The sequence below is a fragment of the Streptomyces sp. NPDC111628 genome, assembly GCF_055635195.1.
Window position 1 is genome coordinate 499,770 of record NZ_JBVKBZ010000006.1, and the last position, 56,549, is coordinate 556,318.

General features: G+C 74.4%; 51 protein-coding genes (2 of these 51 cut by a window edge). 27 read left to right on the plus strand and 24 right to left on the minus strand.

The annotated features are described in order from the left end of the window. Positions 1-421: the start of an alditol oxidase gene (gene aldO / locus ACZ7MF_RS31660; RefSeq protein ID WP_471481689.1), read on the minus strand. Its footprint begins 836 nt before the window's first position; the window shows 421 of its 1,257 coding nt (coding positions 1-421); its start codon is at positions 419-421; the stop codon falls past the left edge of the window. Positions 422-527: 106 nt separating this feature from the next. Between aldO and ACZ7MF_RS31665 the strand changes: the two genes are divergently transcribed. The 4 genes from ACZ7MF_RS31665 to ACZ7MF_RS31680 all read left to right on the plus strand — a co-directional run bounded on the left by ACZ7MF_RS31665 (position 528) and on the right by ACZ7MF_RS31680 (position 5,283). Then, on the plus strand, positions 528-1,847 hold the full coding sequence (locus ACZ7MF_RS31665; RefSeq protein WP_471481690.1) for a radical SAM protein: 1,320 nt from the start codon (positions 528-530) through the stop codon (positions 1,845-1,847). 245 nt (positions 1,848-2,092) lie between these two features. Next, complete coding sequence (rsgA, locus tag ACZ7MF_RS31670; RefSeq protein ID WP_471481691.1) at positions 2,093-3,196, plus strand: ribosome small subunit-dependent GTPase A; 1,104 nt, start codon at positions 2,093-2,095, stop codon at positions 3,194-3,196. A 21-nt stretch (positions 3,197-3,217) separates the two neighbouring features. Continuing rightward, complete coding sequence (locus tag ACZ7MF_RS31675; protein WP_471481692.1) at positions 3,218-4,702, plus strand: DNA-3-methyladenine glycosylase 2 family protein; 1,485 nt, start codon at positions 3,218-3,220, stop codon at positions 4,700-4,702. Continuing rightward, complete coding sequence (locus ACZ7MF_RS31680) at positions 4,699-5,283, plus strand: methylated-DNA--[protein]-cysteine S-methyltransferase (protein ID WP_471481693.1); 585 nt, start codon at positions 4,699-4,701, stop codon at positions 5,281-5,283. The genes ACZ7MF_RS31675 and ACZ7MF_RS31680 overlap by 4 nt, the downstream gene beginning before the upstream one ends. On the opposite strand, the gene ACZ7MF_RS31685 is transcribed toward ACZ7MF_RS31680, so the two are convergent. Next, entirely contained in the window at positions 5,246-5,728 is a 483-nt protein-coding gene (locus ACZ7MF_RS31685; protein WP_471481694.1) for a DUF456 domain-containing protein, read from the minus strand. The genes ACZ7MF_RS31680 and ACZ7MF_RS31685 overlap by 38 nt on opposite strands. A 73-nt stretch (positions 5,729-5,801) precedes the next feature. Continuing rightward, entirely contained in the window at positions 5,802-6,785 is a 984-nt protein-coding gene (locus tag ACZ7MF_RS31690; protein WP_471481695.1) for a helix-turn-helix domain-containing protein, read from the minus strand. A gap of 289 nt (positions 6,786-7,074) precedes the next feature. Between ACZ7MF_RS31690 and ACZ7MF_RS31695 the strand changes: the two genes are divergently transcribed. The 3 genes from ACZ7MF_RS31695 to ACZ7MF_RS31705 all read left to right on the plus strand — a co-directional run bounded on the left by ACZ7MF_RS31695 (position 7,075) and on the right by ACZ7MF_RS31705 (position 11,259). After that, complete coding sequence (locus tag ACZ7MF_RS31695; protein ID WP_471481696.1) at positions 7,075-8,943, plus strand: protein phosphatase 2C domain-containing protein; 1,869 nt, start codon at positions 7,075-7,077, stop codon at positions 8,941-8,943. A gap of 28 nt (positions 8,944-8,971) precedes the next feature. Then, positions 8,972-10,714 (plus strand): pyruvate dehydrogenase, encoded by a 1,743-nt coding sequence (locus ACZ7MF_RS31700; protein WP_471481697.1) that lies wholly within the window; start codon positions 8,972-8,974, stop codon positions 10,712-10,714. Positions 10,715-10,857: 143 nt separating this feature from the next. Continuing rightward, a complete protein-coding gene (locus ACZ7MF_RS31705) occupies positions 10,858-11,259 on the plus strand; it encodes an ATP-binding protein (protein WP_471481698.1) in 402 nt (133 codons plus the stop codon). Between the two features lie 57 nt (positions 11,260-11,316). Here ACZ7MF_RS31705 and ACZ7MF_RS31710 read toward each other — a convergent pair whose 3' ends face one another. Further along, on the minus strand, positions 11,317-12,381 hold the full coding sequence (locus ACZ7MF_RS31710; RefSeq protein WP_356859874.1) for a DUF2637 domain-containing protein: 1,065 nt from the start codon (positions 12,379-12,381) through the stop codon (positions 11,317-11,319). A gap of 242 nt (positions 12,382-12,623) precedes the next feature. After that, positions 12,624-13,484 (minus strand): (2Fe-2S)-binding protein, encoded by an 861-nt coding sequence (locus tag ACZ7MF_RS31715; RefSeq protein WP_471481699.1) that lies wholly within the window; start codon positions 13,482-13,484, stop codon positions 12,624-12,626. A gap of 168 nt (positions 13,485-13,652) precedes the next feature. On the opposite strand from ACZ7MF_RS31715, the gene ACZ7MF_RS31720 reads away from it, so the two are divergent. Next, a complete protein-coding gene (locus ACZ7MF_RS31720; RefSeq protein ID WP_471481700.1) occupies positions 13,653-14,492 on the plus strand; it encodes a GntR family transcriptional regulator in 840 nt (279 codons plus the stop codon). A gap of 337 nt (positions 14,493-14,829) precedes the next feature. Here the strand turns inward: ACZ7MF_RS31720 and secD are convergent, their stop codons facing one another. The 4 genes from secD to ACZ7MF_RS31740 form a co-directional block, all read right to left on the minus strand. After that, positions 14,830-17,190 carry a protein translocase subunit SecD gene (secD, locus tag ACZ7MF_RS31725; RefSeq protein ID WP_471481701.1) on the minus strand — a complete coding sequence of 787 codons (2,361 nt, stop codon included), beginning with the start codon at positions 17,188-17,190 and terminating at the stop codon, positions 14,830-14,832. Positions 17,191-17,273: 83 nt separating this feature from the next. Further along, positions 17,274-17,660, minus strand: a complete 387-nt coding sequence (locus tag ACZ7MF_RS31730) for a hypothetical protein (protein WP_471481702.1) — start codon at positions 17,658-17,660, stop codon at positions 17,274-17,276. A 99-nt stretch (positions 17,661-17,759) separates the two neighbouring features. Further along, positions 17,760-18,554, minus strand: a complete 795-nt coding sequence (locus ACZ7MF_RS31735) for a response regulator (RefSeq protein WP_471481703.1) — start codon at positions 18,552-18,554, stop codon at positions 17,760-17,762. An 8-nt stretch (positions 18,555-18,562) separates the two neighbouring features. Beyond that, positions 18,563-19,510: a HAMP domain-containing sensor histidine kinase gene (locus tag ACZ7MF_RS31740; RefSeq protein ID WP_471481704.1), complete on the minus strand. Its 948-nt coding sequence runs from the start codon at positions 19,508-19,510 to the stop codon at positions 18,563-18,565. Between the two features lie 343 nt (positions 19,511-19,853). Here ACZ7MF_RS31740 and ACZ7MF_RS31745 point away from each other — a divergent pair, with 343 nt between their 5' ends. From ACZ7MF_RS31745 to ACZ7MF_RS31760, 4 genes are all read left to right on the plus strand, one after another. Further along, positions 19,854-20,180, plus strand: a complete 327-nt coding sequence (locus ACZ7MF_RS31745; RefSeq protein ID WP_356859888.1) for a TraR/DksA C4-type zinc finger protein — start codon at positions 19,854-19,856, stop codon at positions 20,178-20,180. A gap of 58 nt (positions 20,181-20,238) precedes the next feature. After that, positions 20,239-20,619, plus strand: coding sequence for a TraR/DksA family transcriptional regulator (locus ACZ7MF_RS31750; protein ID WP_471481705.1), 381 nt, complete (start codon positions 20,239-20,241; stop codon positions 20,617-20,619). Beyond that, complete coding sequence (locus ACZ7MF_RS31755; RefSeq protein ID WP_471481706.1) at positions 20,616-21,440, plus strand: rod shape-determining protein; 825 nt, start codon at positions 20,616-20,618, stop codon at positions 21,438-21,440. Before ACZ7MF_RS31750 ends, ACZ7MF_RS31755 begins: the two co-directional genes overlap by 4 nt. Before the next feature lie 503 nt (positions 21,441-21,943). Next, positions 21,944-22,594 (plus strand): Rv1733c family protein, encoded by a 651-nt coding sequence (locus tag ACZ7MF_RS31760; RefSeq protein ID WP_471481707.1) that lies wholly within the window; start codon positions 21,944-21,946, stop codon positions 22,592-22,594. 22 nt (positions 22,595-22,616) lie between these two features. On the opposite strand, the gene ACZ7MF_RS31765 is transcribed toward ACZ7MF_RS31760, so the two are convergent. Together ACZ7MF_RS31765 and ACZ7MF_RS31770 are read right to left on the minus strand one after the other, a co-directional pair. Then, on the minus strand, positions 22,617-23,405 hold the full coding sequence (locus ACZ7MF_RS31765) for a hypothetical protein (protein WP_471481708.1): 789 nt from the start codon (positions 23,403-23,405) through the stop codon (positions 22,617-22,619). Between the two features lie 183 nt (positions 23,406-23,588). Beyond that, the gene (locus ACZ7MF_RS31770) at positions 23,589-25,298 is read right to left on the minus strand and encodes a PucR family transcriptional regulator (protein ID WP_356859898.1); all 1,710 of its coding nucleotides are present in this window, start codon (positions 25,296-25,298) and stop codon (positions 23,589-23,591) included. A 306-nt stretch (positions 25,299-25,604) separates the two neighbouring features. Between ACZ7MF_RS31770 and ACZ7MF_RS31775 the strand changes: the two genes are divergently transcribed. From ACZ7MF_RS31775 to ACZ7MF_RS31795, 5 genes are all read left to right on the plus strand, one after another. Further along, on the plus strand, positions 25,605-26,495 hold the full coding sequence (locus ACZ7MF_RS31775; protein ID WP_471481709.1) for an FAD binding domain-containing protein: 891 nt from the start codon (positions 25,605-25,607) through the stop codon (positions 26,493-26,495). Further along, positions 26,495-27,085 carry a (2Fe-2S)-binding protein gene (locus tag ACZ7MF_RS31780; protein ID WP_471481710.1) on the plus strand — a complete coding sequence of 197 codons (591 nt, stop codon included), beginning with the start codon at positions 26,495-26,497 and terminating at the stop codon, positions 27,083-27,085. The genes ACZ7MF_RS31775 and ACZ7MF_RS31780 overlap by 1 nt, the downstream gene beginning before the upstream one ends. A gap of 2 nt (positions 27,086-27,087) precedes the next feature. Beyond that, a complete protein-coding gene (locus ACZ7MF_RS31785) occupies positions 27,088-29,574 on the plus strand; it encodes a xanthine dehydrogenase family protein molybdopterin-binding subunit (RefSeq protein ID WP_471481711.1) in 2,487 nt (828 codons plus the stop codon). Between the two features lie 170 nt (positions 29,575-29,744). Continuing rightward, a complete protein-coding gene (locus tag ACZ7MF_RS31790) occupies positions 29,745-31,202 on the plus strand; it encodes an NCS2 family permease (RefSeq protein ID WP_159328115.1) in 1,458 nt (485 codons plus the stop codon). Between the two features lie 69 nt (positions 31,203-31,271). Further along, positions 31,272-32,423 (plus strand): XdhC family protein, encoded by a 1,152-nt coding sequence (locus ACZ7MF_RS31795; protein WP_471481712.1) that lies wholly within the window; start codon positions 31,272-31,274, stop codon positions 32,421-32,423. A gap of 54 nt (positions 32,424-32,477) precedes the next feature. On the opposite strand, the gene ACZ7MF_RS31800 is transcribed toward ACZ7MF_RS31795, so the two are convergent. Further along, positions 32,478-32,882, minus strand: coding sequence for a hypothetical protein (locus ACZ7MF_RS31800; protein ID WP_471481713.1), 405 nt, complete (start codon positions 32,880-32,882; stop codon positions 32,478-32,480). Between the two features lie 238 nt (positions 32,883-33,120). Between ACZ7MF_RS31800 and ACZ7MF_RS31805 the strand changes: the two genes are divergently transcribed. After that, positions 33,121-33,570 (plus strand): spore-associated protein, encoded by a 450-nt coding sequence (locus ACZ7MF_RS31805; protein WP_471481714.1) that lies wholly within the window; start codon positions 33,121-33,123, stop codon positions 33,568-33,570. 128 nt (positions 33,571-33,698) lie between these two features. Here ACZ7MF_RS31805 and sigJ read toward each other — a convergent pair whose 3' ends face one another. From sigJ to ACZ7MF_RS31830, 5 genes are all read right to left on the minus strand, one after another. Then, positions 33,699-34,703 (minus strand): RNA polymerase sigma factor SigJ, encoded by a 1,005-nt coding sequence (gene sigJ, locus ACZ7MF_RS31810; RefSeq protein ID WP_471481715.1) that lies wholly within the window; start codon positions 34,701-34,703, stop codon positions 33,699-33,701. A gap of 59 nt (positions 34,704-34,762) precedes the next feature. Then, a complete protein-coding gene (locus tag ACZ7MF_RS31815) occupies positions 34,763-35,497 on the minus strand; it encodes an SDR family oxidoreductase (protein WP_471481716.1) in 735 nt (244 codons plus the stop codon). A 167-nt stretch (positions 35,498-35,664) separates the two neighbouring features. Continuing rightward, positions 35,665-36,546, minus strand: coding sequence for an endonuclease/exonuclease/phosphatase family protein (locus tag ACZ7MF_RS31820; protein WP_471481717.1), 882 nt, complete (start codon positions 36,544-36,546; stop codon positions 35,665-35,667). A gap of 85 nt (positions 36,547-36,631) precedes the next feature. Continuing rightward, positions 36,632-37,072 (minus strand): SRPBCC family protein, encoded by a 441-nt coding sequence (locus ACZ7MF_RS31825; RefSeq protein ID WP_471481718.1) that lies wholly within the window; start codon positions 37,070-37,072, stop codon positions 36,632-36,634. A gap of 63 nt (positions 37,073-37,135) precedes the next feature. Beyond that, entirely contained in the window at positions 37,136-37,969 is an 834-nt protein-coding gene (locus tag ACZ7MF_RS31830; RefSeq protein WP_471481719.1) for a polysaccharide deacetylase family protein, read from the minus strand. 183 nt (positions 37,970-38,152) lie between these two features. Here ACZ7MF_RS31830 and ACZ7MF_RS31835 point away from each other — a divergent pair, with 183 nt between their 5' ends. The 3 genes from ACZ7MF_RS31835 to ACZ7MF_RS31845 all read left to right on the plus strand — a co-directional run bounded on the left by ACZ7MF_RS31835 (position 38,153) and on the right by ACZ7MF_RS31845 (position 40,930). Further along, positions 38,153-38,314, plus strand: coding sequence for a hypothetical protein (locus ACZ7MF_RS31835; protein WP_471481720.1), 162 nt, complete (start codon positions 38,153-38,155; stop codon positions 38,312-38,314). After that, positions 38,311-39,360 (plus strand): glycosyltransferase, encoded by a 1,050-nt coding sequence (locus ACZ7MF_RS31840; RefSeq protein WP_471481721.1) that lies wholly within the window; start codon positions 38,311-38,313, stop codon positions 39,358-39,360. Before ACZ7MF_RS31835 ends, ACZ7MF_RS31840 begins: the two co-directional genes overlap by 4 nt. A 361-nt stretch (positions 39,361-39,721) precedes the next feature. Continuing rightward, positions 39,722-40,930 (plus strand): glycosyltransferase, encoded by a 1,209-nt coding sequence (locus tag ACZ7MF_RS31845; protein ID WP_471481722.1) that lies wholly within the window; start codon positions 39,722-39,724, stop codon positions 40,928-40,930. Positions 40,931-40,985: 55 nt separating this feature from the next. On the opposite strand, the gene ACZ7MF_RS31850 is transcribed toward ACZ7MF_RS31845, so the two are convergent. Then, positions 40,986-42,452 (minus strand): tetratricopeptide repeat protein, encoded by a 1,467-nt coding sequence (locus ACZ7MF_RS31850; RefSeq protein ID WP_471481723.1) that lies wholly within the window; start codon positions 42,450-42,452, stop codon positions 40,986-40,988. Continuing rightward, complete coding sequence (locus ACZ7MF_RS31855; protein ID WP_471481724.1) at positions 42,449-42,835, minus strand: hypothetical protein; 387 nt, start codon at positions 42,833-42,835, stop codon at positions 42,449-42,451. Before ACZ7MF_RS31855 ends, ACZ7MF_RS31850 begins: the two co-directional genes overlap by 4 nt. A gap of 340 nt (positions 42,836-43,175) precedes the next feature. Between ACZ7MF_RS31855 and ACZ7MF_RS31860 the strand changes: the two genes are divergently transcribed. Then, positions 43,176-46,949, plus strand: a complete 3,774-nt coding sequence (locus ACZ7MF_RS31860; protein WP_471481725.1) for an nSTAND1 domain-containing NTPase — start codon at positions 43,176-43,178, stop codon at positions 46,947-46,949. A gap of 13 nt (positions 46,950-46,962) precedes the next feature. On the opposite strand, the gene ACZ7MF_RS31865 is transcribed toward ACZ7MF_RS31860, so the two are convergent. Genes ACZ7MF_RS31865 through ACZ7MF_RS31875 form a run of 3 tightly spaced genes read right to left on the minus strand, consistent with a single transcriptional unit; the run spans position 46,963 to position 48,538 of the window. Next, positions 46,963-47,301 carry an Asp23/Gls24 family envelope stress response protein gene (locus ACZ7MF_RS31865; RefSeq protein WP_471481726.1) on the minus strand — a complete coding sequence of 113 codons (339 nt, stop codon included), beginning with the start codon at positions 47,299-47,301 and terminating at the stop codon, positions 46,963-46,965. Beyond that, a complete protein-coding gene (locus tag ACZ7MF_RS31870) occupies positions 47,298-48,005 on the minus strand; it encodes an Asp23/Gls24 family envelope stress response protein (RefSeq protein WP_471481727.1) in 708 nt (235 codons plus the stop codon). Before ACZ7MF_RS31870 ends, ACZ7MF_RS31865 begins: the two co-directional genes overlap by 4 nt. After that, entirely contained in the window at positions 47,996-48,538 is a 543-nt protein-coding gene (locus ACZ7MF_RS31875) for an RNA polymerase sigma factor (RefSeq protein ID WP_471481728.1), read from the minus strand. Before ACZ7MF_RS31875 ends, ACZ7MF_RS31870 begins: the two co-directional genes overlap by 10 nt. A gap of 166 nt (positions 48,539-48,704) precedes the next feature. On the opposite strand from ACZ7MF_RS31875, the gene ACZ7MF_RS31880 reads away from it, so the two are divergent. The 5 genes from ACZ7MF_RS31880 (at position 48,705) to ACZ7MF_RS31900 (ending at position 52,509) form a co-directional block, all read left to right on the plus strand. Beyond that, entirely contained in the window at positions 48,705-49,211 is a 507-nt protein-coding gene (locus ACZ7MF_RS31880; protein ID WP_361006273.1) for an Asp23/Gls24 family envelope stress response protein, read from the plus strand. 39 nt (positions 49,212-49,250) lie between these two features. Then, the gene (locus tag ACZ7MF_RS31885) at positions 49,251-49,436 is read left to right on the plus strand and encodes a hypothetical protein (RefSeq protein WP_385358421.1); all 186 of its coding nucleotides are present in this window, start codon (positions 49,251-49,253) and stop codon (positions 49,434-49,436) included. Further along, on the plus strand, positions 49,433-50,695 hold the full coding sequence (locus ACZ7MF_RS31890; protein WP_471481729.1) for a DUF6286 domain-containing Asp23/Gls24 family envelope stress response protein: 1,263 nt from the start codon (positions 49,433-49,435) through the stop codon (positions 50,693-50,695). The genes ACZ7MF_RS31885 and ACZ7MF_RS31890 overlap by 4 nt, the downstream gene beginning before the upstream one ends. Further along, positions 50,692-51,273: an Asp23/Gls24 family envelope stress response protein gene (locus tag ACZ7MF_RS31895; RefSeq protein WP_471481730.1), complete on the plus strand. Its 582-nt coding sequence runs from the start codon at positions 50,692-50,694 to the stop codon at positions 51,271-51,273. Before ACZ7MF_RS31890 ends, ACZ7MF_RS31895 begins: the two co-directional genes overlap by 4 nt. A 129-nt stretch (positions 51,274-51,402) precedes the next feature. Next, positions 51,403-52,509, plus strand: a complete 1,107-nt coding sequence (locus ACZ7MF_RS31900; protein WP_471481731.1) for a winged helix DNA-binding domain-containing protein — start codon at positions 51,403-51,405, stop codon at positions 52,507-52,509. A 272-nt stretch (positions 52,510-52,781) separates the two neighbouring features. Here ACZ7MF_RS31900 and ACZ7MF_RS31905 read toward each other — a convergent pair whose 3' ends face one another. Together ACZ7MF_RS31905 and ACZ7MF_RS31910 are read right to left on the minus strand one after the other, a co-directional pair. Beyond that, positions 52,782-55,613: an AAA family ATPase gene (locus ACZ7MF_RS31905; RefSeq protein WP_471481732.1), complete on the minus strand. Its 2,832-nt coding sequence runs from the start codon at positions 55,611-55,613 to the stop codon at positions 52,782-52,784. Between the two features lie 160 nt (positions 55,614-55,773). Next, on the minus strand, positions 55,774-56,549 hold the 3' portion of the coding sequence (locus ACZ7MF_RS31910) for a helix-turn-helix transcriptional regulator (RefSeq protein ID WP_471481733.1). 70 nt of this gene lie beyond the right edge of the window; the window shows 776 of its 846 coding nt (coding positions 71-846); the start codon falls outside the window, past its right edge — the gene reads right to left on this strand; the stop codon is at positions 55,774-55,776.

Below are 56,549 nucleotides of genomic sequence, written 5' to 3' on the forward strand. Positions count from 1 at the left end.
TGACCAGCTCCACCTCACGCACCACCGAGGCCAGCGAACCGTTGCCCACCCCGGAGCCGTGCGTTCCGGTCGCCACCGACCCGGCGACCGAGATGTGCGGCAGCGAGGCCATGTTCGGCAGCGCCAGGCCCCGCGCGTGCACCACCCGGGCCAGCTCCGCGTACCGCACACCGCCGCCGACCCGCACCGTACGGGCCGCCGTGTCCACGTCCACCACGGAGGGCAGGCCCGCCAGCGACAGCAGGACGCCCCCGTCGCCCGGCTCGGCGATCTCGTTGAAGGAGTGCCCGCTGCCCAGCACCCGCACCCGGGCGCCGTCCGCCACCAGGGCCCGCAGCGCGTCCGGGGAGCTCGGCCGCAACAGCTCCTTGGCCGTGTACGTGATGTTGCCGGCCCAGTTGGTCACCGTGATGTCGCTCATAGCGCGGAAACCTACCCGGCGCGCCTGGAGGGGCCCCGGGCGGGAAGCCTTTCCCGCGGGGGCATACCGTGAGAAGTCGAACGCCGGACCCGGGAGGAGACACGGGATGGACAGCCGTACCGCGCTGGTCGAGGATCTGATGGAGCGGTTCCCGCACGTACCGCGCGAGGCCGTCTTCAAGGAGGACCTGCTGCGCGGCGGCGTCGCCTTCGACCCCTCGGCGCTGAGCGACAACGAGGACGGCGAGGTCAAGCCGAAGTCGTACTTCATCTTCTCCTTCGACCACGGCACCCTGCCCGAGCTGGGCGAGGCCGCCCTGCGCCGCCCGCCCGAGGAGATCATCCTCACCGGCGGCCCCTACGACCTGCGCCGCACCGTCGTCTCGGTCCGCGTGAACCCGGCCTCGCCCTACCGCGTCGCCGCGAACGGGGACGGCGTCCTCGGCCTCTACCTGGACGGCAAGCGCATCGCCGACGTCGGCGTGCCGCCCATGCCCGAGTACTACCGGCACAAGCTCTCCAACGGGAAGTCGGTCATGGAGGTGGCCCCGACCATCCAGTGGGGCTACCTGATCTACCTGACCGCCTTCCGCGTCTGCCAGTACTTCGGCGCCAAGGAGGAGTGCCAGTACTGCGACATCAACCACAACTGGCGCCAGCACAAGGCCGCCGGGCGGCCGTACACGGGCGTGAAGGACGTCGACGAGGTCCTCGAGGCCCTGGAGATCATCAACAAGTACGACACCGCCAAGATCTCCACCGCGTACACGCTCACCGGCGGCGCGATCACCTCGAAGGTCCAGGGCCTGGACGAGGCCGACTTCTACGGCCGGTACGCCAAGGCCATCGAGGAGCACTTCCCCGGCCGCTGGATCGGCAAGGTCGTCGCCCAGGCCCTGCCCAAGCCGGACGTTCAGCGTTTCAAGGACTACGGCGTGCAGATCTACCACCCCAACTTCGAGGTGTGGGACGAGTACCTCTTCAAGATGTACTGCCCCGGCAAGGAGCGCTACGTCGGCCGCGACGAGTGGCACAAGCGCATCCTGGACTCCACCGAGGTCTTCGGCGCGCGCAACGTCATCCCCAACTTCGTCGCGGGCGTCGAGATGGCCGAGCCCTTCGGCTTCAAGACCGTCGACGAGGCCATCGAGTCCACCACCGAGGGCCTGCGCTTCTTCATGTCGCACGGCATCACGCCCCGCTTCACCACCTGGTGCCCCGAGCCCACCACCCCGCTGGGCAAGACCAACCCCGACGGCGCCCCGCTGGAGTACCACATCCGCCTGCTCCAGGCCTACCGCCAGACCATGGAGGACTACGGGCTCTCCTCGCCCCCCGGCTACGGCCCGCCCGGCGCCGGCAACGCGGTCTTCTCGGTCAGCTCCTTCATGGACAGCCTGCCGGAGGACGCGCCGGTGGAGGTCTGAGCGGACGGTTCGTGGGTTATTCGGTGGCGCGGCCCCTCGGCGCGCGGCTAAAGTGACCGGTGTTCGAGCGGCGGCCCAAGCGGCCGCCGACAGGGATCTTGCTGAGGAGGTGTCGACCAATGGCTGTCACTGTGACGGGCGCTGCCCGCATCCAGGAGTCCATCGAGTCCACCTCCGTGGCCACCGGCTGATCTCAGCCGCTCCCTGAGTTCTCGCGCCGGGGCCGCACCCTGAAGGGTCACCCCTTGACTTCCACGTCTTCCCCCTCCGCCTACTCGGCCCTGTCCTCCTACGGCTGGGACGACGCGTGGGCCGACGCGTTCGCGCCGTACGCCGCCGAAGGGCTGCTGCCCGGCCGGGTCGTGCGGGTCGACCGCGGGCAGTGCGACGTCGTCACTGCGGACGGCGTCCTGCGCGCCGACACCGCGTTCGTCACGCCGCACGACCCCCTGCGCGTCGTCTGCACCGGCGACTGGGTCGCCGTCGACCCCGAGGGCGGCAACCCGCGCTATGTACGGACGTATCTGCCCCGCCGTACCGCCTTCGTGCGCTCCACCTCGTCCAAGCGGTCCGAGGGGCAGATCCTCGCGGCCAACGTCGACCACGCGATCGTCGCCGTGTCGCTCGCGGTCGAGCTGGACCTCGCCCGGATCGAACGGTTCCTCGCCCTCGCCTGGGAGTCCGGGGCACAGCCCCTGGTCGTCCTCACCAAGGCCGACCTCGTGCCCGACCCGGTGACCCTGGCGTACCTCGTCCAGGACGTGGAGACCGCCGCGCCCGGTGTGCCGGTGCTGTCCGTCAGCGCCGAGCAGGGCGAGGGGCTCGACGTGCTCGCCGCCGTCGTCTCCGACGGCACCGCCGTGCTGCTCGGCCAGTCCGGCGCAGGCAAGTCCACCCTCGCCAACGCCCTGCTCGGCGAGGACGCCATGGACGTGCAGGCCACCCGGGACGTCGACGGCAAGGGCCGGCACACCACCACCACCCGCAACCTCCTCGCCCTGCCCGGCGGGGGCGTGCTGATCGACACCCCGGGGCTGCGGGGCGTCGGGCTCTGGGACGCGGGCAGCGGGGTGGACCAGGTGTTCGCCGAGATCGCGGAGCTGGCCGAGGAGTGCCGGTTCCACGACTGCGCCCACGAGAGCGAGCCGGGCTGTGCCGTCCTCGCCGCGCTCGACAGCGGTGAGCTGCCGGAGCGGCGGCTGGAGAGCTACCGCAAGCTGATGCGGGAGAACCAGCGCATCGTCGCCAAGACCGACGCCCGGCTGCGGGCCGAGATCCGCAAGGAGTGGAAGCGCCGGGGCGCCATCGGCAAGGCGGCGATGGAGGCCAAGAGGAGTGGCCTCAGGTAGCCCGCCGGCCACTCCAACGCGATGTCCGATTTCCGCCAGCCCGGTGCTCCGGTCTGGCGGAGACTGGACAGCGTGACACCACAGACAGTGCAGACAGCGGAGTACGCGAAGACGCGCGAGGACGCCAGGTACGAGGCCGTGCGGAGCCGGGACGCCCGGTTCGACGGCGCGTTCTTCTTCGCCGTCGAGACGACCGGCATCTACTGCCGGCCCAGCTGCCCCGCGGTCACACCGAAGCGGCGCAACGTGCGGTTCTTCGCGACGGCCGCCGCCGCGCAGGGCTCGGGCTTCCGGGCCTGCCGGCGGTGCCGCCCCGACGCCGTGCCGGGATCCGCGGACTGGAACGTCCGCGCCGACGTCGTCGGCCGGGCCATGCGGCTGATCGGCGACGGTGTCGTGGACCGCGAGGGCGTCGCCGGGCTCGCCGGACGGCTCGGCTACAGCGCCCGCCAGGTGCAGCGGCAGCTCACCGCCGAGGTGGGCGCCGGGCCCGTGGCCCTCGCCCGCGCCCAGCGGGCGCACACCGCGCGGGTCCTGCTGCAGACCACCGGCCTGCCGGTCACCGAGATCGCCTTCGCGTCGGGGTTCGCCAGCGTGCGGCAGTTCAACGACACCATCCGGGCCGTGTACGCGGCCACCCCGAGCGAGCTGCGCGCCGCCGCTCCGGCCCGCGACCGGGCCGCCCGGCGCACGGCCACCCCCTCCGCCGGCGTCCCGCTGCGCCTCGCCCACCGCGGCCCGTACCAGCCCGGCCCCGTCTTCGACCTGCTCCAGCGGGAGGCCGTCGCCGGTGTCGAGGAGGTGAGCGGCGACCCCGGCCGCCGCCTCTACCGGCGCACCCTGCGCCTGCCGTACGGCACCGGGATCGTCGCCGTCCAGGAACGGCCGGGACCGTCCGGCACCGGGAGTGGCGGCTGGCTCGACGCGCGCCTCCATCTCACCGACCTGCGCGACCTGACCACCTCCGTACAGCGGCTGCGGCGGCTGTTCGACCTCGACGCCGACCCGTACGCCGTCGACGAGCGGCTCGGCGCCGACCCCCGGCTCGCCCCGCTGGTCGCCGCCCGCCCCGGGCTGCGCTCACCGGGTACCGCCGACCCCGAGGAACTGGCGGTCCGGGCCCTGGTGGGGCGCACGGAGGCCGAGCGGCTCGTCCAGCGGTACGGCAAGGCGCTCGACGCGCCCTGCGGCACCCTCACCCACCTCTTCCCCGAACCGGCCGTCCTCGCCGGGGCCGCGCCGCACGGCACCCCGGGCGCGCTCGCCGCCGCCCTCGCCGACGGCGCCGTACGCCTGGACCCGGGCGCCGACCGGGACGACGCCGAGCGCGCGCTGCTCGCGGTGCCCGGCCTGGACGCCCGTACCGTCGCCGTCGTGCGCACCCGCGCCCTCGGCGACCCGGACGTCGCACCGCCGGGCTCCGCCGTCCCCGACACCTGGCGCCCCTGGCGCTCGTACGCACTGAACCACCTGCGCGCAGCAGGAGAGTGGGAGAACGACCGATGAACACGACCACGACCGAGACCGAGACCACGACCACGACCACGACCGTGACTACGAGCATCGCCGCCGAGACGTACTGGTACGAGGTCGACAGCTCCGTCGGGCGGCTGCTCCTCACCGCCGGCTCCGACGGCGCGCTCACCTCCCTGTCCGTACCCGGGCAGAAGGGCGGCCGGAGCGTCCGGGACGGGTGGCGGCACGACGCCGGGCCCTTCCGGGCGGCCGAGGAGCAGCTCGGCGCCTACTTCGCCGGGGAGCTGACCGAGTTCTCGCTGCCGCTGCGCGCGGAGGGCACTGCCTTCCGGGAACGCGTGTGGGCCGCCCTGGACGACGTGCCCTACGGGGCGACGACGACGTACGGCGAGATCGCCGCGCGCATCGGGGCCTCGCGACCCGCGGTACGCGCCGTCGGGGGTGCGATCGGCGCGAATCCGCTGCTGATCCTGCGCCCCTGCCACCGGGTGATCGGCGCCGACGGCTCCCTGACCGGGTACGCGGGCGGGCTGGAACGCAAGACGCGGCTGCTGTCGCTGGAGGGCGCCCCGCTCAGCCGGCCAGCACCGCTCCCAGCCACGCCCCGGTGATCAGCAGGCAGGCGAACAGCTCGGTCAGCAGGTCGGCGCCGCCCTGACGCATCGCCGTCCGCAGCGACGCCATCGCCTCGCCGTGCCGGCCCAGCCGCAGCCGCTCGGCGAGGTAGATGCCGCCCATGAAGCCGGGGATCGCGCCGAGCACGGGGAGCAGGACGAAGCCGAGGACGGCGCCCGCGCCCGCGTACGCCGTCAGCCGGCGCATGGCCTCGTCCCGGCGTTTCCTGCGGGTCGGCAGCGCCCAGCGCACCGCCCGGGACAACAGGAGCACGACGGTGGCACCCACGAGGACCGCCCACGAGAGCGGCTGCGGATCCTTCAGCGCCCACCACAGCACCCCGGCCCACACCAGCCACGACCCCGGCACGCCGGGCAGCAGGACGCCGCACAGCCCGAGCAGAATCACCAGGCCGGCCAGCAGGAGGTCCCACGCTCCCATCTGTCCAGGGTGCAGGAGTCCGGCCCGGTCCGCAGAACTCCGGCCCGGCGGGCGAGGTCTCGTCAGTGCTTCGTCAGTGCTTTCTGGCCACCCAGTCCCTTTCATAGGCGTGCCAGCCCAGCTGGAGCCGGGTGGTGACCCCGGTCAGCTCCATCAGGCGCTTCACCCGCCGCTGCACGGTCCTGAGGCCCAGGTCGAGCTGTTTGGCCACGCTCGCGTCGGTGAGCCCGGCGAGCAGCAGGGAGAGGATCTCCAGATCGGTGTCGTCGGGGCCGTCGGGGGCCTGCTCGGTCACGCCGGAGCCACCCAGACGCAGCGGGAGGGCGTCCCGCCACACGGCCTCGAACAGGCCCGACAGCAGTTCGAGCAGACCGCTGGCGTGCACCACCAGCGCGGCGGGCTCCGAGGAGCGCGCGGTGAGCGGGACCAGGGCGAGGGAGCGGTCGGCCACGATCAGCTTGGTCGGCACCCGGTCCACGACCCGGACCTGCTCGTCGCGGCCCAGCGCGGCGGTCAGTTCGGTGATGCCGGTCGGCAGGTCGAGGACCGACCGCTCGACCACCACCCGGTAGCCGACACCGCGCCCGGTGGCCTGCTCCTCCGCGTCGTTCTCCATGCCGGTCACGGCCACCGGCTTGTCGGTGACCAGGGCGCACACCTCCTCGCTCGCGCCGAGCTGGAGCTGGAGGAAGCGCTGGGCGACGGCCCCGGCGCCGGTCACCACCTCCACCAGGTCGTGCACCGCGGGCTCGGCCGCCGCCGCCCGGTACTCCTCCGCCAGCAGGGCCGCCGCCAGCTCCGCCCGCTCCAGCTCGTGCCGCTGCTGGGTGAGCAGGGCGCCCAGCGCGACACCCGGCGGGGCCGCGACCCAGCGTCCCGGGCGGGCCGAGGACTGGGCGGCGAGCCCGTTCTGCTCCAGCCGGCGCAGCGCGCGCTCGGTGTCCTGCTCGCCGAGCGCCAGCCGCCTGGCCAGATCCGGTACGTCGGCCGCGCCCACCGACACCAGCGCCCGGTACGCCGCCTCGTGCGTGTCCTCCAGCCCCAGCACTCCCAGCATCAGGTGTCGCCCCTCCCCAGAACCATGCCCACCTCCACCTGCGCGGACGTCCGTGGCGGGAAACGGCCACGGCGCAAACCCGCCTCGGGACATCATCGCCGTACCGCCGGTCACTCTGCCAAGGTGGCGTCGCCGGGCGGTCCTCCCGTGGGGGGTGGGGCCGCCCGGCCACCCCACCTCGGAGAACTGTTCGACGCGTCCCCCGACACGCCGCCCGGCGCACGCCGGTCCGCCCCGAATTTCCCGATGCCCCGTTTTCATCCGGCCCCATCGGTGGACAATCAGGAGCATGAGTCAGCAGGGGGGAAGGCCCACCGGTCCCGCCGGTCCCACCGGACCTGAGGACGACTGGTGGGGGCAGCTGTACGACGACTCCACCGACGACACCGGCCCCACGGCCGCACCCGATTCCCTGGACGACCGTTTCGCCTCGGCGTCGGACACGCTGGCCCGCGGACCGGCGGCCCCCGGCCCCGGCGAGCCGACGCACCCGGCGCCACCACCGTCCCCGACCGCGCCGGAACCGGGACGGCCCTGGTGGTCCAGGACCCCGCCCGCCACCGTCCCCGGCCCCCGCACCGGGGACGACGCCCCACGGGGCAGCGCCCCGCCGCAGCACGCGGACCTACCGGGACCGGGCAACGGCTCGGGGGAACGCGGCCCGTACGGGCCTCCGGGCTCCCCGGGGGCGGGTGACGACGGGCCCGGGGACGGTGGGCCCCCGCGGGCCGCCGGGCCGTCCCGGCCCCGGGCTCCCTGGGAGCCTCCGTCCGCGACATCCGCCGCTCCGAGGAGCTTTCCGGCCGGGAGTCCCGACCCCGGCGACACGGGCGCGCCGGACGCGCCGGGGCCCACGCCCGCCGGAACTCCGCCGCCGGGTGACTCGTCGGGTCCCGTGTCGCCGGGGGCGGGGTCGGTGTGGTCGGGGGGCGGGCAGTCCGGTCCTGTGCCGCCCACCGCGCCCGGTGCCGGGCGGGCCGGTCCGGTGTCGTTCCCGGCGTCCGGTGCCGGGCGGCCCCCCGCGCCGAGGCGGCCGGATCCGCGTGGGCCGACCACGTCCGGGTCCGGGGCCGCCGACCTCAGGGAGCCGCCCGAGGCGGTCCCGCCGACCCCGACGGTGTCCGACCTGCCGCCGCTTCCGCCGCCCTTCCTCCCCTCGTCGGACGCCGACCGCGACTACGTCGGCAGCGGGCCGCCCACCTACGACGCCGAGCCCACCGCGCTGCCGCCCGCCGATCCCGACGGCCTCGAAGGGCTGGTCCCGGACACCGTGCTGGAGGGCGCCCGGTACGGGACGTGCACGCTGCGGGCGGTCTCCGTGCGCGGGGACTCCGCGCGGTACCGGGGCGAGCCGCGGCGCGACGCGCTGCTCGTCGCCCGGTTCGGCGCGGGCGAGCAGGCGCTGGTCCTGGTGGCGATGGCGACCGGCGCCCGGGCCACCGCCGGGGCGCACCGGGCGGCGGCCGAGGTGTGCCGGTGGATCGGACGGGCCGTGGGCCGCAGCCACGCCCGGCTCGCCGAGGACCTGCGGGCCGCCCGGCGCGGCGACCTGAAGTCCGGCCTGCACCGCCTCACCGACCGCAGCCTCGGCCGGCTCCGGGCGGGCGCCGCCGAACAGGGCCTGGCCCCGGACGAGTACACGGCCACCCTGCGCTGCCTGCTGCTGCCCGCCGACCCCGGGTGCCGCACGCGGGTGTTCTTCGGCGTCGGCGCGGGCGGACTGCTCCGGCTGCGCGACGGCGCCTGGCAGGACATGGAGCCGGACGCCGGTGACGTGACCGGAGAGCCCGTCCTCGGCTTCGGCTCCGGGCCCCACGGCGCACCGGGCGACGCGCCCGGCGAGACGCCCGAGGGCGACCGGCTCACCATGGACCTCGGCATCACCACGCCCCCGGGCCCGTACGATGGCCCGCCCGCCGGGACGCCCCGCGAGCCCTTCCGTTTCCGGGCCTCCGTAGCCCGCCCGGGTGATGTGCTCCTGATGTGCACCGCGGGCCTCGCCGAGCCACTGCTGAGCGAGCCCGACCTGGGCGAACTCCTCGCGCGGCGATGGGCGGGCCGCCCGGCACCCGGACCGGTGGAGTTCCTCGCGGACAGCGGCGTACGGGTCAAGGGATACGCGGACGACCGTACGGCCGCCGCCGTTTGGGAGGCGTGAGACCGCTCGCTGTGGCATAGCTGGACCCATGGCCAAACAGAACGTCGCGGAACAGTTCGTCGACATCCTCACCCGCGCCGGGGTCCAGCGCCTCTACGGAGTGGTCGGGGACAGCCTCAACCCGGTCGTGGACGCCGTGCGCCGCCACTCCGGCATCGAATGGGTGCACGTGCGGCACGAGGAGACCGCCGCCTTCGCCGCCGGGGCGGAGGCGCAGATCACCGGGAAGCTCACCGCGTGCGCCGGTTCCTGCGGTCCCGGCAACCTCCACCTCATCAACGGCCTCTACGACGCCCACCGCTCCATGGCCCCCGTCCTCGCCCTCGCCTCCCAGATCCCGTCCAGCGAGATCGGGCTCGGCTTCTTCCAGGAGACCCACCCCGACCAGCTGTTCCGCGAGTGCAGTCACTACAGCGAGCTGATCTCCAGTCCGAAGCAGATGCCGAGACTGCTGCAGACCGCCATCCAGCACGCCGTCGGCCAGGGCGGCGTCAGCGTCGTCTCGCTGCCCGGCGACATCGCGGACGAGCCCGCCCCGGAGAAGGCCGCCGAGACGGCGCTCGTCACCTCCCGGCCCACCGTCCGGCCCGGCGACGAGGAGATCGACCGGCTGGTCCGGATGATCGACGACGCCGACCGGGTCACCCTGTTCTGCGGCAGCGGCACCGCGGGCGCGCACGCCGAGGTCATGGAGTTCGCCGGGAAGCTCAAGGCACCGGTCGGGCACGCCCTGCGGGGCAAGGAGTTCATCCAGTACGACAACCCGTACGACGTCGGCATGAGCGGACTGCTCGGCTACGGCGCCGCCTACGAGGCCACCCACGAGTGCGACCTGCTGCTCCTGATCGGCACCGACTTCCCGTACAACGCCTTCCTGCCGGACGATGTGAAGATCGCCCAGATCGACGTCCGGCCCGAGCGCCTGGGGCGGCGCTCCAAGCTGGACCTCGCGGTGTGGGGCGACGCGCGGGAGACGCTGCGGTGCCTGATCCCGCGGGTGAAGGAGAAGAAGAGCCGCCGCTTCCTCGACCGGATGCTGAAGAAGCACGCGGACGCGCTGGAGGGCGTCGTCAAGGCCTACACCCGCAAGGTCGACAAGCACGTCCCGATCCACCCCGAGTACGTGGCCGCCCTGCTGGACGAAATGGCCGACGACGACGCGGTGTTCACCGTCGACACCGGGATGTGCAACGTCTGGGCGGCTCGTTACATCTCGCCCAACGGACGCCGCCGCATCATCGGTTCCTTCTCCCACGGCTCGATGGCGAACGCGCTGCCGATGGCGATCGGCGCCCAGTTCACCGACCGGCGCCGGCAGGTCGTGTCGATGTCCGGCGACGGCGGGTTCACCATGCTGATGGGCGACTTCCTCACCCTCGTCCAGCACGACCTCCCGGTGAAGGTCGTCCTCTTCAACAACTCCTCGCTGGGCATGGTCGAGTTGGAGATGCTCGTCGCCGGCCTGCCCTCGCACGGCGTGGCCAACAAGAACCCCGACTTCGCCGCCGTCGCCGAGGCCTGCGGCGTCTTCGGTGTCCGGGTGGAGAAGCCCAAGGACCTGGCCGGGGCGCTGAAGGCGGCGTTCAAGCACAAGGGCCCCGCCCTCGTCGACGTCGTCACCGACCCCAACGCCCTGTCCATCCCGCCGAAGATCAGCGCCGACATGGTCACCGGCTTCGCCCTGTCCGCCTCGAAGATCGTCCTGGACGGCGGGGTCGGACGCATGGTCCAGATGGCCCGTTCCAACCTGCGCAACGTCCCCCGCCCGTGACCGGACCGACGACCCGGCCGAAACCGGATGACTGCCGGGGGCCCGAACGGGCAAGGCTTTCCCCGTGAAGTTGTTCGACCGGAGCGGGACAGACGGGGGGAGACGACATCAGCGCGCCGACGGGGGACATGAAGGAGCAGGCGGTGCCACAGCTCAGGCGGCGGCTCGGCCGGGCGGATCTGCGGGCGGTGCCCGAGGCCCGGCGGGCGCTGCGTGAGCTGCTGCGGCACTGGGGCGGGCCCGGGCAGTCGGAGGTCGCGGAGCTGCTCGCCAGCGAGCTGGTCACCAACGCGCTTGTGCACACCGACGAGGGCGCCGTCCTGACCGCGACGGTCGGGCCGCGTGCCCTGCGGGTCGAGGTACGGGACTTCGTGGGCCGGGGCCGCCAACCCCGGCCGCGCGCACCGCAGCGGGACGAGAGCACCAACGGCAGAGGGCTGGTCCTGGTCGAGTCGCTCGCCGACGACTGGGGCGTCCGGCCCTGCGAGGTGGGCAAGTCGGTCTGGTTCGAACTGGGCGCGGAAGCGGACGCGGAAGCGGCCTGAGGCGCCGGGGAGACCGGCGCCTCGGGCCATCGGCATCACATACGGTGCGCGCTCGGCCTAGCCGAACTGCTGCTCCAGGTCCTTGAGCTTGCGCTCCAGGGAGTCCAGGCGGGGCAGGGCCTGGGTGTCGTCCTCAGCGGTGAGGTCGACGGTGTCGACGGACATCTGCTCAGACCCGCTCCGCACGGGCTGCAGGGAGGGCCGCCGGCTCGCCGCGGGCAGTTGCTCCGGGGTCGATATGGCAGGCTCCGCGGCAGCGCGTTCCGAGCCCCGTTCGACCTGCTGCACCTCGACCTCGACCTGACGGCCGCCGCGCCCGGGGAAGCCGCGGTGGCCGTGGCCCCGGCTGATCGCCTTGAGCTGCGCCCGCTCCAGCCGCTCCTGCTCGCGCCGCCGGAGCTTCTTCTCCTCCTTCTGGCGCCGGTCGTCGCGCACCTCCTCGACCGCCTCGTCCAGGCTGCGCACGCCCTCCAGGAGCATCAGCGACCAGGCGCGGTACGTCTCGCGGGGCGCGCGCAGCCAGCGGACCATGCGGATCTGCGGCAGCGGACGCGGCACCAGACCCTGCTCGCGCAGGGCGGCCCGGCGGGTCTGCTTCAGGGCCCGGTCGAACAGCACCGCCGCCGACAGGGACATGCCCGCGAAGAAGTGCGGGGCACCCGCGTGCCCCAGGCCGCGGGGCGCGTGCACCCAGTTGAACCAGGCCGCGGCGAACGCGAAGGCCCACACGAGTATCCGCGAGCCGAGCGCCGCGTCACCGTGGCTGGCCTCGCGCACCGCGAGGACGGAGCAGAACATCGCCGCACCGTCGAGCCCGAACGGGACCAGGTACTGCCAGCCGTCGCTCAGGCCGAGGTTCTGCTCGCCGAAGCCGACCAGACCGTGGAAGGAGAGCGCCGCGGCGACCGCGGCACAGCAGAAGAGCAGAACGTAGGAGAAGGTGCCGTAAAGGGCCTCCTTGCGCCGGCGGCGCTCCTCCATGCGCTCCCACGAGTCGTCCGCGCCCGCGTCCTTCCCCGAGGAACGCTTGCCGCGCGCGAGCACCGCCACCGCCGCCAGCATGCCCAGGAGCAGCACGGCGCCCGGAAGCAGCCAGTTCAGCGATATGTCGGTCAATCTCATCAGGGGTCCCTTGCAGTGGGATAGGGCGTAACGCCCGCCATGGTGGCCCAAACCCAGCGGCCCTCAGGGGGTTTCGGGGCAAGAGGCCGCCAAGGGAGTGCAGAGGGGGTGCCCAGGGCGGCGTTCTGCTCGAACTGCCGCGTGAGGGGCGGGAGTTGAGTTCGATTAAGACTACCCGTACGGGTGGTTCCACGGAAAGTTCCCGCCATGTGTGGGGGAGTTGTGGAACAACGCGGATGATCTTAGCCGACGGTCGGTCGGCCCGCGGTGGCGAGCAGCTTCTCCACGCGGTCGGCGTCGCAGGTCCGCGGGCAGGTGGTGCAGGTGTCCTCGGGGCGCAGGGTGTAGAACATGCAGCAGCTCGCCCGGTCCCGGGTGTGCAGCGGGGTGCCGTCCGGCCCCTTCAGCTCACGGAACGCCGCGTCCCCGACGTACGGCTTGGTCGCGCCCGGCAGCAGCAGCTCCAGCTCGTGCCGCGCCCGCTCCTGCTCGCCGAGCAGATGGGCGACGTACCACAGGCCCTCGACGACCTCGTCGGTCGCCATCCCCCACAGGGCGCGTCCGCGCCGCCGCATCCGGGGGCCGAATCCGGCCAGGACCGGTTCCAGGTGCTCGGCGACCGAGGCCCGCAGCTCGGCGCGCAGCGCCTCCTCGTCGGCGACCACCCGGGCGCCGGGCAGACCGGCGGCGGAGTCGCCGGGGAGGCAGGCGAAGGACGCGGCACGCACGGCCATCCGGCCGAGGGGGAGCCCGGCCGCCGTGCGGTCGTAGGACACGTGGGCCGCGGGGTGCCGGGGCACCCGGCGGTGCAGGAACCACGGCACGGTGATCAGCAGGCAGGCGGGCCACGCGTACCGGTGCAGGCCGAAGCTCGCGATCACGTCCGGCCGGGCCCGCTGTCCGTAGTCCCGCAGCACCTGTGCCTCGTCCCAGGCGAGGAAGGCCGCCAGCTCCGCGCCGCCCGCGGCGAGGGAGGCGGCCGTGACCCAGCCGTCGCCGGTCGGGATCTCGTCGGCCGCGGCCAGTTCGCTCACGCCCAGCCCGGGGAGGACCTCGGACAGGCGCGCGTAGGCGTCCGTGAGGGCCGTGCGGGCGACAGGCATGCGGGACCACCGATCCACGTCGGGACAACGGGCTGCTTAGAGGTAAGCCTTACCTTACCCAACCTGTTCGGGATTTGAACTGACGGCCCCTGCGCTTATGGTGCTTGACGGACAGGTGACAACCCGCCGTAATGACCCCAAGTACCGACACGTCCCGCAGGAGGACCCGTGAAGCACAGCGCGCAGGGCGCCGCAGGAACGGGTGCGGGTACGAGTGCGGGTACGGGCGCGAGTACGGGCGCGGCGGCCGAAGCGGTGCGGATCCCGGTGCAGCCGGGAGCGGCGGACAGGGCACGGGACCGGGCCCTCCGCGGTGGGGAGCCGGACGGCTCGGCGCGCGGCGAGCACACCCACGGCGAACCGCCGATGCCCCGCCCGCGCGCCCTCGTCCAGCGTTCCTCCGTGCGCGGGCAGATCCTCGACGCCCTGCGCTCCGCGCTGGTCACCGGTGAACTGCGGCCCGGTGAGGTCTACTCGGCGCCGGTGTTGGGCGAGCGGTTCGGCGTCTCGGCCACACCCGTGCGGGAGGCCATGCAGCAGCTCGCCCTGGAGGGCGCCGTGGAGGTCGTCCCCAACCGGGGCTTCCGCGTCCTCGAACGCGGTGACCGCGAGCTGGCCGAGCTGGCCGAGGTCCGGGCCCTGATCGAGGCCCCGGTGTGGCTCCGGCTGGCCCGTACGGTCCCCGCCGAGCACTGGGCGGAGCTGCGCCCCCTCGCCGAGGCCACCGTCCGGGCCGCGTCCTCCGGCTGCCCGGCCACCTACGCCGAGGCCGACCGCGCCTTCCACCGCGCCGTGCTCGCGCTGGCCGGCAACGAACAGCTCGTCCGGATCGCCGGTGACGTGCACCGCCGCGCCCAGTGGCCGCCGGCCGGCTCGCCCTCCGTGCGCGGCCGGGCCGACCTGGTCGCCGACGCGCACCAGCACACCGCGCTGCTGGACGCGCTGATCGCCGGCGACCCGGACGCGGTGCGGGCCCTGGTCGGGGATCACTTCACGGCCACGCCGTGAGCCGAAGGCCCGGGGTGGGTGCGCTCGCCGGCGCTTGCCGGGTGCCGCTGCGCCCACCCGTGCCGCCCCAGCGGCACGACTGCCCGCAGCGGCGGCGAGCGCCGCGGGCTAGGACACACGGCGCCCTTCGCCCGGGCGCCCGGACCGGACGTGCCTCGGATCGGGCGTGCCTCGGGTGGGACGTGCCTCGGGCCGGTCGTGTGCCGGGCGTTCTCTGGGCCGGGCTCCCGGGGCGGCGTCCCTGAGCCGGGAGCCCGGACGAAGGCGCGCTCCGGGCCTGGTGCGCCTCGGGCCCGGGCGCCCCTGAGCGAGGGGCCCGGACCTGTGTGCCCCGCCGCTAGCGGACCTCCTGCCGTTCGGTGCGGCTCGTGGGTACCTGCTTACCCGGCTTCTCGGACTTCCCCGTGGCGCGGGTCCTGCCGCCCTTGCGGCGCCCGGTGCGGAGACCGGCGTCGCGGTGGTGCAGCTCGATGGCCAGCGGAGAGGCGGTGAAGACCGACGAGTACGTGCCGACTCCCACGCCGATCAGCAGCGCGAGCGCGAAGTCGGTGAGCGAGTCGTCGGCCAGGACCGCCAGCGAGGCGAGGATGAGCACCGCGCCCATGCCCGTGTTGACCGTGCGCGGCAGGGTCTGCAGGATCGCGTCGTTGGTGAGCCGGTCGAACGGTGTCTTGCGCTCCTTGCCCAGCAGTTCCCGGATGCGGTCGAAGAGCACCACCGAGTCGTTGACCGAGTAGCCGATCACGGTCAGCAGCGCGGCCAGGAACACCCCGTCGATCGGCTTGCCCAGCCAGGCGAACACCCCGACCAGAATGACCACGTCGTGGGCGAGTGCGCCGACCGCCGCCGTGCCGAACAGCAGGCGGAACCGGACCGCCAGGTACGCCAGCTGCGCGGCCAGCGCCAGGCCGAGGGCGATCAGGGCGTCCCGGCGCAGTTCCTCGCCGAGGCTCGGGCCGATCAGCTCGTCGCGCACCTTCTCCGTCTCGCCGCCCAGTTCGGCGACGGCCTTCGTGACGGTCGCCGCCTCGGCGTCGGTCAGCTCCTCCGTGCGCACCGTGAGGTCGCCGTCGCCGGAGGACTGGACGACGGCGCGCGGGAAGCCCGCGTCCGCGAGGGCGTCCCGCGCCCGGTCGGGATCGACCTGGGTGGCGGTGGAGTACTCGATGAGCCGCCCGCCGGTGAACTCGATGCCGAAGTTCAGGCCCCGCACCAGGATGCCGGAGCCCGCCACCACGAGGACGATCAGTGAGGCCGCCAGCCAGCGGCGCGGCCGGCGCATCAGGAAGGGGTTGCGGCGCAGCAGGGCGTCACGGACCGGGCCGGTCGAGGAGATGCCGGTGATACGGGGGCGACGGAAGACCGCCGGGCGGCTCGCGGCGAACTCGGCAAGCACCCGGGTGATCACCAGCGCGCTGACCATCGAGGCCAGCACACCGATGCCGAGCGTGACGCCGAAGCCCTTGACCGGACCGGAGGCCAGGAAGAACAGCAGGGCGGCGGCGATCAGCGTGGTGATGTTCGAGTCGGCGATCGCGCTGAAGGCGCTGCGGAAACCGGCGGTCAGCGCGGAGCGCGTACTGGGACGGGTCCGGGCCGCCTGTTCCTCGCGGGCCCGCTCGAAGACGAGGACGTTGGCGTCCACCGCCATGCCGATCGCCAGCACGAAGCCCGCGAGGCCCGGCAGGGTCAGGGTCGCGCCGACCGCGGCCAGGGCGGCGTAGGAGATCAGGCCGTAGCAGAGCAGGGCCACCGTCGCGAGGGCGCCCATCAGCCGGTAGACGACGATGATGAACAGCGCGGTCAGCGCGGTGCCGATGACGGCGGCCCAGGCGCCCGCCGAGATGGCCTCGTCGCCGAGGGTGGCGCCGATGGTGCGCTGCTCGATCGTCTCGACCGGCACGGGCAGGGCGCCGCCCTTGATGAGCAGCGCCAGTTCGCGGGCCTCGGTGTCGTCGAACGACCCGGTGATCTGCGTGGAGCCGCCGGTGATGCCCGCCCCGCAGGCCACGGAGGGGTCGACCTGCGGAGAGGAGATGATCTTGTCGTCGAGCACGATGGCGACCCTGCGCTGGGGATCACCGGCCGGATGGCAGGCCGCCTCGCCGGTCACCTGGGCCCACCGGTCGCTGCCGGCGTCCTTGAAGTCGACGGTGACGTGCCAGCCCGCGCCGCCCTGCTGGTCGAAGCGGGCGTCGGCGCCCTTCACGTCCTGCCCGGTCAGCGTGGCGTCCTTCAGCCGCAGGGACTGCCCGGACTCGTCCGGCAGCACCCGCTCGCCGTCCTTGGCAGCGGGGTTCTCCGCCGGGCCGAGCACCGAGTGGACGGTGAGCTGCGCGGTGCGGCCCAGCACGTCGGCGGCCTTCTTGGGGTCCTGCACGCCGGGCAGCTCGACGACGACGCGGTTCTCGCCGGAGCGGACGATGGTCGGCTCGGCGACACCGAGGGCGTCGATGCGGCCGCGCAGCACCTCCACGGTGCGGTCGGTGGCCTCCCGGTCGGCCTTGGTGGTCTCGGTGGACTTGGTCTCCAGGACGATCTGGGTGCCGCCGCGCAGATCGAGCCCGAGGCGGACCGGCATGGTAAGGGCGATAGCCACGGCCCCGGCCATCACGGCGAGCGCGACGAGCGCGCGGACGTTCAGGGAACGGGACCGCGTACGGGAACGGGAGCGGGAAGGGGGACGGGAGCGTTTCAAGACAGGCCTCCGGCGGGCACGCCGCGGCGGCGGCCGAGCGCGGCCGCGGCGGAAGAACGTGACGGGTGGTCGGGGTGTGCGTCTCAGCTGCCGGAGGAGACGGGAGGCGCTCGCCCGCTGTCGTGGCTCGTGCGGCCGGGGGAGACCGGTACCGGACCGGGCGTGGCCGAGGTCCGCGCGTGGGCACCGGGGGCGGCACCCGCGTCGCGCGCCGCGGTGGCCGCGTGGTGGTCGGGTGCCGTCGGGCGCTCGGCCAGGTGGTCGTGCCGGGCCCGGGGCTGGGCGGCGCAGACCGGCGTACAGCCGTCGTCCGCGTGGAGGTCGAGGGCCGGATGGGGCACGGCCGTGGCCGCGGCGGCCGCGAGGGGACCGCTGGGGCCCACCCGGGCGCCGGCCGCGGGCCAGGCCGGGACCAGCGGCAGCAGAACGGTCAGCAGCACCGTGAGCACCGTCGCGAGGCGGTGGCGCATGCACCGTTCCCTTCCGTGGTGGGTGAGCGGGCCGAGGGAGGAGCCCGGGGCTCCGGCCGGGGAGTGGGCGGCCAGAGCCACGGGCGGTTCGGGGGACCGTCAGGGCTCGATGAGCCCGGCGCGGATGGCGTACCGGGTCAGCTCCAGGCGGTCGCGCAGGCCGAGCTTCTGCAACAGGTTCGCCCGGTGCCGCTGGACGGTCTTGATGCTGATGAAGAGGATCTCGGCGATCTCCTTCGAGGAGTGGCCCTCGGCGACGAGCTTGAGGACCTCCTCCTCGCGCGGGGTGAGGATGTGGTCGGAGGTCTCCTCGCCGTGCCGTACCCGGTCGAGGTAGTTGCGGATGAGCGCGGTCACCGCGCCCGGGTACAGGAAGGGCTCGTCGCGCATCGCGGCGCGGCAGGCGGCGACGAGGTCCCGGTCGGCGACCGACTTGAGCACGTATCCGCAGGCCCCCGACTTCAGCGCCTGGAACAGGTACTGCTCGTTGTCGTGCATCGTCAGCATCAGGATGCGCAGCCCCGGCTTCAGCGCGGCCAGTTCGCGGGCCGCCTGGAGACCGGTGAGGCGCGGCATCGCGATGTCCAGGACCGCGAGGTCGGCCTCGTGCGCCCGCGCCATGTCGATGGCCTCCGCGCCGTCCCCGGCCTCGGCGACCACCTCCAGGTCCGGCTCCCGGTCGAGGATGAGGCGCACCCCGCGGCGCACCAGCGCGTGGTCGTCGGCGAGCAGGATGCGGATCTTCGACGGGGCGGACGCCGGGGACGGGCCGTACGCGGACGACGCGGCCGATGTGGACCTCGTGGACTGGGGCGTCGTGGGCGTCGTGGAGGCGTCGGCGGGGCGGCCGTGGGCGTTTGGCGCGGACGGCTCGGGCAGGGACGGGTCGGACATGGTCGGGGCTACTTCCTGGGGAGGGGTGCGGTGAGCCGGATGCGGGTGCCGGAGCCGGGTGCCGACGTGATGTCGAGGGCGGCCCCGATGAGCAGGGCCCGTTCCCGCATGCCGCGGATGCCGGCGCCCTCGTGCGCCGCCTCGATGCCGCGCCCGTCGTCGGCGACGGTGAGCGTCACCGCGCCGTCGGCGCCGGCCAGGCCCACCTCCAGGCGCTCGGCGTCCGCGTGGCGGGCGGCGTTGGTCAGGCTCTCCTGCGCCACCCGGTAGAGGACCAGCTCGGTCTCGTGGTCCAGGACCGGCAGATCGGCGTCGAAACGGCGCACCACCCGCAGACCGGTGTGGGTGGCGAAGTCGTGCGTGAGCGAGGACAGCGCGCTGATCAGGCCGAGGTCGTCCAGGACACCGGGCCGCAGCCGGCGCACCAGGCGGCGGACCTCGTCCAGGCTCTCCCGGGTGATCTCCTGCGCCTGGTGCAACTCTTCGCGCAGCGGCTCCTCGGCGTCGTCCGCGGCACGCCCCAGGACCAGCAGGATCGCGGTCATGCTCTGCCCGACCTCGTCGTGCAGCTCCTGGGCGATGCGGCGCCGCTCCGCCTCCTGGGCGAGCAGGACGCGGGCACTGCTGGTGGCCCGCTCGTTCTCCAGGCGGTCCAGCATGGCGTTGAAGGTGCGGATCAGCTCCGGGACCTCACCGCCGCCGGCCACCGGCAGCCGCTGGCCTGGGCGCAGCAGGTCCACGGTGGTCATCAGCTTGGTGAGCCGCTCCAGCGGCGCCAGGCCCCAGCGCAGCAGGGCGCCGTTGGCCACCAGCATGACGCCCATGCCGACCACGAGGACGACGGCCTCGGTCAGCAGGATCGGCACGGAGACGGTCACCGGAGCCCACAGCAGCAGCGCCGTGGCGAAGCCCAGCACCACCGCGTTGAGCCCGAAGATCCGCCAGAACAGGGACACCGGGGGTACGCCTCCTTCGGCGACGTGTCGACTTGGTACGCCTCTACTGTCGGTCATCGCGCACCCTCGGTGGGAGCTGCGGCCCAGGTAGCGACCGAGCAAGCGACCAGCGTGCTCCCCGCGGACCCGTCCGGTCGATGGGGCCCGACCCCCATTTCCGGCTCGCGGCATACCCATATGGCCGCCCCGGCGCACCGCCGAGTGGATCCCGCACCCCCGGGCAAATGGGTCCTGCGCCCGATGGGATTCCCCCGGCGGCCCGGCCAGGGTTGAGGATGACCGGGTCCGATCGGCCCGGCACTCGGCATACCCGCAGAACCTTCCGAGAAAAGGACCACTCATCGTGTCGCTCGACGCCTCCCGCATCGAACCCCGCCCCGAGCGGCTGACCGCTCACGAGGCGCGCCAGCGCCTCGAACACGCCCGCAACACCCGCGTCACCCAGTTGCAGGCCCTCGCCGAGAGCGGCCAGGCGGACGACCAGCTGATGTCCGCGCAGAAGGCCGCGATCGAGCGGGTGCTCAAGGAGATCGACGAGGCCTTCGCCCGGGTCGAGGACGGCACCTACGGCGCCTGCCTGGGCTGCGGCAAGCCCGTACCGGGGGAGCGCCTGGAAATCCTTCCCTACACGCGGTACTGCGTCGCCTGCCAGCGCCGCGCCGCCACCTGACGCCCCCGCCCCACCCTCTCGTCCAGTACCGTCCCTCCCGCCCTGCCCAAGGGGTGAAGTGGTGAACAACCAGATCATCGGCGACCGCGACACGCGTCTGTCGCCCCTGTCGCCCGAGGACCTCGCCGCGCTCCGGGACAACCTCCAGGAGCAACGGCTGTTCCGCGAGGAGCAACTGCGGCAGATCGCGGCGTTCCCGTCCCGCACCGACGAGCCGATCCAGCGGCGGTCCGCCGCGCAGACCGAGGTCCGGGTCAAGCTGGCGGCCTCCGCACGCATGGTCCTCGCCGACGTGGAAGCGGCGCTCGACCGCATCGCCGAGGGCCGTTACGGCCGTTGTCACCTGTGCCGGCGCGCCATCGACCGCGAACGCCTGATGATCGTGCCGCAGGCCCGCTACTGCGCGCGCTGCCAACAGGTGCGGGAGGCCGGCCGATGACCGTGCTCCGGCGGCCCCGCGCCGCCCTGTCCCGGCACCGGCCCTGGCCGCTGTGCCGGCAGTGCAGCGGCGTCGCCCTCGACATGGGCAGCGCCCGCACCCGCGCCTGGGTCGCCGGGCGCGGGATGATCCTCGACGTGCCGACGGTGACCTTCCCCGGCGCGGGCGCGGTGTACCCCATCCAGCGCGGCTCCATCGTCGACACCGAGGGCACGGCCCGGATGCTCGACCGGCTGCTGGGCCACCGGCTGCCCCGCTTCGCGCGTCCGGTGGTCGTGGTGACCGCGCCGGTGCTGGACGGGCTGGCCTACCGGACCGAGGCCCGTACGGCCGTGGAGGTGCTGCGCCCGCGCAGTGTGCTGACCGTGCCCAGCGCGCGGGCCGTGGCCCTCGCGGCGGGCGCCGACCTGACCCGGCCGCTGCTGGTGATGGACATCGGCGCCCATCTCACGGAGGTGGTGCTCCTGGTGGACGGTGCCGTCTTCGACGCCCGCCGCACGGCGCTCGGCACGGGGGACATCGACGACGCGACCCCGTCCGCGCGGATCGGCGAGGCGCTGGCCGACATGACGACCTCGATGCTGCGCCAGGACGGCACGTCCCTCACGGTCGACGCGCTCAGCCGGGGACCGCTGCTGGCGGGCGGGGGCGCGCTGCGCCCCGAGATCACCTGCCGGCTGGCCGACCGGCTGCACGTGCCGCTTCGCGCGGTGCCCGCACCGCACACGGCGGCCGTCCGCGGCGCCGCGAAGCTCCTGGAGTCCGCGCACACCCACCCGTCAGCCACCGGCACAGACCCACCGGACGGCCACCCGCACTGACCCGGCGCCGGGCCGGTCCTCGTCGTCGGTCCGTTTCCCGGTACGGCGGGGTGGGGCGGGGCCGAGATGTGGGTCGGTCGTCCGTGGAGCGGGGTGTGGTCCCGGCGGTGGGGCCTCGTGCACCGCTTCGGCGCACGGTCACCCACCCCGGGGGACGGACACCGCCCTCCCGCCGCCGCACGCGGATCCGTTCCGAGGCCACGGCTCCGGCGCGGGACGCCTGCCGTCGGGCGCGGCCCGGAGGCTCCGGCGTCCACCACTTGTCCGGCGGGCCGGGGTACCGCTCGCCCTCGGCGCGCCGGACCGGCCGCACCTCGCCCGGACCTTCCGCAAGCTGCCCCGTCCCCGCCCCGTCCCCGTCCCCGTCCCCGTTCGTACGGCCGGCGCCCGCCCCGGCGTCGGCCGTACTCCGCGTCTCGCGCGGGTGACCGCGTACCCCCGGCCCGGACCCCGACCCTGAACCCCCAGCCCCGACTACCGCCCGTCCCAGGAAGGAGGCACCCGTGGCCGGAGAGATTCCTCAGGCCCAGCCACCACCCGCCGTTCCCGAGCCCGATCCCGACCGCGGACGGTACCCGTATCTCCTGCTGTGGCGGTGGCGGCGCAACCCGCTGCGGCGGCCGAGCGACCGGCTGCGGGCGTGGGTCTCGCTCGGGCTCGTGCTCGCCGTGCTGGTGGCGGCCCCGGCCGCGATGTTCGGGGTCGGCGACAGCGCGTACCGGCACTACCGGAGCAGCGCCGAGCACGAGGCGCGGACCCGGGACCACCGCCCCGCGGTCCTGACCCACGACGCCCCGCGCCATCCCGAGCCGGGGTCGGACGAGGCGAAGAAGACCCGCTACCCGGTCCCGGTCCGCTTCACCGGCCCCGACGGGGCGAGCAGGACCGGGAAGACCGAGGTCGAACCCGGTCTGCCGGCCGACAGCACCGTCCTGGTCTGGGTCGACGACGAGGGCCGGATCACCGAGCCGCCGCTGACCGCGGAGCAGATCCGCAGCCGCACCATGGGCTGGGCGATCCTCGCCTTCCTGGGCGTCGTCGTCACCGGCCTCGCGGTGCATGCCGCCACCGGTCTCGTGCTGCACCGGCGCAACCTCGCCCGGTGGGACGCGGCCTGGGCCAACACGGCCCCGCGCTGGAGCAGACACCCGTGACGTCCGTCCGGGCGCGGCCCCCTCACGCCGTCGCCGCGCCCGCCGCCGGCGGCGCCAACTGCCGCGCCAGCCACGTCGGTACGCCGCCCAGCAGCCGGAACAGCCGCCGCGCCTCGTCCCGCAGCCGGGACGCCTCCGGCTCCGACTCGGCGTCCGCGAGCGAGGCCAGCGCCGGAGCCGTGCCGACGAGGTACCCCAGCTCCTCGCGGATCCGCAGCGACTCCGCGAAACCGTGCCGCGCCTCGGCCAGCTCCCCCTCCCGCAGGGCGAGGCCCGCCAGATGCCGCCAGGTGAAGGACTGGAGCAGCGGGTCGGCGTGCGCGGTGGCACCGGCGTGGGCCCGCCGGTACGCCGCGCGGGCGGCCTGCGGCGAGCGGGTCAGGTTCTCCGCGAGCAGCCCGCGCCGGAAGTCCAGCAGCGCCCGCCCCCCGGCCCCCGGCGCGATCAGCGCCGCCGCCCGCCCGAGCGCGGCCCGCGCCTCGTCGGCCCGGTCGCGCACCCCGTGCACCGTGGCGGCGTAGGCGAGCTGCCCCCGTTCGCAGGCGGCGGCCCCGCGCTCGTCGTCGGTGTGCGCCAGGGCCTCCGCGGTGCGCAGCGCGTCCTCGGCCTCGGCCCAGCCCTGCTCGGTGTACAGGCACCGCTCCACCAGCAGCGCGGTCCGCTGCAAGGCGGTGTCCGCGGCGACCGGCTCCAGCAGGGCGGCCGCGTCGGCCCAGCAGCCGCGCGAGCGCAACCGCCACACCGCGGTCTGGAGCGGATCGTCACCTTCGGTCGTTCCCCAACCAGAACCAGCCATGGCGGAATGCGCCACGTCGCCCTCCCCTTAGCACGCCATCGAGCTCTCGAGTGGTGGCCGCATCTCAGCACGGATCCGGCGGCCCGGCCAAGGGGATGGGTGAAAGTTTTCACAAAGTCGTGGACTTCGGGCCGCCGAGGTTTGCGAGCGCGCCGGGCACTTCGGCCCCTTCCGCGCGCCCCGCGGCCCCGACACCCCCTAGCTCATCCGCAGCGCCAGGAAGAAGTCCAGCTTGTCCTCCAGGCGCGACAGGTCACGCCCCGTCAACTGCTCGATCCGCCCGACGCGGTAGCGCAGCGTGTTGACGTGCAGGTGCAGCCGGTTCGCGCAGCGCGTCCAGGATCCGTCGCTGTCGAGGAACGCCTCCAGCGTCGGGATCAGCTCGGCGCGGTGGCGGCGGTCGTAGTCGCGCAGCGGGTCCAGCAGCCGGGCGGTGAAGGCCCGCCGCACGTCGTCGGGGACGAAGGGGAGCAGCAGCACGTGCGAGGCCAGCTCCTGGTGGCCGGCCGCGCAGACCCGGCCGGGACGGGCCGCGGCCACCCGGCGCGCGTGCCGGGCCTCCTCCAGCGCACCGCGCAGCCCCTCCGCAGAGTGCACGGCCGCGCTGACGCCGAGCGTGACCCGCCCGTCGCCGTCCAGGCCCGCCGCCAGCGGCTCCCGTACGGATGCGAGCAGCGCTTCCGCGAGGACCCCGGCCTCGGAGCCGTCGTGCTCGCTGGAGACCGCCGGCAGCGGTACCAGGGCGACCGCCTCCTCACCGGTGTGCGCCACGGCGATACGGTCCGACTGCTCGGGCCCGGTGGCGTGCGGGTCGACGAGGATCTCCTCCAGCAGGGTCTGCGCGACCCGGCCGGTCTGCTCGTCGCCGTCCTCCCACTCCACCCGGGCCACCACGACCTGCCAGTGCGGCGCGGCGCCGAGGCCCGGCAGCAGCACCGGCGCCGCCACCCGGAGCCGGGCCGCGATCTCGGCCGGCGCGGCGCCCGTCTGCACCAGCTCCAGGACCTCCTGGGCCAGCCGCCGCCGCACCGTGCGCGCCGCGTCCCGCCGGTCCCGCTCGACCGCGATCAGCTGGGTGACGCCGTACAGCAGGTCGAGGCGCTCCTCGGCCCAGTCCCCGGCGTCCGCCTCCACCACCAGCAGCCAGTCGGACAGCACCGTCTCGCGCACGTCACGCCCCGCTCCGGCGCCCTGCGGGGAACGCGCCCCCGGCGGTGTCACCGGGGGCTGTCCCCGGCCGCGTACCGGGAAGAGGCTGTACGTCGTGGAGCCCACGGTCACCCGGTGCGGCGCGCGCCGGCCCGTGCGGGTGGCCGCGAGGTGCTCGGCCGCCAGCTCGGCGCACACCTCTGCGGAGAGCGCGGGCTCCGCGTCCTTCGGCCCGGCGACCTGCCGCCCGGTGGGGGAGAGCACCCACGCCCGCAGGTCGAGGTCGGAGCCGAGCAGGTCAAGGACCACGTCGGGGCCGCCGCCCGCCGGACCCGAGGTCATCATCCGGCGGTGCCGGTCCACCACGGCCGCGAGGTCCCCGGCCCGCTCGCCGGACACCTGGCGCACGACGTGCTCGGTGATCGTCGCGAAGGCCACTGACTCGTGCACCGCGAACAGCGGCAGCCGGTGCCGCGCGCACGCCACCACCAGATCCTCCGGCACGTCCCCCAGCTCCGCCTCACCGGCGGCCAGCGCGGCCACCTGGGCCTGCACCAGGAGGCGGACGAACGGCTCGGAGTCCGCGGCGCCACGGCGCCAGGCCAGACCGGTGAGCACCAGTTCGCCGCCCGAGAGGTAGCGGCTGGGGTCGCGCAGGTCGGTGGTCATCACGCCCCGGACCGTGCGGTCCAGCTCGTCCTCGCCGCCGAGCAGCTTGAGGCCCAGCGCGTCGGTGTCCAGCAGTGCGCGCAGCCGCATTCTCGTCGCCGCCGTTCTTTGTCTCGAAGTGTTCCAGGTCACGCGGCTGTGTCGCCCGATTCCAGAGGAGAACAGGGAGGCAAGTGAGCACCTCCGTTCATACGAATCTACAAGATGCCCGCCCTGGCCAGCCAACTCCTTCATGGTTTCTGCGACTGACCCTGGTGGAGTACCCGACGGTGTACTGAGGCCATTCCACGTGAACAGCACATGAACGAGCCGGGCCTCCCGTACCCGCAGGTGGCTCAATCCGTACGCCCCCCGATCGTCCCCGTACCCACGATCAGACGAGGAAGAGAGCCGGTCATGGACTTCCTTCGCCCCGCCAGCTGGGAGGAGGCGCTCGCCGCGAAGGCCGAGCACCCCACTGCTGTGCCGATCGCGGGCGGTACCGACGTGATGGTCGAGATCAACTTCGATCACCGCAGGCCCGAGTACCTCATGGACCTGAACCGCGTCGCCGACCTGACCGAGTGGGAGGTCGGCGAGACCTCCGTACGGCTCGGTGCCTCCGTGCCGTACACCCGGATCATGGAGAACCTGCGCACCGAGCTGCCGGGTCTCGCCCTCGCCTCGCACACGGTCGCCTCCCCGCAGATCCGCAACCGCGGCGGCGTGGGCGGGAACCTCGGCACCGCGTCCCCGGCCGGCGACGCCCACCCGGCGCTGCTCGCCGCCGGTGCCGAGGTCGAGGCCGAGTCGGTGCGCGGGACGCGCCGCATCCCGATCGACGCGTTCTACACCGGCGTGAAGCGCAACGCGCTGGAGCCCGACGAACTGATCCGCGCCGTGCACATCAGGAAGGCCGACGGACCGCAGCAGTTCTCCAAGGTCGGCACCCGCAACGCCATGGTCATCGCCGTGTGCGCCTTCGGCCTCGCCCTGCATCCCGCCACCCGCACCGTCCGCACCGGCATCGGCTCGGCGGCGCCCACCCCGCTCCGGGCCACGGTCGCCGAGGAGTTCCTGAACGCGGCGCTGGAGGAGGGCGGCTTCTGGGAGAACGGGAAGATCGTCACCCCGTCGGCCGTCAAACGGTTCGCGGACCTGTGCGCCGCCGCCTGCAACCCCATCGACGACGTCCGGGGCACTGCGGACTACCGCCGCCACGCGGTCGGCGTCATGGCCCGCCGGACGCTCACCTGGACCTGGGAGTCGTACCGCGGCGCCCGCCGCACCACGGAAGGAGCCGCGTGATGCGCGTCAACCTCACCGTCAACGGACGTCCGCAGGAGGCCGACGACGTGTGGGAGGGCGAGTCCCTGCTGTACGTGCTGCGCGAGCGGATGGGCCTGCCCGGTTCCAAGAACGCCTGCGAGCAGGGCGAGTGCGGCTCCTGCACGGTCCGCCTGGACGGCGTGCCGGTGTGCTCCTGCCTGGTCGCGGCCGGCCAGGCCGAGGGCCGCGAGGTCGTCACGGTGGAGGGCCTGGCTCAGTTCGCCCGGCAACGCGCCGAGGGCGGCGCCGCCACCGGTGCCCCCGGCGGGGAGAGCGCCTCGCTGGACGCGGCCCGACGGTGGCAGGCCGGCGGGACCGACTCGCAGACCGGTGAGAACATCGAACTGGCCCCGGTCCAACAGGCGTTCATCGACGCCGGTGCCGTCCAGTGCGGCTTCTGCACGCCCGGACTGCTGGTCGCCGCCGACGAGATGCTGGAGCGCCACCCGGACCCGAGCGACGAGGACATCCGCGAGGCGCTGTCCGGCAACCTGTGCCGCTGCACCGGCTACGAGAAGATCATGGACGCGGTCCGCCTGGCCGCCGCCCGCCGGTCCGAGGAGGTCTGAGCATGACCGCCAACGGCGCACCCACCGGCCTCACCCAGGGCTCCAGGACCAGGGGCGGCATCGGCGAGTCCACGCTCCGCCCGGACGGCGTCCTCAAGGTCACCGGCGAGTTCGCGTACGCGTCCGACATGTGGCACGAGGACATGCTCTGGGGCCAGATCCTGCGCTCCACCGTCGCACACGCCGAGATCGTCTCCATCGACACCGGCGAGGCGCTCGCCATGCCCGGCGTGTACGCCGTCATGACCTACGACGATCTGCCCACGGACGTGCGCCACTACGGACTGGAGATCCAGGACACCCCGGTCCTCGCCCACGGCAAGGTCCGCCACCACGGCGAGCCGGTCGCGATCGTCGCCGCCGACCACCCGGAGACCGCGCGCCGCGCCGCCGCGAAGATCAAGGTGGAGTACCGGGAGCTGCCCGTCGTCACCGACGAGGCCTCCGCGACCGCCCCCGACGCGATCCTCGTCCACGAGCACCGCGACGACCACCACAGTGGTCACGTCCCGCATCCCAACATCGTGCACCGCCAGCCGATCGTGCGCGGCGACGCCGACGCGGCCGCCGGGCGCGCCGACGTGATCGTCGAGGGCGACTACTACTTCGGCATGCAGGACCAGGCCTTCCTCGGCCCCGAGTCGGGTCTCGCCGTGCCCGGCGAGGACGGCGGCGTCGACCTCTACATCGCCACCCAGTGGCTCCACTCCGACCTGCGCCAGATCGCCCCCGTGCTCGGCCTGCCCGAGGACAAGGTGCGGATGACGCTGTCCGGCGTGGGCGGCGCGTTCGGCGGACGCGAGGACCTGTCGATGCAGATCCACGCCTGCCTGCTCGCGCTGCGCACCGGCAAACCCGTCAAGATCGTCTACAACCGCTTCGAGTCCTTCTTCGGCCATGTCCACCGCCACCCGGCCCGGCTCCACTACGAGCACGGCGCCACCCGCGACGGCCGGCTCACCCACGTGAAGTGCCGCATCGTCCTGGACGGCGGCGCCTACGCCTCCGCCTCCCCGGCGGTCGTCGGCAACGCCGCCTCGCTGTCGGTCGGTCCGTACGTGTGCGAGGACGTGGACATCGAGGCCCTCGCCCTCTACTCCAACAACCCGCCCTGCGGCGCCATGCGCGGCTTCGGTGCGGTCCAGGCGTGCTTCGCCTACGAGGCGCAGATGGACAAGGTGGCGGGGGAACTCGGCCTGGACCCCGTGGAGTTCCGCCGGATCAACGCCATGGGGCAGGGCACGCTCATGCCCACCGGACAGCCCGTCGACTCCCCGGCGCCGGTCGCCGAACTCCTGCGCCGCGTCAAGGCGATGCCGATGCCGCCGGAGCGCCAGTGGGAGTCCAGCGAGGGCGCCGACGTACGGCAGCTGCCCGGCGGTCTGTCCAACACCACGCACGGCGAGGGCGTCGTACGGGGCGTCGGCTACGCGGTCGGCATCAAGAACGTCGGCTTCTCCGAGGGCTTCGACGACTACTCCACGGCCCGGGTCCGCCTGGAGGCCGCGGGCGGCCACCCCGTCGTCACCGTGCACACGGCGATGGCCGAGGTCGGCCAGGGCGGCGTCACCGTCCACGCGCAGATCGCCCGCACCGAGCTGGGCGTCACCCAGGTCACCATCCGGCCCGCCGACACGCAGGTGGGCTCGGCCGGTTCGACGTCGGCATCCCGGCAGACGTACGTCACCGGCGGCGCCGTGAAGCACGCCTGCGAGCTGGTGCGGGAACGGGTCCTGGAGCTCGGGCGCCGCAGGTTCGCCTCCCACCACCCCGCCTGGGCCACCGCCGAACTCCTCCTGGAGGGCGGCAAGGTCGTCACCGACGGCGGCGAGGTCCTCGCCGACCTCGTGGACGTCCTGGAGGACGAGGTGGTCGAGGTCGAGGAGGAATGGCGGCACCGGCCGACCGAACCCTTCGACCTGCGCACCGGACAGGGCAACGGGCACGTCCAGTACTCCTTCGCCGCGCACCGCGCCGTCGTCGAGGTCGACACCGAACTGGGCCTGGTCAAGGTGATCGAGCTGGCCTGCGCCCAGGACGTCGGCAAGGCGCTGAACCCCCTCTCCGTGGTCGGCCAGATCCAGGGCGGCACCGTCCAGGGCCTGGGCATCGCGGTGATGGAGGAGATCGTCGTCGACCCCGTGACCGCGAAGGTGAGGAACCCGTCCTTCACGGACTATCTCCTTCCCACGATTCTCGACACGCCGGCCCTACCGGTCGACGTGCTCGAACTCGCCGACGACCACGCGCCCTACGGGCTGCGCGGAGTCGGCGAGGCACCCACCCTGTCGTCCACCCCTGCGGTCCTCGCGGCCATCAGGAACGCGACCGGGCTGGCGCTCGACCGCACGCCCGTACGACCGGAACACCTCACCGGCACGGCGGGCTCGGATCGACACCCCCAGGACCCTCCGGGCGGCGCACGGAACGTCACACCCTCCGCGCCGCCCGGAGCACCGACCAAGTCCCGCTCCGCTCGCGGTACTTGAAGCACCACCAGTACGACCAGCACCGCCAGTACGACCAGCACCGCCAGTACCAACCAGTACCACCACACATGCGTTCGTCTCGGGCCGTCCCCCGGGTCGTGCATATCCCAAATCCCGTGGCCGCCCCAGCGGCCGGACGGGTGCACCTATGAACCTTGGGAGACGGCCCCATGACCCAGCAGTCAGTGGAGCCCGAGATCACCGCCGAAGACGCGGGCGCGGGTTCCCGCGTCCCCGGCGGACGGTCTTGGCTCGACCGGTACTTTCACATATCCCACCGGGGATCCACGGTCGCGCGCGAGGTGCGCGGCGGCATCACCACCTTCATGGCGATGGCGTACATCGTCCTGCTCAACCCCGTGATCCTGTCCGGCAAGGACGCGGCCGGCGACACCCTCGGCCAGAAGGCCCTGATCACCGCGACGGCGTTCGCCGCGGCGCTCACCACGCTCCTGATGGGCTTCGTCGGCAAGGTGCCGCTCGCCCTGGCCGCCGGGCTCTCGGTGTCCGGCGTGATCGCCGGGCAGGTGGTCCCCCAGATGACCTGGCCGCAGGCCATGGGCATGTGTGTGATGTACGGCGTGGTGATCATGCTGCTCGTGGTCACCGGGCTCCGCGAGATGATCATGAACGCGATCCCGCTCGCCCTCAAGCACGGCATCACCATGGGCATCGGCCTGTTCATCGCCATCATCGGCCTGGTCAAGGGCGGATTCGTGCACGCGGGCGAGGCGACCCCGCTCACCCTCGGCCCGGCCGGTGAACTCGCCGGCTGGCCGGTCCTGCTCTTCGCGGGCACCCTGCTGCTGATCTTCATGCTCCAGGCCCGCAACATGCCCGGCGCCATCCTGATCGGCATCGTCACCGGCACGATCGTCGCCGCGATCCTGAACGCCACCGGGGTCATCGACCCCAAGCAGTGGGCCAACGGCGCCCCCGAGCTGCACGGCAGCGCGGTCTCCATGCCGGACTTCTCGCTCTTCGGCGACCTGGAGTTCGGCGGCTGGGGCGAGGTCGGCGCGATGACGGTCGGCATGATCGTCTTCACGCTGGTGCTCGCCGGGTTCTTCGACGCGATGGCCACCATCATCGGCGTCGGCACCGAGGCCAAGCTCGCCGACGACAAGGGCCGCATGCCGGGTCTGTCGAAGGCGCTGTTCATCGACGGCGCCGGCGGTGCCATCGGCGGCGTGGCGGGCGGCTCCGGCCAGACCGTCTTCGTCGAGTCCGCGACCGGCGTCGGCGAGGGCGCCCGCACCGGGCTCGCCTCGGTCGTCACCGGTCTGTTCTTCGCGGCCTGCCTCTTCTTCACCCCGATCACCGCGATCGTCCCGCAGGAGGTCGCCTCCGCCGCGCTGGTCGTCATCGGGGCGATGATGATGATGAACGCCCGGCACGTGGACTGGGCCGACCGGGCCACCGCGATCCCGGTCTTCCTGACCGTCGTCCTGATGCCGTTCACGTACTCCATCACGGCCGGTGTCGCCGCCGGCGTCATCTCCTACGTCGCCATCAAGGTCGCGCAGGGCAAGGCGCGGGAGATCGGCGCGTTCATGTGGGCCCTGACGGTGATCTTCGTCGTCTACTTCGCTCTCAACCCGATCGAGAGCTGGCTGGGCGTGCACTGACCGCCACGACGGGAACCCTTCACGTACCCGTTGTCCACGGAGGCCGGAAGGATCAAGGAGGACCGACAGATGCTGGACATCGCCGACGAGCTGCACCGGTGGGTCGAGCAGGGACGCGACTTCGCCGTGGCCACCGTGGTGGGCGTCGGCGGCAGCGCCCCCCGGCCGACCGGCGCCGCCCTCGCGGTGGACGCCGAGGGCACGGCGGTCGGCTCGGTCTCCGGAGGATGCGTGGAGGGAGCCGTGTACGAGCTGTGCCGGCAGGCTCTCCAGGACGGCGAAACCGTCCTGGAGCGCTTCGGCTACAGCGACGAGGACGCCTTCGCCGTGGGCCTGACCTGCGGCGGAGTCATCGATGTCCTCGTCACCCCGGTACGGACGGGCGACCCCGTCCGTCCGGCCCTGGCCGCGGCCCTCGCCGCCGCCGCACGCGGGGAGACAGCGGCCGTGGCACGCATCGTGAGCGGCCCGGCGGCACTGCTGGGCCGCGCGCTCGTCGTCCGCGCGGACGGCTCCCGCACCGGCGGATTCGGTGGCCACCCCGAGCTGGACCGCACGGCGGCCGCCGAGGCGGGCGCCTTCCTGGACGCCGGGCGCACCGGCACGCTGGAGCTCGGTGAGCAGGGCTCACGCTGCGGAGCACCGCTGACGCTGCTGGTCGAGTCCTCGGTCCCGGCCCCCCGCATGATCGTCTTCGGCGCGATCGACTTCGCCTCGGCGCTGGTCCGGGTCGGCGGGTTCCTCGGCTACCACGTGACGGTGTGCGACGCCCGCCCCGTCTTCGCCACCCGGGCCCGCTTCCCGGAGGCGGACGAGATCGTCGCCGAGTGGCCCCACGAGTACCTCGCCCGCACCGCCGTGGACGCCCGTACGGTGCTGTGCGTCCTGACCCACGACGCCAAGTTCGACATCCCGCTGCTCCGGCTGGCGCTGCGCCTCCCGGTGGCGTACGTCGGCGCGATGGGCTCCCGCCGCACCCACCTGGACCGCGAGGCCCGCCTGCGCGAGGCCGGGGTGAGCGACCTGGAGCTGGCCCGCCTCAGGTCGCCGATCGGCCTCGACCTCGGCGCCCGCACCCCCGAGGAGACGGCCCTGTCCATCGCCGCCGAGATCGTCGCCACCCGACACGGCGGCACCGGCACCTCCCTGACCGGCGCCCACACCCCCATCCATCACGACGGCCCGGCGGCCCCGACGGGGCGCATCGGGTGGGTGGCGTAGCGAGGCGGGGCCCCATGCCCTCCCCCCGACCGCCACTGGGCTGCTCAGCCGGTATCAGCTACCACCTGCCTGGTGGAAATCCATCGTGCCGAAGGTCGTGATGTCCATCACGTAGCTCCACAGTGCGTACTGCCGCTCGTCGGCACTGCGATAGGTCTTGCCGAAACCGTTGTCGACGATCTCGGTCCAGCCCTCGCCCTGGCCGTAGTGGGCGAACAGCCGCTCGTTGCGCCGCGAGGCCTCTGCCTCGGACTCCGCCGGGGTCTGGTAGATCACCTCATGCAGCCGACCGCGCCACAGGGTGAGAACCAGCCGGCCGCCGTCGACCAGGTATGTGTCCTTCACCGCGTCGGGAGCGTTCTCGTGGGGGCCCGACGACTCGAGTTCGCCGGGGATCCGCACGTCGTCGGCTGCGCACAGCAACTCCAGCAACGGCAGGTCATCGGTGAGGCAGCCCATGGAGGGGCACCCTATGCCCTGCCCGGGCGACCGCGCGCAGGCGGCTGTCCGGCGGCCAGACGATCACCGTGGTCACGGGAGGGGCGTCCGGGGCCGGTACGGCGGCGTGCTCTGGTGACCCCGGCCCCCGTTCGCCGAGGAACTGAAGGGAAAGACCCATTCGGAGGACAACCAATCCCCCCTGTCCGTAGTCGGACCAGACAGGAGCAAACAACTCCAACGACCGCAAGGGGGAAATATGCGCATCACGCGTTCCGTTCTGTCCGTCACCGCCGTGGCGACCCTGGCCCTCGGTACCGCGACGGCGCTCGCCGCACCCGCGTCCGCCGCTCCCAACACCACACCCGAGAAGGTCTGCGGCAGCGGCTACAAGACCGTCAACTCGGCCGCCGTCGGCTCGCGCGGCACCGTCTACCTCACCTACAACGCCGCCAACGGCAAGAACTGCGTCGCGACCATCCGCAGCACCCCCGGCACCGCGACGGACATGTCCGCGTGGATCTACGTGCCCGACACCGAGGCGTACGACGAGGACTACGGGACGTACACCTCGTACGCCGGCCCCACCTACGTCTACGGCAAGGCCCACTGCGTGGACTGGGGCGGCAGCATCGGCAACGTCAGCGTCCAGATCAGCGGCTCCAACTGCGCCGCCCGCACCGAGCACAGGGTCACCACCGTCCGGTGATCCACCGCTCATGACGGTCGCCGTCCGGCGGTGACCCGCCACGGCGGCCTGCCACGTCCACGGACGCGGCAGGCCGCCCGTCGCCGTCGCCCACCCCTTGTCGCGTCACACGACCCGTCGGACAGGACCTAGTCGAGTGGCCAATACGTCAGTTTCGTCGGATTCAGCATCAGCCACACGTTCGTGACGGTCTCGTCGCTGACCTCAAAGGTGAGCATTCCGTACCGACGTCCTTCGTTTCGGAGGATGAATCCGAGGCCGTCAGCCGTGTCGCGTCGCTCGAGACGGAGGGCGGGCTGCTTGCGCATCACGCCCATGAACCACCGGGCCACGTGATCCGACCCACGGATGACCTGGGGCGCGGCATTGACGAAGCCGCCGCCGTCCACCCGTAGTTCGACGTCCGGAGCCAACACGCGGAGCAGGTCCTCGATGTCCCCTCCGGCGGTCGCGTCACGGAATGCCCGGACCGTCTCGTCGTGCTGGCCGGGAGAAACCCGTGCGCGTCTTCCGCGTCGAACGTGGCGGCGTGCGGACGTCGCCAACTGCCGTGCCGCCGCCGACGAACGACCTACAACACCGGCGATCTCGTCGAACGGGACGCCGAACACGTCGTGCAGCACGAACGTCACTCGCTCCGCCGGAGTCATGGCCTCGAGGACCGTCAGCAGTGCCATGCTGACGGCATCGTCAAGGGTGACGCGTTCGAGCGGATCGGTAGCGAGCCGACCGGAGTTCAGGGGCACCTTCGCCGTGTCCGCGAAGAGGTCGGCGGGAACGGGCTCCGGCAGCCATTGCCCGACGTACGTCTCGCGTCGTGCCCGCGCGGAACCCAGCAGGTCGAGGGAGATGCGACCGGCGACTCGAACCAGCCATGCGGCGGGCACGGCAATGCCGTCGCGTTCCTCGGGTGCGAGGCGGTACCACCTGACATACGTCTCCTGCACGACGTCCTCGGCGTCGGCCAGGGTGCCCGTCATGCGAAAGGCCAGCGACAGCAGACGATGCCGCTCCGACATGACCGAATCGAGAGCCCTTGATTCAGCCCGTTCGGCACCTGTGAATTCCCCAGATTCCCCAGATTCCCCAGATTCCCTGGATTCCCCGGACTCCGCAGGAAGATCTTCCGACATGGGGCACCCTTTCCCATGAGGGCGCGGCACGCCCAATCCGTTGCCTGTCACTATCGCATTCAGGCGGTGGGGATTCCTGAAATCGGGTACCGCACGGTGCCTGTCCGGTAGGAGCCGCGCGGAACCATGGCGTCGACGGGCGCCTTTCCGTCCACCGTCACCACCTCACGACCGTCTCCGCGATGGGCCAGAGTGGCACGGAAGAGGTCGTCGTGGTAAAAGCGGTCGGGCCCGGCGATCTCGACCGCACTTCCCGGCTCCGGCGTCGTGACAGCCTCGGCGAGCAGTTCAATTACCTCGTCCAATGCGACGGGCTGGATGAACGACCTCGGAGCGAGAACTCTGCCGTCCACGGTGTGCTGGTCGACGAGGGCAGGAATGTAGCTCTGGAACTGGGTGGCCCGAATGATCGTGGCGGGGATCGAAGCGGATCGCACGGCCCTTTCCTGCGCCACCTTGCCGAGGTAGTACCCGACCTCGGATGCGTCCCCTTCCCCGACGCCGACGATGGAGAGCACGATGTGATGACGCACACCTGCCCGCTTTCCCTCCGCGGTCAGATGGTCGATCGCTCCCTCGAAGAACGAGATGGCCCCCTCCGCGTCGAAGCGGGGGGTGTTGAGGACGTTCACGATGGTGTCGACCCCGACGAGCGCCTCGGCGAGACCCTTGCCCGAGATGACGTCGACCCCGTCCTCAAGCCCTCCCGCGACCACCTCGATGCCCTTGGCCTCCAGGCTGTCGGCAAGGGGGGAGCCCACACGACCACGCCCACCTGCGATGAGAACCTTCATTTCCGCACTCCGTTCCGGGGCACCGGTCGCTGCCCTCAGGAACATGACGACGCAGGCCGCAAGAATGTGAGGCCGCGGAGCACAGGATCGTCGCCGCCAAGCCCGTGCGGCGGCGTCCGTCCGGGCCGGGGCTCCGTCGCGGCGGGGGCTTCCTCCCGTCGGGCGGCTCAGTCGCGGCCGGGGGTCCTCCTGGGCAGGGACACGTCCGCGACCACCGGGCGGTGGTCGGAGGCCGTGGGCTCCTCCGGTACCGCGGTGTTCCGGACCCGCACGCCCTCGCCCACGGTCACGTAGTCGATGCGCTTCACGGGGGCCTCGGCCGGATACGTCGCGGGGGTCCCCGCCCCCGCGTCGCGCAGCTCCTTCCACAGCGGTGTCAGCTCGGGTGCCGAGGGCTCGGCGTTGAAGTCGCCCAGCAGGAACTGGCGCGCGCCCGGCAGCTCCGCCCGCTCCCGGGCCATGATCCGCCGGGTGTCGGCGACCTGGGCCCGGCGCACCGCCGGGTCCGCCCGGTAGTCGAGGTGGGTCACGAAGACCTGCACCGGAACCCCGCGCACCTTGAGCGTCACCTCGCCGAATCCGGGCGCGGGGGCCGGTACCGGGTTCTCGTCCTGCGTGGAAAGGCGCGTGATCTCGTGGTTCTCCGCGGAACGGACCGGGAAGCGGGACAGCACCGCCACGCCGTACTCGCGCCGGGGATCCCCCGCCGCCGCGGGGTCCAGGCTGTAGATCGGCGCGAAGGACACCCGCATGCCGAGCCGCCGGGCCAGCTCTCCGGCCACGTCGAGCCCCTGGCTGCGGGCTCCCCAGTGCACGTCGACCTCCTGGAGGCCGATCACGTCCGCGTCGAGGGCGCGCAGCGCGGCGGCCTGCCGGTCGAGGTCGAAGACGCCGTCCGAGCCCGCCCCGGCGTGGATGTTGTAGGTGGCGATGCGCAGCGGGACCGAGGGGCCCCGGTCGGCGGCGGAGGCGGGCTGGGCGGTCACGGCCAGGGTCAACAATGCACCCGCGAGGGACAGTTGGGTGAAGGTGCGCGCTCTGAGAGACATGCCGGAACGGTACGCGGGAAACGGCGTCCGCGAGGCGTGCGGCGCGATCCCGTCCGCGGCCCGACTCCGGCCCGCAACCTCCGGTTCACGGGTGCCGCAGCAGGTGGTCGAGGGTGCGGCCGAAGACGTGGCGCCCCGAGCGGGCGAGGAGGCCGTCGAGGAAGGACGGGAGGAGCCGGACGTCCAGTTCCTCGCGCCACACGACGCGCGTCCGGCCGCCGGGCCCGGCCCCGACCTCGATCTCCGCCCAGCCCCTGACCACCCGGCCGCGCTTGTCCAGCCGGCACCGGCCGGGTGCGTCCCGGCGCGGAGGCTGCCAGACCGTCACCTCCATCGGGTCGGCGAAGGCGAGCGGTCCGGCCCCGGTGCGGGCCACGACCACCGTGCCCCGGCGGGTGGGTCCGGGCGGAGCGGCGGTGACCCGGGTCAGCGGCACGGTGTCGCCGTGCCGCTCCCACCGGGTGAGCCGGCGCCAAGCCTCGTCCGGGGTGAGCGCAACGGTGCGTTCGAGCGAGAAGACGGCCACCGGACGATCCTAGGGAAGACGTGGGAGCACCGAGGGAAACGCGACCACCGGTGGCGGTCTCGCCTACCGGTAGACCTTGCCCGGCTCGGCCTTTCCGGGGGCCAGCAGCTGGGGGACCGTCACGAAGACGTAGCCCCGCTTCTTGAGCGCGTCGATGATCCCGGGCACGGCGGGCACGGTGCCGTCGTAGATGTCGTGCAGCAGGATGATGCCGTCCCGCGACGACTGGTCCAGGACCCGCTCGGTGATCAGGTCGGAGTCGTTGGTCTTGTAGTCCTTGGCGGTCACGGTCCACAGCACCTCCGCGAGACCCAGCTCGCGGGAGATGTCGTGCACCGTGTCGTCCGTGCGGCCCTGCGGCGGGCGCATCAGGGTCGGCCGCTTGCCCGTCAGGCGCTCTATCTCCTTGTTCGGGCGCTCCAGCTCCTCGCGTATCTCGTCCGGCTCGGCGTCCGTGAGGATCTTGTGCGTCCAGGTGTGGCTCGCCACCTCGTGGCCCTCGTCGGCCATGCGCCTGACAAGCTCGGGATACGTGTCGATGTGCCGTTTGCCGAGCAGGAAGAAGGTCGCCGGGACCTGCTTCTCCTTGAGTATGTCGAGCAGCCGCGCGGAGTTCTCGCTCGGTCCGGCGTCGAAGGTCAGTGCGATGCACTTGGTGTGCGCGCAGTCCACGGTGCCGAGCCCGCCCGCGCGGGCCTGGGTGCCGTCCGTGCGGGCCCGGGCGTCGTCCGTGGGGGCCGCCTGGGTGTCGGCGGCGTTGCGGACGGAGCTGGGGGAGTGCGTCTCCAGCTTCGTGCAGCCGCTCAGCGCGAGGGTCAGCGAGGCTGCGGCCGCGAAGGTCGCGAGCAGACGCAACCTGGTCCCCGTTTTCGTCATCTTCCTGGTCAGCGAAGGCATGCGAGGACTATACGCTGCGTGTATATACGCGGTTTATAGTACCCCCTTCCACTCGACGGACCGGGGTGGCGAGGCGTCCACCAGGTCGCCCGACGGCCTGCTGTCAGGGAGCCCCGGCGCCGGACCCGGTGTTTGAGGCGGCCCGGCCGCGGCACCCGCGACGTCGAGAGAGGAGCACGCCCCATGCGCATCCTTCGCGAGCACGGCAGGCGTCCGGTGTCCTTCTCCGTCCGGGCGCTGCACGAGGTGTGGTGCCCGGCGGGGGCGACGCGGCGCACGGACGGCCCATTCACGGACGGCCGGTTCACGGCGGACGATCCTCGCGCCGCGCGGGCCCCCGCATGACGAGCGCCCCCGGCTCCGGCGCCCCCGGCTCCGGCGCCCCCCGCGCGGGCTACGCCGTCGTCGTCCCCACCCTGGTGCGCGACACGCTGGCCGACTGCCTGGCCGCGCTGGCCGCCGCGCACGGGCCGCACCCCGACGAGATCGTGCTGGTCGACGACCGGACGGACCCCGATGCCGACCCGGACACGCTGGAGCACGCACTGACCGTTCTCGGCGACCTGCGGGAGCGCACGACGGTGCTGCGCAGTGGCGGCCGCGGCCCCGCCGCCGCCCGCAACGCCGGCGTCCGGGCGGTCACCTCGCCCTGGACCGTCTTTCTCGACGACGACGTCCAGGTCGGCCCGCACTGGTGCGACCAGCTGATCCAGGACGTCACCGAGGCGGCGCCCGACACCGGTGCCGTGCAGGGTGTGATCACCGTGCCGCTGCCGGACGGACGCCGTCCCACCGACTGGGAGCGCGACACCGCCGGTCTCGCGCGAGCCCGGTGGACCGCGGCCGACATGGCCTACCGCACCGACGTACTCAAACAGGTCCGCGGCTTCGACGAACGCTTCACCCGCCCCTTCCGCGAGGACGCCGACCTGGCGCTGCGCGTCCTCGACGCGGGCTGGCGCATTCGCAGGGGCGGCCGTGCCACCCGTCACCCCGTACGCCCGGCCTCTCGCTGGGCCGCCGTGAAGCAGCAGAGCGGCAACGCCGACGACGCCCTGATGCGGCGGTTGCACGGCCCCCACTGGTGGGCCAAGGCCGTCGCACCCCGGGGCCGGATCCGGCGTCACGTGGCGATCACCGCAGCCGGTACCGCGGCCCTCGCCCTCGCGGCGGCCGGTCGTCCCGGAGCCGCGGCGGCGGCAGGCGCCGGATGGGCCGCGGGCACCGCCGAGTTCGCCTGGGCCCGGATCGAGTCCGGACCGCGTACCCGGCGCGAGGTCACCACCGTGCTCGTCACCAGCGTGCTCGTCCCGCCCGCCGCGACCTGGCACCGGCTGAGCGGACTGTGGCGCCATCGCAGCGCGCCCGCGTGGTACGAGGCGGCCGTGTGAGGCCTCCTACGCGTCCCGTGCTGCCCCGTATGCCTCTCTGGACGGCCCCGCACGCGTCCCGGGACGGCCCTCGTCCTCGGCGCGCTCCCCGACGGCCGTCAGGGACGGACCCGGCCGTCGAGGGAGTCGGCGCGTCGCCGTCGCCGATACGGCGCCACGCCCGCGGCGTCCGCACCGTCGCCGACCGCTTCGGCCCGGGTCCGGACGCCGGTACGGTTCGGCGCGCCCGCCCGCACCACCGGCCCGCCGTACGCGCGACACGCACGGCCGGGACCACCGTGACGGCCCCGGCGGCCCCGGGCCACCACGGTCCACCCCGCCTCCCCGACGGACGGGAGCGACTGCTCAAGGAGGTGACCCGATGAGGATCGCCATGGTGTCCGGGCACGCGAGCCCGCTGGCCGCGCCCGGCGGTGTCGACGCCGGAGGACAGAACGTCTACGTGGCCCGTCTCACCGAGGAGCTGGCCAAGCGCGGTCACGACGTCACGGTCTACACCCGCCGGGACGCCACGGACCTCCCCGACCGGGTGCCGCTGCCCGGCGGCGCGGTCGTCGAACACGTACCGGCCGGACCGCCCGTGTCCGTCCCCAAGGACGAACTCCTGCCGCACATGCCCGCCTTCGGCGCCCATCTGGCCCGCGCCTGGGCCCGGGAGCGGCCGGACGTGGTCCACGCCCACTTCTGGACGTCCGGTACGGCCTCGCAGCTGGGCGCCGGCCCGCTCGGCATCCCCCTGGTCCAGACCTTCCACACCCTCGGCGCGGTCAAGCGGCGCCACGAGGGCATGCGGGACACCAGCCCGTACGAGCGCGTCGGCATCGAGCGGCACCTCGGCCGAACCTGCGAGGGGGTCCTGGCGACCAGCACCGACGAGGTCGCCGAACTCGGCCGCATGGGTGTCCCCGCCCGACGGATCCGCGTGGTGCCGGGCGGCGTGGACACCGAGCACTTCCACCCCGCCGCCGACACGGGCGGCACGCCCGAGCGGCGCCTGCGGCACCGGCTCCTCACCTGCGGACGGCTCGTCCGGCGCAAGGGCCACGACCAGGCCGTCCGCGTCCTGGCCCGCCTCCCCGACACCGAGCTCCTCATCGCCGGCGGTCCGCCGGCCGGCACCGTGGAGGCCGACGCCGAGGCGCGGCGTCTGACGGACATCGCCCACCGGGCGGGAGTGGCCGACCGGGTCCGGCTGCTCGGCGCGGTGGACCCGGACGACATGCCCGCCCTGCTGCGCAGTGCCGACCTGGTGATGTGCACCCCGGTGTACGAGGCGTTCGGCCTCGTGCCCCTGGAGGCCATGGCGTGCGGCGTGCCCGTCCTCGCCACCGACGTCGGCGGCCACCGGGACTCCCTGGCCGACGGCGGCACCGGCCGCCTGGTGGCCCCGCAGGACCTCGGGGCCCTGGCGGAGGCGGCTCACGCGCTCCTCGCCGACGAACGGCTGCGCCGCCAGTTCGGCAGGAACGGCCGCGAGCGCGTCCTGCGGCACTACACCTGGGCGCGCGTCGCCGACGGCGCGGAACAGGCCTACCGCCTGCCGTCCTCCGTGCGCCCGGTACCGGCATGACGACCGGGGCCGGCCGTGCCCACGGCGACCGGACCCGACGGCCGCCAAAGCCCCGTCAGCGCCCGACCACCGGCCCGAAGGCGTCGCGCACGTCCCCGTTCGAGGGCGTGACGGCCATCCGCGACGGCAGCGCGTCGAAGTACCGGAGGACGCCGGGGCAGCTCTCGCCGCCCATCTGCACCGTGCGGTCGACGACGAGCTTCCCGGTGCGCAGCGCGTAGCCCTTCACCCGGACCGCCAGCTTGTTGAACCTGACACTGCCGATACGGCCGTTGTGGTCCCGGTACTGGCACGTCTCGACGACGTCCCCCGCCTTCGCCTCACCGGCGCACACCACCAGGGAGGCGTGGGCCGTGTCGGTCCGCCACTCCTCGGGCAGCTTGTCCGTGTACTCGGTGTCGCCGACGAACACGGCGCGGATCCGGCCCTCGCGGTAGGCGGGAGCCTGGGAGTACTTCGCCGGTTTCCGGCAGTACCCGGAGCCCATGGAGTCCGCCGCCTCGACCAGCTCGCCGATCCGGTCCAGCTCGATCGCCAGCCCCGCCTTCCTGACCCCCTTGCGGGCGGCGTCCGCGTGGGCGTCGTCGGGATACTCGTCGAGCAGCCGCTGGTAGCGCTCGCGCGCGTCCGGCCACTCCTCCGTGAACATGAAGTCGCCGGCGCAGTCCATCAGGGCCTGGGGGGCGACCCGGGCCGCGGTGGCGGAGGCGGGGCCGGTCAGGTCCTTCGGCCCGGCCGCGTGCTCCCGCAGCCAGTCCGCGATGCTCACGGTGAGACAGCCGTCGTCGGTGGGCAGCCGGCCGAGGAAGCGGTCCAGCGTGGCCCGGACGGTCCGCTCGTTGCCGGACTCGCCCAGCACCGCGCCGAGCCGCCGGAAACCGGTCTCCAGCGAGTCCAGGTCACCGGTCAGCCCGCCACTGAGATAACCCCCGGCCGTGTCCAGCCGCTCGCACGCCTCGACCACCGCGTCCCCCCGGGCGGCCAACGGCGCGGCGACCAGCCGGTGCCGGAACTCCACCCCCTCCTGGGCGTCCGCGGCGGCCCCGCAGTCCCCGTCCGCGCGGGCGTCGGCGACCTCGTCCTGGACCCCCCGCGCGTCGAACCGCACCCACCCGGCGGCCGCCAGCACCGGCACGGTGAGGGCCAGCGCGAGCAGCCGCTGCGCGCGCCGGGCCCCCGCGGCCGGGTGGCGCCGCGCGAGCCACCAGCCGTGTCCGACGACCGTCGCCCACCACAGCACCACGAGCAGCTCGCACCACGTCTCGGCGGTCCGGTACGTCAGCCACAGCAGCGCCGCCGTGACCACCGCGGCGGCCCAGAACAGCGCCCGGCGCCGCAGGATCAGGTAACCCGCCCCGAGCAGCGAGGCATTGCCGACGGCCACCGCGAGCGGATCGGGCGCACGCGGCTCCCGGGGCGCCACCCGCCCGTAGTCCGACGGGGGGTCCCAGATCTCGGCGGGGTCGGGCTGCGGAGGGACGACGGAGGGCCGGACCGGTTCCTCGTGCGGCGGTTCGGTCATTCCGCGAACTCCTCGTCGCTCTCCCCGCTGCGGGCCCGCACGTACGCCTCCCCGGCCGGCAGGTACAGCAGGACCACGCCCGGGACGGCGAGCAGCGCGGCCAACAGCAGCGTGGTGCCGCCGTACAGCGGATCGTCCAGGGCGAACGGCGCGGCGACGACGAGGATCGCCGCGGTCAGAGCGCTCACCGCGGTCCGGGCGGTGCGTCGGCCGCGGCCCGCCCGGACCGCGAACCAGAAGCAGACCGCCAGCAGCAGGAGCACCAGGGTCGCCGCGCCCTGCGGGCCGGCCGCCGTCGTCGCCGCGACCAGCGTCCCCAGCATCACCAGCACCACCGCCAGCGTCACGGTCCACGGCCGACGGGTCGCCGTCTCGGCGGTCATCGGATCACTTCCTTCATGTGCCTTGTCCGGACCTACGGGTGCGGGGTGGCGCGGCCGTGCCGGACCCGGCGGTCGTGCCACCCCGCACTCCCCCGGTCACCGATTCCACCGCGGAACACCGTTGTTCAGCAGCCCGCACCCGGCACTGAACAATGCGGCGGGCCGCGCGGAGCGAACCGGAACCGTGCGGACCCGGCGTGAAGACACCGTGAACTCCCGGTGCGCCACCCCCCGACGAGCAGCCCGGCGCTTGCCGCGCGCTGCCGCGCCTCCCTACCGTGGGCGCGCGGACGGGGACCGAGAGCGACGGCGGGGCGGGGCACACGTGGGCGGAAACGGAGTGGGACGCCGGGAGCGACGGCTGGACCCCGCGGCCGGACCGGTAGAGCGGTTCGCCGCCGAACTGCGCGCCCTGCGCGACGCGGTGGGGCGACCGACGTACCGGACGATGGCCGACAAGGTTCCCTTCTCGGTGACCGCCCTGTCGCAGGCGGCCGCCGGACGGCAACTGCCCACCCTCGCGGTCACCCTCGCCTACGTCGACGTCTGCGGCGGCGACCCGGGGGAGTGGGAGCGGCGCTGGCGGGCGGCGAGTGCCGAGGCCGCCGCACTCGCCGGCGCCGACGACGAGACCCGTCCGCCCTACCGGGGCCTGACCCGCTACGAACCGGACGACGCCGCCCTGTTCTTCGGCCGCGACCGACTGGTGGACCGGCTGGCCGGACTGACCCGCGAGCACCGCTTCACCGCCGTCTTCGGACCCTCGGGCAGCGGCAAGTCCTCCCTGCTGCGGGCCGGTCTGATCCCCCGCCTGCGCGCCCCCGGAACCGGCGCCGACGCTCCCGCGGCCGTCCGCATCCTCACCCCCGGCGCGACGCCGCTGACCACCCACGCGGACCGGCTCGGCCCGGTGCCGGACACGGACGCCGACACCTGGCTGATCGTCGACCAGTTCGAGGAGCTGTACACCCTCTGCGCCGACCCGGCCGAGCGGAACGCCTTCGTCGACCGGCTCCTGACCGCCACCGGCCCCGGCAGCCGACTGCGCGTGGTGGTCGCCGTACGCGCCGACTTCCTCGGACGCTGCGCCGAACACCCCGGTCTCACCGCCGCGTTGCAGGACGCGACCCTGCTGGCCGGTCCGATGAGCCGGGAGGAGCTGCGGGAGGCCGTCGTCCGGCCCGCCGTCGCGTCCTCCCTGGTCGTCGAACGCGCCCTGACCACCCGGCTGCTCGACGAGGTCGAGGACGCGCCGGGCGGACTGCCGCTGATGTCGCACGCGCTGCTGGAGACCTGGCGGCACCGCACCGGCCGCACCCTGACCGTGACCGGCTACGAGGCGGCCGGAGGACTGCGCGGCGCCGTCGTCCGCACCGCAGAGGAGGTGTACGGCGAACTCACCGCGCCCCAGGCCGACCTGGCCCGCCGGATCCTGCTGCGGCTGGTCGCCCCGGGCGACGGCACCCCCGACACCCGGCGCCCCGCCGAGCACGCGGAACTCGACCTCGGCGACCGGGACGGCACCCGCGCCGTGCTGGACCGGCTGGTCGCGGCCCGGCTGCTCACCTTCGACGACGGCACCGTCGAACTCGCCCACGAGGCCCTCATCACCGCATGGCCGCGGCTGCGCGGCTGGATCGACGCCGAACGCGACCGGCTCCGCGTCCACCGCGCCCTCTCCGAGGCCGCCCGCACCTGGCTGACCCTCGGCCGGGAGAACGCCGCGCTCTACGCCGGCTCACGGCTGGCCGCCGCCCGCGAGGCCTTCGCGCGGGACGAGCGGAGCGGCGAACCGGTGCCGGGGGAACTGACGCCGGTGGAGCGCGAGTTCCTGGCCGCCTCGATCCAGCGGCGGCGGCGCGCGGTGTGGATCGGGCGCGGACTGTCGGCCGTCCTCGCCCTGCTGGTCCTGGTCGCCTCGGCCACCGCCGTCGTCGCGCTCCGGGCGCGGGCCACCGCCCAGGCCGAGCGGGACGACGCCGTCTTCGGCCGGATCACCGCGGAGGCGGACCGGCTGCGCGAGACCAACGCCGCCCTCTCCGCCCGGCTGGACGTCGCCGCGCTCGGCATGCGCACCACCCCCGAACTGCGCACCGCCCTCACCACGGACACGGGCCGGGTGCTGTCCACCCGGCTGCCCGGACACGACGACATCGGCAGCGCGGTCGCCTTCGCCCCGGACGGCCGCACCCTCGCCAGCGGCGGTCACGACGGCACCGTACGACTGTGGGACACGGCCGGATCCGGCCGTCAGCTCGGTGAGCCGCTGCGGATCGCCGGCGCTCCCGTCGGCGCCGTGGCCTACGCGCCGGACGGCACCGTGCTGGTGGCGGCCGGACACAACGGCGGCATCCGGCTGTGGGACACCGCGGACCGCACCCGGCCCCGGCCCCTGGGCGCCCCCCTCGTCAGCCACGCGGGCGAGTCCGTCACCTCCGTCGCCTTCGCCCCCGACGGCCGCACCCTCGCCACCGTCGGCGACGACGGCACCCTGCGTCTGTGGGACCTCACCGACCCGGCCCGGCCCGCACCGATCGGCGCACCGGCGCACGCCGACGCGCGCAGCGTCCGGGACGTCGCCTTCGCCCCGGACGGCCGCACCCTGGCCACCGCAGGGCACGCCGGGACCGTACGGCTGTGGCGCCCGGACCGCGCCGACGGCCCGGTCCCGCTCGGCGAGCCCCGGCACGCGCACGACGCGGCGGTCTGGTCGGTGGCGTTCTCCCCGGACGGCGACACCCTCGCCACCGCCGGCTACGACGACACGGTGCGCCTGTGGGCGGTGTCGGCCGACGGCGGCCTGCGTCCGCTGGGCGAACCGCTGACCGCGCACACCGCCGCCGTGTGGTCGGTGGAGTTCAGCCCGGACGGACACACGCTGGCCAGCGCCGCGCAGGACGACACCGTCATCCTGTGGAACGTGGCCAACCCCGCCTACCCGCACCGGATCGGCGAACCGCTGACGGGGCACACCGAGGGCCTGTGGGACCTGGCCTACGGCCCGGACGGCCGCACCCTCGCCACCACCGGCGCCGACCACAGCGTCCGGGTGTGGCACCTGCCGGACAGCGTCCTGACCGATTTCACCAACCCGCTCACCGCCGTGGCCTACGACCCCACGGGCCGGCTGCTCGCCGCCGCCAGCACGGACGACGCCCTGGTCCGGCTCTGGGACGTCCGCCGGCCGGGGGCCCCGCGCCCGCTGCCGCGCCCCCTCACCGGCCACGAGGCTCCCGTCCTGACCGCGGCGTTCGCGCCGGACGGCCGTACCGTCGCGTCCGGCGCCGAGGACGGCACGCTACGGCTGTGGGACGTCTCCGACCCGTCCCGGCCGCGCCCCGCGGCCACCGTCCCGGACGCCCACCCCGGCGGTGTCCTCACCGTCGCCTTCGCCCCGGACGGCCACACCCTAGCCACCGGCGGCGTCGACGAGCGGGTCCGCCTGTGGGACGTCTCCGACCCCCACGACGTGCGCCCCGTCGGCACGCCCCTGACCGGCCACACCGACTGGGTCGGCTCCGTGGCCTTCGCCCCGGACGGGCACACCCTCGCCACCGGCAGCCAGGACAAGACGGCCCGGCTGTGGGACGTGCGCGACCGCGACCGGCCCCGGCCCGTCGGCGAACCCCTGACCGCCCACGACGACTGGGTCAACGCGGTCGCCTTCGCGCCCGGGGGCCACGTCCTCGCCACCGGCGGCCGGGACCGCACCGTACGGCTCTGGGACGTCACCGACCCCGGCCGGGCCCGCCCGCTGGGCGGCGAACTGACCGGGCACCGCGGCGGCGTCACCTCGGTCTCCTTCGCCCCGGACGGCCGCACCCTCGCCAGCGGCGGCGAGGACCACACGGTCCGCCTGTGGAACGTGGCCGACCCCGCCCACGCCGAGGCCTACGGCGACGCGCTCACCGGCCACCTGGACACCGTCACGTCGGTCGCCTTCGCGCCCGGCGGCTCCACGCTGGCCTCGGTGGGCAACGACCTGACGGCCAGGATCTGGACGCTCCACACGGACCGGGCGCTCCGTCAGGTCTGCGACCGCACCGGCGGCGACCTCACCCCCGACCGCTGGGCCGAACTCCTGCCCCGGCTGCCCTACCGGCCCACCTGTTGACCCGGCCGGTCGCTCACACGGCGTTGGTCACGGTCACCGTCACCTGGGCGCCGGGTGCCGCCCCGGACAGCGCGGCGGCCACCGCCTCGCGCACCGCGCGGGCGACGGTCAGTGCCCGGTGGTCGCGCCGGACCACGATCTGGACGTCCACCTCCCACGGCCCCGACCGCGAGGCCCGGCTCACCCGCACGCCCGCGGGTGTGCGCCCGGCGGCGCCCGGTGGTCCGGCCGGGGCGGCGGAACGGAACAGGCCGACGAGGCCCGGCCGCAGGAAGGCGACGCCGGGCACGTCGGCGGCGACCCGCGCGACGGTGTGGGCGAGCGCGTCCCGCTCGGTGGCGGCAGCGGTCACGGCCGGCTCCCTTCGTCCGCACCCACCGCGTCCGGGCCCGCCCCCGCCGGGTCCGCCCCCGCCGGGCCCGCCCCCGCCGGGTCCGCCCCCGCCGGGCCCGCCCCCGCCGGGTCCGCCCCGGCCGGTTCCGTCACGTCGGTGATGTGCACGTCCACATGGTCCACCGGCAGCCCCAGGGCGTCGTCCGCCGCCCCGCGCACCCGCCGCCGCACCTCCTCCGCGAGGTCGCGCAGTCGCGGCGTGAGCGGTACGACGACCTCCAGCCGCACCCGGACGGGGCCCCGCGTGGGCGAGCCGCCCGACTCGGCGGGCCGGATCCGGCACGAGCCGGCCCGCACCCCCGGCACGGTCTCGGCGGCGGCCCGCAACGCCTTGGCGGCCATCGCCTCCCGCACCCACAGATCCTCCTCCCGCTCCCCGAGCGGCAGCGGCCGGCCGGGCCGCAGCTCCAGCCGTACGACGTCCATGACCCGTTCGGTCAGCGCCCCCGCGTCCCACTCCGGTTCCCGGCCGCCGCCGCTCGCCCCGCGCACCGCCGCGCCGAGCAGGTCCAGCTGCCGCACGGCCGCCGAGCAGTGCGCACAGACACGCAGGTGCGGATCGTCCGCGCCGCCCTCCCCGGCCTCCCACACCTCGGACAGCAGCCGTCCGCAGGCCAGCCGTTCGTCCTCGGCGTGCTCGTCCGCGCCGCTGTTCATCGCCATGCGGTCATCACCTCCGTCAGGCAGCGTCGTGCGCGGAACACCCGGCCGCGGGCAGCCTCCGGGCTGATCCCGACCGTCTCCGCGATCGTCTCGTACGACTGGCCCTCCAGCTCTCTGAGCACCCAGCAGACCCGCTGCTCCGGGGAGAGCTCGGACAGCGACCGGCCCAGTGCCACCGCGGCGGCGTGCGACTCGGCGGCCCGGGCGGGGGAGACGGAGTGGTCCGGCGCCGCCGGTTCGGGCACGCTGTCGAGATCGGCCACCGGGCGCCGGGAACGCAGCATGTTCAGGCACCGGTTGACGACGATGCGGTGCATCCAGGTGGCGAAGGCGGACTGCCCCCGGAACTCGGGGAGCCTGCGCCACGCGCTGACGAACGCGTCCTGCACCGCGTCCTCGGCCTCCGAAGGACTGCCCAGCATGCTCGCGGCGAGCCGCAGCAGCCCGGGCGCGTGCCGCCGCACGAGCGCCTCGAAGGCGTCCTCGTCACCCTCGGCGGCCCGCACCGCGAGCAGTCCGTCGTCGCCCGGCACACGCGCTCCTTCCCACTCCACCGTTCCCGTCCTTGGACACACCGACTGCCCCCGGCGTTACGCGAGAACACGGAGAAAGGAAATTCCCGGAACCGCGTAACGCCGGGAGGGTCCCGCGGGTCCAACGCCCAGAAGCAGAGAACGACCACGGTCGACGGAGGACACCATGACGACGGCAGCGCAGACGGCCACGATCGAGAGCAAGTCCGAGAAGAACGGGCGGACCGCGCAGGGCGGCGCGACGACCGTGAGCGGCGGCTCCACCGGCGCCGCCGAACCGGCCGCGACCCGCGGCCGCACCTCCATCGCCGACGTCGTGGTCGTCAAGATCGCGGGCATGGCGGCGCGCGAGATCCCCGGCGTGTACGACATGGGCGGCGGCCTGTCCCGCACCATCGGCGCGGTCCGCGACCGGGTGCCCGGCGGCCGGCCGAACGTCGGCCGCGGCGTCAAGGTCGAGGTCGGCGAGCGGCAGACCGCGATCGACCTGGACCTCGTCGTCGAGTACGGCGTGCCGATCGCCGACCTCGCCCGGGACGTACGGGAGAACGTCGTCGACGCGGTCGAGCGGATCTCCGGCCTGGAGGTCGTCGAGGTCAACATCACGGTCAACGACGTGCACCTGCCGGACGACGAGGACCCGGAGCGCCCGGCGGAGGCGCGCGTGGAGTGACGGACGGATCCCGGGCAGGTTTCGAGGCGGAGGCGAGTGATGAGCAGAGCGGTGACCGGCATGCTGGTGGGGATGGCGCTGGCCTTCGCCGGGTGGTTCGGCGGCTTCGGCGCGTTCCTGCTGGTGGCCGCCCTGGGCGCGGTCGGCGCGGTGCTGGGGCGCCTGGTGGACAACGGCACGGACTGGCGTGAGTTCCTGGCCCCCGGCGACCGGAGGACCCGGTGACGGGCACACCGCCCGCCGGAGGAGCGGACGGCACGGCACCGGCCGCCGGGGAACCCTCCCGCCCGGCACCGGCCGCCGGGGGGCCCTCCCGCACGGCACCGGCCGCCGGGGGGGCCGCCGGTACGACACCGGCCGCGGGCCGCGCACGTACGGCACCGGGTCCGGCCGCCGAGGGGCGCACCGGCAGGGCACCGGCCGTCGGGACAGTCGCCCGTACGGCGCCCGCCGAGCGGGGCCGGACCGTCGTCGCCGACCGGGCCGTGCGCCGCATCGCGGAACGGGCCGCCGCCGAGACCGACCTCGGCGGACGCCGCGCCCGGGTGACCCACGGCACCGCCACGGTGCGCGGACGCCGCGCCGAGGTCTCGGTCGACGTGCGGCTCCCGTACCCGGCGGTGCTCGGGAAGGCCGGGGAACGGGTGCGGAGCCGGACGGCGGACCGGGTGGCCGAGCTGAGCGGCCTCACGGTGCGGACGGCGACCGTCCGCGTCCAGTCCCTGTCCGCGGACCGGGCGGCCCCGCGGCCGTCCCCGGCCCACGAGGGCGGCCCGCCGCGCGGCCGGGCCCGGCGCCCCTGGTCGGCGCGCCGGGCCCCCGCCGCGCTGGTGGCCCTGGTGGCGGCGGCAGCGTGCTCGGCCCTCCTGTACGACCTCCTGTCGGTGCACCTCGCCGACCGGCGTCCCGCCGGCCCGCGCACCGGGGCGGTCGACTGGCTGGCGACGCACGGCCCGGGGGACACCGGCGTCGTCGCGGGCGGCGCCGTCGCCGCCGTCCTGGGCGCCTGGCTGCTGTGCCTCGCCCTCACCCCGGGCCTGCGCGGCGTGCTCCCCATGTCACCGGTGCCGGGGCAGCCCGCTCAACGGGCCGTACTGGACCGCACCGCGGCGGCGGAACTGGTGCGGGACGCCGCGTCGGCCGTCCCCGGCGTGAGCCACGTCCGGGTGCGCTGCGGCCGGCGCCGGGTGCGCGTGCGGGCCCGCCTGTCCTTCGGCGACCGCCCGGCGACCCGGGCCGCGCTGCGCACCACCACCGCGGCCACCCTCACCACCCTGGGCCTGTCCCGCCGCCTCGGTCCACGCGTCACCCTCCGCCCGGCCCCGCACTGGCGCCCACCCGGTACGGAGCCTGCGGCCGGGCCACCCGGGCCCGCACCCTCGGCGGCGCACCGGCCGCCACCCGCCGACCGCCCACCGTCGGCGCAGGCCCCCGGGGCCGGAGAGACGGCGCCGGGGCCCGGAGCGGAGGAGAGCGACTCGTGAACCCGTTGTGCAACGCGGTCAACCGCACGCTGCTCGCGCTGACCGGGGCGGCCCTGCTGACCGGCGGCGGATGGCTGGCGCTCACCTCGGACGCGGTCGCCGGAGGACTGCCCGGAGGATGGCCCGCCCCGGCGGCGGGGACGGTGCTGCTGGACCGGGGTGGCCTTGCCGACCTGCGCGCACACGGCTGGTGGATGCCGGCCGTCGTCGCGGGCACGGCCTGCGCGCTGCTGCTGTGCCTCGCCTGGTTCCTCGCCCAGTTCCGCGGCGGCGGACGCCGGCTGCCGCTGGCCGGGCCCTCCCTCACCCTGCGTTCCCGCGCGCTGGCCGACGCCGTGGCCCGGCGCGCGGAGGCGACCGAGGGCGTCGACCGCGCCCAGGTGCACCTGCCCGCCGGGAGGAAGCGCTCCCGGGCCCGGGTACGGGTGCTGCTGGAACCCGGCGCCGCGCCCGGACCGGTCCTGGAGCGGCTCGCCCGCGGTCCGCTCGACGAGGCCCGCGCCTCCCTCGCGCCGCACCCGCTGAGCACCCGCGTCCGCATGGGCGTACGGTCCACGCGCGAGCGGCGTGCCCGCTGACCGCGTACCCCCGAGGCGCGCCCGGCCCGGCTCCGGGACCGCCCCGCTTTCCCCGGCGCGGCTGCGGGCCTCGCACCTGCCGGGGATCGAGGACAGGATCCGTCCTCGATCCCCGCTACCGTGCACGGCATGACGACCAAGGCAGGAACGACCGCCCCCGTCCTCGGCATCCGGGCCCTCAACCGCGCCACCCTGGCCCGCCAGTTGCTGCTGCGCCGCGCGGCGATGTCCGCCGAGGCCGCCGTCGCGCACCTCGTCGGGCTCCAGGCCCAGAACGTGAAGCCCCCGTACTACGCGCTCGCCGCCCGCCTCGAAGGCTTCACGCCCGAGGACCTGTCCGGGCCGATGGCCGACCGCCGCGTCGCCCGGCTCGTCACCCTGCGCTCGACCATCCACACCCACACCGCCGACGACTGCCTCACCCTGCGACCACTGGTGCAGCAGGCCCGGGAGCGCGAGCTGAGGACCTTCCGCAAGGGCCTGACCGGCGTCGACCTGGACCGGCTCGCCCGCCTCTCGCGGGAACTGGTGGAGGCCGAGCCGCGCACCCTGGCGCAGTTGCGCGAGGCCCTCCTCGCCGAGTGGCCCGACGCCGACCCGCAGGCGCTGTCCGTCGCCGCCCGCTGCCGGCTCCCGCTCGTCCAGGTGACGCCGCGCGGTCTGTGGGGCCGGAGCGGTCAGGTCACGCTCACCACCGCCGAGCACTGGCTGGGCCGCCCCGCGCGTCCGGCGCCCGCCCCGGACGACACCGTGCTGCGCTACCTCGCCGCGTTCGGACCCGCGTCGGTGCAGGACATGCAGACCTGGGCCGGCCTGACCCGGCTCCGGGACGCCTTCGAGCGGCTGCGCCCCCGTCTCGTCACCTTCCGGGACCCCGGCGGCACCGAACTCTTCGACCTCCCCGACGCGCCGCGCCCCGACCCGGACACCCCGGCCCCGCCGCGCTTCCTGCCCGAGTTCGACAACCTGCTCCTCTCCCACGCCGACCGCGCCCGCGTCGTCCCGCCCGCGCACAAGGGCCGCACCTGGAAGAAGAACCAGGCCTACCGCGTCCTGCTCGTCGACGGCTTCGTGGCCGGACTGTGGAAGCTCGAGGACGACGTCCTGGTCGTCGAGGCCTTCGACCGCCCCGCGAAGCGGCAGCGGGACGAGATCGTGGCCGAGGGCGAGCGGATGCTCGCGACGATGCACACCGGCACCGCCCACGACATCCGCTTCGGGACCGTACGGGACTGACACCGGGACCGTACGGGACCGACATGGAGAGGGGGCGCTGCGGGCCGCTCGTGGAGGCTCGCAACGCCCCCCGGTCTTGCACCTGAGGGATGCTCAGGGGGCTGCCCGGGCGTGGGGGGTTGGACGGGGGTCTCGGGACAGACCCCCGTATGCCCGGGCGAGCGGCACATGCTCACGCTAGAACCGGCGGTCCGGACCACCCAATGAGGGAACCCCCTAAGGGCGTCGGGCAGGGAAAACCCTCGGTTTACCGCCGGTAAACCCGGCCGTTCTCAGTCGGGACGCCGGCCCGCCGCCAGGCGGACGATGTCGACCCGGGACCGGATCCCCAGCTTGCGGTAGACGCGGGTCAGAGTCGCCTCCACGGTCTTGACGCTGACGAACAGCCGGGCGGCGATCTCCCGGTTGGTCGCGCCCTCCATCACGAGCGAGGCCACCTGACGCTCCATCGAGGCCAGCCCCGCCAGACCGTCCGGCTCGGCGACCGGCACCGGGGCCGGTCCGGACGCCCGCACCGCGACCGCGCCCTCCACCCGCCGCAGCCAGGGCAGCGCCCGGCACCGCCGGAACAGCCGCGCCGCCTCGTCGTACGAGGCCGACTCCGGGGCCCGCCCCGGCCGTTCGGCGTGCAACTCGGCCAGCGCGAAGACCGCCCGGGCCTCCTCCAGACCGAAGCCCAGCCCGGCCAGCCGCTCCCGCGCCGACGTCAACCGGGCCACGGCCGCCCGGTGTTCGCCCCGCGCCGCCCGCACCAGCGCCTCGGACCGGTCGAGGACGGCGAGCACGCTCTGCCGCCCGAGCCGCAGCGCGTGCGCCCGGGCGACCTCGATGACGTCCATGGCCTCGGCCGGCTCCCCGGTGCGCACCAGCGCCTCCGCCAGATCGCCCTGCCACCGGCCGCGCGCCGGGTCGGTGATGCCCGCCCCCGCCTCCAGCTCCCGCACCCGGCGCAACGCCCGTACGGCCGCCGCCGCGTCGCCCGCCACCAGGTGCGCGTGACCGAGCGCGGCCAGCGCTCGCGACAGGTACACGGCGTCGCCGTCGCCCTCAGCCCGCCGTACCGCCTCCCGGGCCAGCTCCAGGGCACGGTCCGGGTCGCCGCCCGCGGCCTCGGCGAGCGCGGCCTGCATCGCTCCCGCGCCCTCCCCGATGCCCGCGTCGCGTGCCAGGGTGAGGCTCTCCCGGGACAGTTCGAGGGCCCGGCCGCAGTGGCCGGAGTGCAGCTCGGTCTCCGCGAGGAAACGCAGGTAGTGGACCTCGCTCTCGGCCATGCCGCGCCGGCGCACCTCGCGCAGCAGCGCGGTGACGGTGGTCCGCGCCTCGGCCAGCCGGTCGCTCATCACCAGCCACCGGAACCGGGAGGAGCCCGCCCCGTTGTGGTGGCACGCCACCCGCGGGTCCTGCGGCTCCTGGAGCGCCCGCTGGATGGTCGCCGGAGCACCCGGATGACCCATCAGCGTCTCCGCCTGCGCCTGGAACGCCAGCGCGAGCAGCTCGGTACGCCGGTCCCCGGCCCGCGCCGCCAGCCGGGCCGCGTGCGCGGCCTCCTCCCGGCCCTGGGCGAAGTCGCCCTGCACCACCAGGGAGCGCCAGGCCAGCTGGTAGTGGACCTGGGCGAGCAGCCGCGGGTCGTCGCCCGCGTCGGCCAGGGCCTGCGGGAAGACCGCGTCGACCTCGCCGATGGCCTGTCCGGCCGCCTCGATCACCGCCATCCAGGCCCGCACCCGCTCGCCGGGCGCGGTGGCCCGGGTCAGCACCTCACGGGCGACGTCCCGGGCGAGGTCCTGCTCGCCCGCGGTGATCGCGTCCTCGGCGGCCGTCAGCCGGCGCTCGTCCGGGCCCGGCGTGCCGTCCGCCGGGGTGTGGCGGGCGGCGAGCAGCCCCAGCGAGGCGGCCACCGACGGCGCCCCGCGGTCCCGGGCCAGCGCGGCGGCCTCCGCCAGCCGGGCCGCCACCTCGGGGTCGGTGCCGGTGGTGGCCAGCGCCAGGTGCCGGGCGCGCTCGATCGGGTCGGAGGCGGCCGTGGACAGCGCGGCGTGCGCGGCCCGCCGCTCCGGCGCCGGGGCCTCGGCGTACAGCGCGGCCGAGATCAGCGGATGCGCGAACCGTACGGTCGGCCCCTCCGGGTCGGGCGCCAGCAGCCCGAGCGCCGCCGCCTGCGCGGTCTCCGCCTCCGCGTTCTCCCGGCCGGCCGCGCGCAGCAGCGCCGGGGTGGGGCGGGCACCGGCGCTGGCCACCAGGAGGGTGCGGCGGGCCTCGCCCGACAGCATCTCCAGGCGGGACAGGACCAGGGCGCGCAGCGAGGTCGGCACCGGCAGCGGCTCGCCCGGACGCGGTGCGGCGGGGCTCTCGGCCAGGGCCCGGCCCAGCTCCAGGGCGAACAGCGGGTTGCCGCCGCTGGTGCGGTGGATGTCCCGGACGGTGGAACGGTGCAGGCCCGAGTAGCCGCGTTCGTCGAGCAGCGCCGACACCTGGGCGCGGGTCAGCGGCCCGAGGCGGACCGCGCGGGTGTCCGGCGGGGAGGCCCGCAGATGGCGGTCGTACTCGGCGTCGTCCGTCTCGGTCCCCTCGGTCCGTACCGCGCACAGCAGCCGTACCGGCGTCTCGCCCAGGCGGCGGGCGGCGAAGCCGAGGAGTTCCGCGCTGGCCGGATCGAGCCACTGGAGGTCGTCGGCGACGACGAGGACGGGCCCCTCGACGGCGAGGGCGCGCAGCGCGGACAGCACCGCCAAGCGCAGCGCCAGACCGTCGCGCTGGAGGGTGGACTCGCCGCGGCCGGTGAGCGCCGACTCCAGTGCGGTGCGCTGGGCGGCGGGCAGCGCCCCGGAGACCTGGTCGAGGACCTGGCCCAGGAGGTCGGCGAGGGCGAGGAAGGGGAGATGGGACTCGGACTCGGTGGCCGAGCAGCGCAGCACGGTGCGCGCCGTGCGGGCGTATTCCGCGGCCAGGGTGCGCAGGACCGTCGACTTTCCGATTCCGGCGGGGCCGTGCAGCAGCACACTGCCGCCCCGGGCGAGCTGCTCACGCGCCGCGCCGAACGGCCCCTCCCGCCCGATGACCAGGTCGGAGCGGCATCCGGCAGCCTCCGCGAAGTCCCGTGGCACGGTGACCGCTCCCCTCCGTGTGGCGTGTCCGGGCCAATATTAGGCAACGGCGCATTGCGTTACGGAGGGTCGGCGAGGTGACCCGAACAACAAACGGGTCACCGTCCAAAACCAAACCCGGCCGGGACATGCCCGCGCCCGCCCCGTCCCGGCCCGCCTCCTACGGCAGCCACCCCGTTCGGCGGGCAGACGCGACGGCCTCCGTGCGGGTGCGGGCGCCCAGTTTGCGCATGGCCGAGCGCAGATAGCTCTTGACGGTCTCCGGACCCACCCCGAGCCGCTCGGCCGCCGCCCCGTTCGTCGCGCCCGCGGCCACGCAGGCCAGCACGTCCACCTCGCGCGGCGCCAGCCGGGGCCCCGGCACGGGGCCGCTCCCCGCCACCAGCAGACCGCACGCGCGCAGCAGCTCGTCCCGCAGCGCCGGGTCCGTGATCCTCGGGGCCAGCGCCCGCAGCGCCGCGTGCGCCTCCCGCACCTGCTCCCAGGCCGCACCGCCCGCCGCACCCGGCGCGGGCGCACCCGGCGCGGGCGCGGCCGCCGCCAGCAGCTCGTCCGCCTCGTCCCGCAGCACCAGCGCCTGCTCCGCGTCCCGCGCCGCCGCCACGGCCGCGCTCAGCGTGCGGTCGCCCAGCGGCTGGGCCGTGCGCAGGGCGCCGTACAGGACGCCGCGCACCCGGCGCCGTACGACCACCGGCACCGCGAGGACCGAGCGCAGGCCCTCGGCGGCGACCGGCAGGTCGTACTCGTGGCTGATCTGCCGGGAGACGGAGTAGTCCGTCACCGCGCACGGCCGCGACAGCGCCACCGCCCGGCCACCGAGCCCGTTGCCGGCGGTCACCGCCAGCGCGCTGAGCGCCGTCGTGGCCGTGCCGCTCAGCTCGCTGATGCGCACCTGGCGCCGGCCGGACTCGACGAGGCCGCCGAAGGCGACGGGCA

Coding starts and splice junctions, on each gene's coding strand:
- ACZ7MF_RS31665 (WP_471481690.1), top strand. CDS start 528: ATGGACAGCCGTACCGCGCTGGTCGAGGATCTGATGGAGCGGTTCCCG.
- ACZ7MF_RS31675 (WP_471481692.1), top strand. CDS start 3,218: ATGTCCGATTTCCGCCAGCCCGGTGCTCCGGTCTGGCGGAGACTGGAC.
- ACZ7MF_RS31680 (WP_471481693.1), top strand. CDS start 4,699: ATGAACACGACCACGACCGAGACCGAGACCACGACCACGACCACGACC.
- ACZ7MF_RS31685 (WP_471481694.1), bottom strand. CDS start 5,728: ATGGGAGCGTGGGACCTCCTGCTGGCCGGCCTGGTGATTCTGCTCGGG.
- ACZ7MF_RS31690 (WP_471481695.1), bottom strand. CDS start 6,785: ATGCTGGGAGTGCTGGGGCTGGAGGACACGCACGAGGCGGCGTACCGG.
- ACZ7MF_RS31695 (WP_471481696.1), top strand. CDS start 7,075: ATGAGTCAGCAGGGGGGAAGGCCCACCGGTCCCGCCGGTCCCACCGGA.
- ACZ7MF_RS31700 (WP_471481697.1), top strand. CDS start 8,972: ATGGCCAAACAGAACGTCGCGGAACAGTTCGTCGACATCCTCACCCGC.
- ACZ7MF_RS31710 (WP_356859874.1), bottom strand. CDS start 12,381: ATGAGATTGACCGACATATCGCTGAACTGGCTGCTTCCGGGCGCCGTG.
- ACZ7MF_RS31715 (WP_471481699.1), bottom strand. CDS start 13,484: ATGCCTGTCGCCCGCACGGCCCTCACGGACGCCTACGCGCGCCTGTCC.
- ACZ7MF_RS31730 (WP_471481702.1), bottom strand. CDS start 17,660: ATGCGCCACCGCCTCGCGACGGTGCTCACGGTGCTGCTGACCGTTCTG.
- ACZ7MF_RS31735 (WP_471481703.1), bottom strand. CDS start 18,554: ATGTCCGACCCGTCCCTGCCCGAGCCGTCCGCGCCAAACGCCCACGGC.
- ACZ7MF_RS31755 (WP_471481706.1), top strand. CDS start 20,616: ATGACCGTGCTCCGGCGGCCCCGCGCCGCCCTGTCCCGGCACCGGCCC.
- ACZ7MF_RS31770 (WP_356859898.1), bottom strand. CDS start 25,298: ATGCGGCTGCGCGCACTGCTGGACACCGACGCGCTGGGCCTCAAGCTG.
- ACZ7MF_RS31775 (WP_471481709.1), top strand. CDS start 25,605: ATGGACTTCCTTCGCCCCGCCAGCTGGGAGGAGGCGCTCGCCGCGAAG.
- ACZ7MF_RS31780 (WP_471481710.1), top strand. CDS start 26,495: ATGCGCGTCAACCTCACCGTCAACGGACGTCCGCAGGAGGCCGACGAC.
- ACZ7MF_RS31785 (WP_471481711.1), top strand. CDS start 27,088: ATGACCGCCAACGGCGCACCCACCGGCCTCACCCAGGGCTCCAGGACC.
- ACZ7MF_RS31790 (WP_159328115.1), top strand. CDS start 29,745: ATGACCCAGCAGTCAGTGGAGCCCGAGATCACCGCCGAAGACGCGGGC.
- ACZ7MF_RS31795 (WP_471481712.1), top strand. CDS start 31,272: ATGCTGGACATCGCCGACGAGCTGCACCGGTGGGTCGAGCAGGGACGC.
- ACZ7MF_RS31800 (WP_471481713.1), bottom strand. CDS start 32,882: ATGGGCTGCCTCACCGATGACCTGCCGTTGCTGGAGTTGCTGTGCGCA.
- ACZ7MF_RS31805 (WP_471481714.1), top strand. CDS start 33,121: ATGCGCATCACGCGTTCCGTTCTGTCCGTCACCGCCGTGGCGACCCTG.
- sigJ (WP_471481715.1), bottom strand. CDS start 34,703: ATGTCGGAAGATCTTCCTGCGGAGTCCGGGGAATCCAGGGAATCTGGG.
- ACZ7MF_RS31815 (WP_471481716.1), bottom strand. CDS start 35,497: ATGAAGGTTCTCATCGCAGGTGGGCGTGGTCGTGTGGGCTCCCCCCTT.
- ACZ7MF_RS31820 (WP_471481717.1), bottom strand. CDS start 36,546: ATGTCTCTCAGAGCGCGCACCTTCACCCAACTGTCCCTCGCGGGTGCA.
- ACZ7MF_RS31830 (WP_471481719.1), bottom strand. CDS start 37,969: ATGCCTTCGCTGACCAGGAAGATGACGAAAACGGGGACCAGGTTGCGT.
- ACZ7MF_RS31835 (WP_471481720.1), top strand. CDS start 38,153: ATGCGCATCCTTCGCGAGCACGGCAGGCGTCCGGTGTCCTTCTCCGTC.
- ACZ7MF_RS31840 (WP_471481721.1), top strand. CDS start 38,311: ATGACGAGCGCCCCCGGCTCCGGCGCCCCCGGCTCCGGCGCCCCCCGC.
- ACZ7MF_RS31845 (WP_471481722.1), top strand. CDS start 39,722: ATGAGGATCGCCATGGTGTCCGGGCACGCGAGCCCGCTGGCCGCGCCC.
- ACZ7MF_RS31850 (WP_471481723.1), bottom strand. CDS start 42,452: ATGACCGAACCGCCGCACGAGGAACCGGTCCGGCCCTCCGTCGTCCCT.
- ACZ7MF_RS31855 (WP_471481724.1), bottom strand. CDS start 42,835: ATGACCGCCGAGACGGCGACCCGTCGGCCGTGGACCGTGACGCTGGCG.
- ACZ7MF_RS31870 (WP_471481727.1), bottom strand. CDS start 48,005: ATGGCGATGAACAGCGGCGCGGACGAGCACGCCGAGGACGAACGGCTG.
- ACZ7MF_RS31880 (WP_361006273.1), top strand. CDS start 48,705: ATGACGACGGCAGCGCAGACGGCCACGATCGAGAGCAAGTCCGAGAAG.
- ACZ7MF_RS31885 (WP_385358421.1), top strand. CDS start 49,251: ATGAGCAGAGCGGTGACCGGCATGCTGGTGGGGATGGCGCTGGCCTTC.
- ACZ7MF_RS31900 (WP_471481731.1), top strand. CDS start 51,403: ATGACGACCAAGGCAGGAACGACCGCCCCCGTCCTCGGCATCCGGGCC.